Annotated in this window: 53 protein-coding genes and 2 pseudogenes (2 of these 55 only partly in view); 35 read left to right on the top strand and 20 right to left on the bottom strand. The window is 62.9% G+C overall.

Translation table 11 applies throughout. The annotated features are described in order from the left end of the window. The 14 genes from ON753_RS22795 to ON753_RS22730 all read left to right on the top strand — a co-directional run. Window positions 1–347: the 3' portion of an NUDIX hydrolase gene (locus ON753_RS22795; protein WP_265965788.1), read on the top strand. It extends 157 nt beyond the left edge of the window; only the last 347 of its 504 coding nucleotides appear in the window; its start codon lies beyond the left edge, outside the window; the stop codon is at window positions 345–347. A 27-nt stretch (window positions 348–374) separates the two neighbouring features. Next, the gene (locus tag ON753_RS22790; RefSeq protein WP_323054774.1) at window positions 375–851 is read left to right on the top strand and encodes an NUDIX hydrolase; all 477 of its coding nucleotides are present in this window, start codon (window positions 375–377) and stop codon (window positions 849–851) included. Beyond that, entirely contained in the window at window positions 838–1,845 is a 1,008-nt protein-coding gene (locus ON753_RS22785) for an NAD(P)H-dependent glycerol-3-phosphate dehydrogenase (RefSeq protein WP_265965785.1), read from the top strand. The genes ON753_RS22790 and ON753_RS22785 overlap by 14 nt, the downstream gene beginning before the upstream one ends. 77 nt (window positions 1,846–1,922) lie before the next feature. Continuing rightward, a complete protein-coding gene (locus ON753_RS22780) occupies window positions 1,923–2,213 on the top strand; it encodes a YciI family protein (protein ID WP_265965783.1) in 291 nt (96 codons plus the stop codon). Further along, entirely contained in the window at window positions 2,214–2,639 is a 426-nt protein-coding gene (locus ON753_RS22775; protein ID WP_265965780.1) for an EVE domain-containing protein, read from the top strand. Between the two features lie 84 nt (window positions 2,640–2,723). Then, the gene (locus tag ON753_RS22770) at window positions 2,724–3,383 is read left to right on the top strand and encodes a class I SAM-dependent methyltransferase (RefSeq protein ID WP_265965777.1); all 660 of its coding nucleotides are present in this window, start codon (window positions 2,724–2,726) and stop codon (window positions 3,381–3,383) included. 189 nt (window positions 3,384–3,572) lie between these two features. Further along, on the top strand, window positions 3,573–4,745 hold the full coding sequence (locus tag ON753_RS22765) for a M20 aminoacylase family protein (RefSeq protein ID WP_265965775.1): 1,173 nt from the start codon (window positions 3,573–3,575) through the stop codon (window positions 4,743–4,745). 375 nt (window positions 4,746–5,120) lie between these two features. Continuing rightward, window positions 5,121–5,915 (top strand): AlbA family DNA-binding domain-containing protein, encoded by a 795-nt coding sequence (locus ON753_RS22760; RefSeq protein WP_265965772.1) that lies wholly within the window; start codon window positions 5,121–5,123, stop codon window positions 5,913–5,915. 1 nt (window position 5,916) lies between these two features. Continuing rightward, entirely contained in the window at window positions 5,917–6,690 is a 774-nt protein-coding gene (locus ON753_RS22755; RefSeq protein ID WP_265965769.1) for a sulfite exporter TauE/SafE family protein, read from the top strand. Between the two features lie 148 nt (window positions 6,691–6,838). Continuing rightward, complete coding sequence (gene leuB, locus ON753_RS22750; RefSeq protein WP_265965766.1) at window positions 6,839–7,951, top strand: 3-isopropylmalate dehydrogenase; 1,113 nt, start codon at window positions 6,839–6,841, stop codon at window positions 7,949–7,951. Between the two features lie 287 nt (window positions 7,952–8,238). Then, on the top strand, window positions 8,239–8,658 hold the full coding sequence (locus tag ON753_RS22745) for a hypothetical protein (protein ID WP_265965763.1): 420 nt from the start codon (window positions 8,239–8,241) through the stop codon (window positions 8,656–8,658). Window positions 8,659–8,985: 327 nt separating this feature from the next. After that, complete coding sequence (locus tag ON753_RS22740) at window positions 8,986–9,375, top strand: VOC family protein (RefSeq protein WP_265965761.1); 390 nt, start codon at window positions 8,986–8,988, stop codon at window positions 9,373–9,375. Window positions 9,376–9,641: 266 nt separating this feature from the next. Continuing rightward, complete coding sequence (locus ON753_RS22735) at window positions 9,642–10,445, top strand: hypothetical protein (protein WP_265965758.1); 804 nt, start codon at window positions 9,642–9,644, stop codon at window positions 10,443–10,445. Between the two features lie 350 nt (window positions 10,446–10,795). Then, window positions 10,796–11,491: an Ntn hydrolase family protein gene (locus ON753_RS22730; protein ID WP_265965755.1), complete on the top strand. Its 696-nt coding sequence runs from the start codon at window positions 10,796–10,798 to the stop codon at window positions 11,489–11,491. Window positions 11,492–11,675: 184 nt separating this feature from the next. On the opposite strand, the gene ON753_RS22725 is transcribed toward ON753_RS22730, so the two are convergent. The 5 genes from ON753_RS22725 to ON753_RS22705 form a co-directional block, all read right to left on the bottom strand. Continuing rightward, on the bottom strand, window positions 11,676–12,473 hold the full coding sequence (locus ON753_RS22725) for a hypothetical protein (RefSeq protein ID WP_265965752.1): 798 nt from the start codon (window positions 12,471–12,473) through the stop codon (window positions 11,676–11,678). Window positions 12,474–12,652: 179 nt separating this feature from the next. Further along, a complete protein-coding gene (locus tag ON753_RS22720) occupies window positions 12,653–14,383 on the bottom strand; it encodes a hypothetical protein (protein ID WP_265965749.1) in 1,731 nt (576 codons plus the stop codon). 212 nt (window positions 14,384–14,595) lie between these two features. After that, window positions 14,596–15,240 carry a glutathione S-transferase family protein gene (locus ON753_RS22715; protein WP_265965746.1) on the bottom strand — a complete coding sequence of 215 codons (645 nt, stop codon included), beginning with the start codon at window positions 15,238–15,240 and terminating at the stop codon, window positions 14,596–14,598. Beyond that, a complete protein-coding gene (locus ON753_RS22710) occupies window positions 15,237–15,713 on the bottom strand; it encodes an SRPBCC domain-containing protein (protein WP_265965743.1) in 477 nt (158 codons plus the stop codon). The genes ON753_RS22715 and ON753_RS22710 overlap by 4 nt, the downstream gene beginning before the upstream one ends. Continuing rightward, window positions 15,710–16,057 carry an ArsR/SmtB family transcription factor gene (locus tag ON753_RS22705; protein ID WP_265965740.1) on the bottom strand — a complete coding sequence of 116 codons (348 nt, stop codon included), beginning with the start codon at window positions 16,055–16,057 and terminating at the stop codon, window positions 15,710–15,712. Before ON753_RS22705 ends, ON753_RS22710 begins: the two co-directional genes overlap by 4 nt. A 256-nt stretch (window positions 16,058–16,313) precedes the next feature. Between ON753_RS22705 and ON753_RS22700 the strand changes: the two genes are divergently transcribed. Next, window positions 16,314–17,645: a mechanosensitive ion channel family protein gene (locus ON753_RS22700; RefSeq protein WP_265965738.1), complete on the top strand. Its 1,332-nt coding sequence runs from the start codon at window positions 16,314–16,316 to the stop codon at window positions 17,643–17,645. Between the two features lie 45 nt (window positions 17,646–17,690). Here the strand turns inward: ON753_RS22700 and ON753_RS22695 are convergent, their stop codons facing one another. Beyond that, window positions 17,691–18,728, bottom strand: coding sequence for an aldo/keto reductase (locus ON753_RS22695; RefSeq protein ID WP_265965734.1), 1,038 nt, complete (start codon window positions 18,726–18,728; stop codon window positions 17,691–17,693). A gap of 110 nt (window positions 18,729–18,838) precedes the next feature. On the opposite strand from ON753_RS22695, the gene ON753_RS22690 reads away from it, so the two are divergent. Continuing rightward, window positions 18,839–19,744, top strand: a complete 906-nt coding sequence (locus ON753_RS22690) for a LysR family transcriptional regulator (RefSeq protein WP_265965731.1) — start codon at window positions 18,839–18,841, stop codon at window positions 19,742–19,744. Between the two features lie 66 nt (window positions 19,745–19,810). Here the strand turns inward: ON753_RS22690 and ON753_RS22685 are convergent, their stop codons facing one another. Continuing rightward, window positions 19,811–22,024, bottom strand: a complete 2,214-nt coding sequence (locus tag ON753_RS22685; RefSeq protein ID WP_265965728.1) for an esterase-like activity of phytase family protein — start codon at window positions 22,022–22,024, stop codon at window positions 19,811–19,813. A 232-nt stretch (window positions 22,025–22,256) separates the two neighbouring features. On the opposite strand from ON753_RS22685, the gene ON753_RS22680 reads away from it, so the two are divergent. From ON753_RS22680 to ON753_RS22650, 7 genes are all read left to right on the top strand, one after another. Next, window positions 22,257–23,456 (top strand): multidrug effflux MFS transporter, encoded by a 1,200-nt coding sequence (locus ON753_RS22680; RefSeq protein WP_265965726.1) that lies wholly within the window; start codon window positions 22,257–22,259, stop codon window positions 23,454–23,456. Between the two features lie 84 nt (window positions 23,457–23,540). Next, window positions 23,541–24,623 carry a pyridoxal-phosphate dependent enzyme gene (locus ON753_RS22675; protein ID WP_265965723.1) on the top strand — a complete coding sequence of 361 codons (1,083 nt, stop codon included), beginning with the start codon at window positions 23,541–23,543 and terminating at the stop codon, window positions 24,621–24,623. Further along, a complete protein-coding gene (locus ON753_RS22670; RefSeq protein WP_265965720.1) occupies window positions 24,616–25,758 on the top strand; it encodes a M24 family metallopeptidase in 1,143 nt (380 codons plus the stop codon). Before ON753_RS22675 ends, ON753_RS22670 begins: the two co-directional genes overlap by 8 nt. Before the next feature lie 20 nt (window positions 25,759–25,778). Then, window positions 25,779–26,522 carry a maleate cis-trans isomerase family protein gene (locus ON753_RS22665; protein WP_265965717.1) on the top strand — a complete coding sequence of 248 codons (744 nt, stop codon included), beginning with the start codon at window positions 25,779–25,781 and terminating at the stop codon, window positions 26,520–26,522. A gap of 388 nt (window positions 26,523–26,910) precedes the next feature. Beyond that, on the top strand, window positions 26,911–27,945 hold the full coding sequence (locus ON753_RS22660; RefSeq protein WP_265965714.1) for an aspartate-semialdehyde dehydrogenase: 1,035 nt from the start codon (window positions 26,911–26,913) through the stop codon (window positions 27,943–27,945). A 75-nt stretch (window positions 27,946–28,020) separates the two neighbouring features. Further along, on the top strand, window positions 28,021–28,761 hold the full coding sequence (locus ON753_RS22655; RefSeq protein ID WP_265965711.1) for a TenA family protein: 741 nt from the start codon (window positions 28,021–28,023) through the stop codon (window positions 28,759–28,761). A 6-nt stretch (window positions 28,762–28,767) separates the two neighbouring features. Continuing rightward, window positions 28,768–29,661, top strand: a complete 894-nt coding sequence (locus ON753_RS22650; protein ID WP_265965709.1) for a DMT family transporter — start codon at window positions 28,768–28,770, stop codon at window positions 29,659–29,661. Window positions 29,662–29,685: 24 nt separating this feature from the next. On the opposite strand, the gene ON753_RS22645 is transcribed toward ON753_RS22650, so the two are convergent. After that, window positions 29,686–30,840 carry an ROK family transcriptional regulator gene (locus ON753_RS22645; protein ID WP_265965706.1) on the bottom strand — a complete coding sequence of 385 codons (1,155 nt, stop codon included), beginning with the start codon at window positions 30,838–30,840 and terminating at the stop codon, window positions 29,686–29,688. A 384-nt stretch (window positions 30,841–31,224) separates the two neighbouring features. On the opposite strand from ON753_RS22645, the gene ON753_RS22640 reads away from it, so the two are divergent. Further along, on the top strand, window positions 31,225–32,058 hold the full coding sequence (locus tag ON753_RS22640) for a substrate-binding periplasmic protein (protein WP_265965703.1): 834 nt from the start codon (window positions 31,225–31,227) through the stop codon (window positions 32,056–32,058). 41 nt (window positions 32,059–32,099) lie between these two features. Here ON753_RS22640 and ON753_RS22635 read toward each other — a convergent pair whose 3' ends face one another. Both ON753_RS22635 and ON753_RS22630 read right to left on the bottom strand, forming a co-directional pair. Next, on the bottom strand, window positions 32,100–32,972 hold the full coding sequence (locus ON753_RS22635; RefSeq protein WP_265965700.1) for an alpha/beta fold hydrolase: 873 nt from the start codon (window positions 32,970–32,972) through the stop codon (window positions 32,100–32,102). Between the two features lie 131 nt (window positions 32,973–33,103). Beyond that, on the bottom strand, window positions 33,104–33,712 hold the full coding sequence (locus ON753_RS22630; protein ID WP_265965697.1) for a TetR/AcrR family transcriptional regulator: 609 nt from the start codon (window positions 33,710–33,712) through the stop codon (window positions 33,104–33,106). A 423-nt stretch (window positions 33,713–34,135) separates the two neighbouring features. Between ON753_RS22630 and ON753_RS22625 the strand changes: the two genes are divergently transcribed. Further along, window positions 34,136–36,499, top strand: coding sequence for a M10 family metallopeptidase (locus ON753_RS22625; protein ID WP_265965694.1), 2,364 nt, complete (start codon window positions 34,136–34,138; stop codon window positions 36,497–36,499). A gap of 27 nt (window positions 36,500–36,526) precedes the next feature. Here the strand turns inward: ON753_RS22625 and ON753_RS22620 are convergent, their stop codons facing one another. From ON753_RS22620 to ON753_RS22605, 4 genes are all read right to left on the bottom strand, one after another. Continuing rightward, window positions 36,527–37,039, bottom strand: coding sequence for a DinB family protein (locus ON753_RS22620; protein WP_265965691.1), 513 nt, complete (start codon window positions 37,037–37,039; stop codon window positions 36,527–36,529). Between the two features lie 62 nt (window positions 37,040–37,101). Then, window positions 37,102–37,764, bottom strand: a complete 663-nt coding sequence (locus ON753_RS22615; protein WP_265965689.1) for a carbonic anhydrase — start codon at window positions 37,762–37,764, stop codon at window positions 37,102–37,104. 141 nt (window positions 37,765–37,905) lie between these two features. Continuing rightward, window positions 37,906–38,283 carry a hypothetical protein gene (locus ON753_RS22610; protein ID WP_265965686.1) on the bottom strand — a complete coding sequence of 126 codons (378 nt, stop codon included), beginning with the start codon at window positions 38,281–38,283 and terminating at the stop codon, window positions 37,906–37,908. 145 nt (window positions 38,284–38,428) lie between these two features. Further along, entirely contained in the window at window positions 38,429–40,426 is a 1,998-nt protein-coding gene (locus ON753_RS22605) for a protein meaA (protein WP_265965682.1), read from the bottom strand. Window positions 40,427–40,818: 392 nt separating this feature from the next. On the opposite strand from ON753_RS22605, the gene ccrA reads away from it, so the two are divergent. Next, window positions 40,819–42,114, top strand: coding sequence for a crotonyl-CoA carboxylase/reductase (ccrA, locus tag ON753_RS22600; RefSeq protein ID WP_265965679.1), 1,296 nt, complete (start codon window positions 40,819–40,821; stop codon window positions 42,112–42,114). Window positions 42,115–42,408: 294 nt separating this feature from the next. Beyond that, complete coding sequence (locus ON753_RS22595; protein ID WP_265965677.1) at window positions 42,409–42,930, top strand: CAP domain-containing protein; 522 nt, start codon at window positions 42,409–42,411, stop codon at window positions 42,928–42,930. Between the two features lie 236 nt (window positions 42,931–43,166). On the opposite strand, the gene ON753_RS22590 is transcribed toward ON753_RS22595, so the two are convergent. Continuing rightward, window positions 43,167–43,403, bottom strand: a complete 237-nt coding sequence (locus ON753_RS22590) for an SH3 domain-containing protein (protein WP_265965675.1) — start codon at window positions 43,401–43,403, stop codon at window positions 43,167–43,169. A gap of 74 nt (window positions 43,404–43,477) precedes the next feature. Beyond that, a complete protein-coding gene (locus tag ON753_RS22585; RefSeq protein WP_265965673.1) occupies window positions 43,478–44,167 on the bottom strand; it encodes a glycoside hydrolase family 25 protein in 690 nt (229 codons plus the stop codon). Between the two features lie 233 nt (window positions 44,168–44,400). Between ON753_RS22585 and ON753_RS22580 the strand changes: the two genes are divergently transcribed. Both ON753_RS22580 and xth read left to right on the top strand, forming a co-directional pair. Continuing rightward, window positions 44,401–45,594, top strand: a complete 1,194-nt coding sequence (locus tag ON753_RS22580) for a cation:proton antiporter (protein WP_265965670.1) — start codon at window positions 44,401–44,403, stop codon at window positions 45,592–45,594. Between the two features lie 69 nt (window positions 45,595–45,663). After that, a complete protein-coding gene (xth, locus tag ON753_RS22575) occupies window positions 45,664–46,473 on the top strand; it encodes an exodeoxyribonuclease III (protein WP_265965669.1) in 810 nt (269 codons plus the stop codon). A gap of 168 nt (window positions 46,474–46,641) precedes the next feature. Here the strand turns inward: xth and ON753_RS22570 are convergent, their stop codons facing one another. Beyond that, window positions 46,642–47,616, bottom strand: a complete 975-nt coding sequence (locus tag ON753_RS22570; RefSeq protein WP_265965668.1) for an NADPH:quinone oxidoreductase family protein — start codon at window positions 47,614–47,616, stop codon at window positions 46,642–46,644. A 205-nt stretch (window positions 47,617–47,821) separates the two neighbouring features. Here ON753_RS22570 and ON753_RS22565 point away from each other — a divergent pair, with 205 nt between their 5' ends. Then, window positions 47,822–48,367 carry an RNA methyltransferase gene (locus ON753_RS22565; RefSeq protein ID WP_265965667.1) on the top strand — a complete coding sequence of 182 codons (546 nt, stop codon included), beginning with the start codon at window positions 47,822–47,824 and terminating at the stop codon, window positions 48,365–48,367. 138 nt (window positions 48,368–48,505) lie between these two features. After that, the gene (locus tag ON753_RS22560) at window positions 48,506–49,816 is read left to right on the top strand and encodes an NADase-type glycan-binding domain-containing protein (RefSeq protein ID WP_265965664.1); all 1,311 of its coding nucleotides are present in this window, start codon (window positions 48,506–48,508) and stop codon (window positions 49,814–49,816) included. An 11-nt stretch (window positions 49,817–49,827) separates the two neighbouring features. Here the strand turns inward: ON753_RS22560 and ON753_RS22555 are convergent, their stop codons facing one another. Then, entirely contained in the window at window positions 49,828–50,634 is an 807-nt protein-coding gene (locus ON753_RS22555; RefSeq protein ID WP_265965662.1) for a M15 family metallopeptidase, read from the bottom strand. Between the two features lie 301 nt (window positions 50,635–50,935). Here ON753_RS22555 and ON753_RS22550 point away from each other — a divergent pair, with 301 nt between their 5' ends. From ON753_RS22550 to ON753_RS22540, 3 genes and pseudogenes are all read left to right on the top strand, one after another. Next, window positions 50,936–51,445, top strand: a complete 510-nt coding sequence (locus ON753_RS22550; RefSeq protein ID WP_265965661.1) for an invasion associated locus B family protein — start codon at window positions 50,936–50,938, stop codon at window positions 51,443–51,445. A 213-nt stretch (window positions 51,446–51,658) separates the two neighbouring features. Further along, window positions 51,659–52,880 (top strand): annotated as a pseudogene (rlmN, locus tag ON753_RS22545) (dual-specificity RNA methyltransferase RlmN). A 149-nt stretch (window positions 52,881–53,029) separates the two neighbouring features. Further along, window positions 53,030–53,545 (top strand): hypothetical protein, encoded by a 516-nt coding sequence (locus ON753_RS22540; RefSeq protein WP_377047072.1) that lies wholly within the window; start codon window positions 53,030–53,032, stop codon window positions 53,543–53,545. A gap of 293 nt (window positions 53,546–53,838) precedes the next feature. On the opposite strand, the pseudogene ON753_RS22535 reads toward ON753_RS22540, so the two are convergent. Together ON753_RS22535 and ON753_RS22530 are read right to left on the bottom strand one after the other, a co-directional pair. Beyond that, window positions 53,839–56,029 (bottom strand): annotated as a pseudogene (locus tag ON753_RS22535) (xanthine dehydrogenase family protein molybdopterin-binding subunit). Window positions 56,030–56,032: 3 nt separating this feature from the next. Continuing rightward, a complete protein-coding gene (locus tag ON753_RS22530) occupies window positions 56,033–56,494 on the bottom strand; it encodes a (2Fe-2S)-binding protein (protein WP_265965658.1) in 462 nt (153 codons plus the stop codon). A gap of 182 nt (window positions 56,495–56,676) precedes the next feature. Between ON753_RS22530 and ON753_RS22525 the strand changes: the two genes are divergently transcribed. After that, window positions 56,677–56,841, top strand: partial view of a TetR/AcrR family transcriptional regulator gene (locus tag ON753_RS22525; RefSeq protein WP_265965656.1) — the beginning only. 453 nt of this gene lie beyond the right edge of the window; the window shows 165 of its 618 coding nt (coding positions 1–165); its start codon is at window positions 56,677–56,679; its stop codon lies off the right edge, out of view.

Below are 56,841 nucleotides of genomic sequence, written 5' to 3'. Positions count from 1 at the left end.
AGGAGACCGGCTTGAGGCTTGATGCCGCCTTCGATCATTTCAGCGACCAGGACCTGCCGTTCGAGACGATCCCGCCCGTCGGCCAGTTCAGGGCACCGGCGGACCGGCCCCTGCGCGGTCGCCATATCCGGCGCAACTATCATGTCCGCATCGCCGAGCGCCCGAGCGATGCGTGGGAGCATTACGAGATGTTTCCAAGCGGCGGCGGCAAGCCGATTCGCTGCCGGTTCTTCTGGGTCGACCTGTTCGGACCGCAAGCGCGCGATGCCGAAAATTTCTTCGCCGCCTTCGGCGCGCCGCTTGATGCCCTGCGCGGCCGCCTGCCTCGCCTCGGCAAGGCGGCTTGAGGTTTGCATGTTTTCAAGGACTTGCCGGTGAAGATCCATCACAAAGCCTATGTCTACCTGACCTGCGGAACCGAGCTTCTGGTCTTCATCGAGCCCGACCACCCGAACCCGGACCTTCAGGTGCCCGGCGGCACGCTGGACCCGGGCGAGAGCTATCTGCAGGCCGCGCGCCGGGAATTTGCCGAGGAGACCGGACTTTCGTTGGATATCGCTCTCGAATCGTTCGCGGACCAGGATCATATCTTCGAAGATGTTCCCGGAAGTCTCGACGGCTTGCATCGAAGGCGCCATTTTCACGGTCGCATTCGGGAAAAGCCCGCTGCACAATGGGAACACTACGAAACGTCACCCAGCACAGGCGGAGCGCCTATAAGGTTCCGCCTGTTCTGGATTGATCTGTTCGCCAGGGATGCGCCGGCCGAGACCAGGTTCTTTGAAGGTTTTGGAGCGCAGCTTGAAACATTACGGTCGCGCATGGAGAAGCAGAGCAATGGGCGCCATTAACTCGGTCGGCGTCATTGGCGGTGGAGCCTGGGGAACGGCGCTGGCGCTGACGGCCGCGCGCGCCGGACGCGAGGTGCGCCTGTGGGCCCGCGATCCGGGAACCGTCTGCGACATCCGCTCCCGGCAGCAGAATGCGCGCTACCTGCCCGGCATCACCTTTGATGAAGACCTCAACGCCACGACGTCCCTTGCGGATGTGGCCGACGCCGACGCGATTCTGCTGGTCACGCCGGCCCAGACCACCCGCGCCATGCTGGCGGCGCTCAAGAAGACCGGCAAATTGCGCGGGCCGGTGGTGCTCTGCGCCAAGGGACTGGAGCAGTCCTCCGGCAAGCTGCTGTCGAAGGTGATGAACGAGGAACTGCCGGGCGTGGAAGTGGGCGTGCTCTCCGGACCGAGCTTTGCCGACGATGTCGCCCGCGGCCTGCCGACGGCCGTCACCGTCGCGGCGAGTTCCGCCAAGACCGCCCTCAGCCTGTGCGAGGCAATGCAATCGCCCTGTTTCCGCCCCTATGCGTCGATCGACATTCTCGGCACCCAGATCGGCGGCGCCCTGAAAAACGTCCTGGCGATCGCCTGCGGCGCCGTCGTCGGACGCAAGCTCGGCGCCAGCGCGCAGGCGGCCCTGACCGCCCGCGGCTTTGCCGAACTGAGCCGCCTGGGCACCGCCATGGGCGCCCAGAGCGAAACCCTGACCGGCCTCTCCGGCCTCGGCGACCTGGTGCTGACCTGTTCTTCCAGCCAGTCGCGCAACTTCTCCTTCGGCCTCAGGCTCGGCGAGGGCTTCATGGCCTCGGAACTGATCGCCGCCGGCGGCAAGCTGGCCGAAGGCGCCTATTCGGCCCGGGTCGCGGTGAAACTGGCGGAAAAATACAATGTCGAGGTGCCGATCTGCGCAACGGTCGCGAAGATGATCGACGAGGACCTGACCATCGATGACGCTCTCAACACGCTGATGGCCCGCCCGCTGAAGGCGGAATCGGAAAGCGTGTGATCGCGGAATTCCGGCATTGAGTTTGTGAAACCGGCAGCCTAGTTTCTCCCCAGTTTCGACAAGACCGGGATCCATCCATGCTCTATGCCCTGATCTGCACCGACAAGCCCGGTGCCCTGCAAACCCGCCTCGACAACCGCGCCGCCCATCTGGAATTTCTCAATGGCCTTGGCGACAGCCTCAAGGCGGCCGGCCCGTTTCTCGACGACGACGGCAACATGACCGGTTCGCTGGTGGTGATCGAGGCATCCAGCCGCGACGAAATCCTTGCGATTTCGCAGGAAGATCCCTACGCCGGTGCCGGATTGTTCGAAAGCGTGGAAATCCGCCCGTGGAACTGGGCGGTCAAGAATCCGGAGGCGAAATAAGTGCAGTACTGGCTGATCAAATCCGAGCCGGACAAATGGTCCTGGGAACAGCAGAAAGCCAAGGGCGCGGCCGGCGAGCAATGGGACGGCATCCGCAATTACCAGGCGCGCAACAACATGCGGACCATGGAGATCGGCGACAAGGCCTTCTTCTACCATTCCAACATCGGCAAGGAAGTGGTCGGCATCGTCGAGGTCTGCAGCGAAATCCATCCCGATTCGACCACGGACGACCCGCGGTGGGAATGCGTGGACTTCAGGGCCGTCCGTGATATGCCGAAGCCCGTCACGCTGGCTGATGTGAAGGCCGAGCCGCGCCTGGCCAAGATGGCGCTGGTCACCTCCATGCGCCTTTCCGTCCAGCCGGTGACGGAAGAGGAATGGAAGATCGTCTGCGAGATGGGCGGGCTGAAGGAGCCGGCTTGACCGGCGAAAGACGCCTGGCAAAACGGCAGCCTCTTCCATCGGGAGCGGCTGCCGATCGCACTTCCCCTCCGACCGGTAAGGCCGATGCCGCCCATTGAAGATCCGTTCGAGTTCATCCGCCGCGAGACACGGATAAAGCCGGTTCCGCATGCGGAGGAAATCCGGCTGTACGTGGCGGACGAGGCCATGGCGCTGTGGCAGAAGACCGAAGACGACCTGGGTGAACTCGGTCTTGCCCCGCCCTACTGGGCCTTTGCCTGGGCGGGCGGCCAGGGGCTTGCCCGATTCATTCTGGACACGCCCGACCTCGTGGCGGGCAAAAAGGTGCTGGATTTCGCCTGCGGCTCCGGTCTTGTCGGCATCGCCGCCATGATGTCCGGCGCCGCGTCCTGCCACGCGGTCGACATCGATTCGTTCGCGCTGGCGGCGGCGGAGCTCAATGCCGGGCTCAACGGCGTCACCCTTACTCTCCAGAAGGCCGATATCACCGCCGGCGAACCGCCCGAGGCCGACATCGTCTTCTGCGGCGACGTCTTCTACGATCAAAACATGGCGGCGAAGGTCATGGGCCTGATCGACCGGCTTCTGGACAACGGAACGGATGTGCTGGTGGGCGATCCCGGCCGCTCCTACCTGCCGAAATCCCGGCTGACCGAGCTCGCCGCGTATTCCGTCCCGGTCGTGGGAGCGCTGGAAGACAACGAGATCAAGCGCACCAAGGTCTTCCGCGTCGAGAAAGACTAGAGTATGGCCCCAGGCGCCTCCTCCGGCGCTGTCAGGGTCACAAAAGTTTTTCCGCGGCACCCACTTCCTCTTTTCTCAGCTTGCGATAGGTTATGGCAACCATTCCATGCCGTATTTCGATTGCCGGCCGACCGCTCGGTCTCAGCGCCGGGCAACGGGCCGGCCTGTTGCGTCTTTAGGAGTCCCTTCATGCCCATCGTCAACCGTCTTGCTGATCTGGCCGATGACATCACCGCCTGGCGCCGCGATTTTCACGAAAATCCTGAGCTCCTCTACGATACAGTCCGGACCGCCGGCAAGGTGGCCGAGCTTCTGGAAAGCTTCGGCGTGGACGAGGTGACGACCGGCATCGGCAGGACCGGCGTCGTGGGCGTGATCAGGGGAAGGAACGGCGGCGCGGGCAAGACCATCGGCCTGCGCGCCGACATGGACGCCCTGCCGATCGAGGAAATCACCGGCAAGCCCTATGCCTCCAAGGTGCCGGGCAAGATGCATGCCTGCGGCCATGACGGCCACACCGCCATGCTGCTCGGCGCGGCCAGGTATCTCGCCGAGACCCGCAATTTCGACGGCACCGTCGTGGTGATCTTCCAGCCGGCAGAGGAAGGCGGCGCCGGCGCCAAGGCGATGATCGACGACGGCCTGCTGACCCGCTGGCCGATCCAGGAAGTCTACGGCATGCACAATTTCCCGGGCCTGCCGGTCGGCGAATTCGCCATCCGCAAGGGCCCGATCATGGCGGCCACCGACGAATTCCGCATCACCATCACCGGCCGGGGCGGCCATGCGGCCAAGCCCCATGACACCATCGACCCGATCGTCGCCGGGGCCCAGATGGTGAACGCGCTGCAGACCATCGCCAGCCGCAATGCCGACCCGCTGGACTCCGTCGTCGTCTCCGTCACCGTGTTCCAGGGCGGCAATGCCTTCAACGTCATCCCGCAGGAGGTGCTCCTGCGCGGCACCGTGCGCACCCTCAGCCCGAAGATGCGCAACCTTGCCGAGGAGCGCATGGAGACCATCGTCAGGTCGGTCGCGGAAGCCTTCGGCGCCAGGGCCGAGCTTCATTTCCGCCGCGGCTACCCGGTCACCGCCAACCACGACGCCCAGGTGGACTTCGCCGCGGACGTCGCCGAAGGGATCGCCGGCGCCGGCAAGGTCAACCGCGAGATCCCCCCGATGATGGGCGGCGAGGACTTCTCCTACATGCTGGAAGAACGCCCCGGCGCCTTCATCTTCGCTGGCAACGGCGACAGCGCCGGCCTGCACCACCCGGCCTACGACTTCAACGACGACCTGATCCCCGTCGGCTGCTCCTACTGGGTGAAGCTGGTCGAAACGGCGCTGCCGGCGACGGCCTGACGCGAGTGCTGCGGATTGGGAACCCCCACCCCTGACCCCTCCCCACAAGGGGGAGGGGGATAATGCCGCGCCATCTGGCACCTTCCGCAATCCTTCCAGTCTGAAGGCATCGCGCCGGGCGAAGTGAACGCATCAACTGTCGAGGTCATCCCCGACTTGATCGGGGATCCAATCATTTCCAGAGCAGTCGCGTTCAATGTCGGCGGGTGCGGCACCTGCAGCAACCGGTTCATGTCTTCCTGCAATGCGGACAAGCCAATGGATCCCCGATCAAGTCGGGGATGACCTCGAGAGGAAGGGCTGATGACGCAGCCTCGAATGTGCTGCTAAACTGCCGCCGAATCCGTTTCCCGCCTCACGTTCCGGCTCTTCCGCATGTCCCTTTCCCCGTTCCGGCTGTCCTTTCTCGCCGCTTACGTCCTGGTCGGCGCCGCCGTTGGCGTGCTGGTCATCCATCCGCTGAACCTTGTCGTCATCTGGTGGGAGCTGTCGCGCTTTCAGGAGGTCCGGCCGGACCTGTTCGATTTCCTCTCCGCGCGGCTGTGGCTGCTGGTGCTGCCGCGGCACCTGGACGTGACGGTCGGTTATACGCTGCTCGGGGCGGTGATCGGGCTGGCCTTCGGGGTGTTCAGCCGCAACTACATGCGCACCAGCCAGGCCTACCGGTCCCTGCGCGAAGAGCAGACGGCGATGATCCCGGAGCTGATGGAACGCGGCGAGACGGAGCGGGTGGAATTCAAGTCCTCGCTCCGCTGGGACGTACGCGAAGAGCACGTCAACCGGGGCCTGGAAAAGGTCATCGCCAAGACCATCGCCGGGTTCTTCAATGCCGACGGCGGCCATCTGCTGATCGGCGTCGACGACGACGGCAGGCCGCTCGGCCTCGACCACGACCTGGCGACGCTGAAGAGCCCCGACCTCGACGCCTTCGAGCGCACGGTCAACGACATCGTCTCGAAAAACCTCGGCGGTGATCTCTGCCCCTATATCCACACGGTCTTTGCCAGGGTGGAGGAAAAGGACGTGGCGATGATCATCATCCGCCCGGCCCCGCGCGCTGTCTATCTCGAAGACGGCAAGGCCTCGGTCTTTTATGTGCGCAGCGGCAATTCCACCCGCCAGCTCGACGTGCGCGAGGCGCTGAGCTACGCGCGGGCCCGGTGGACATAAGATGATGGAGCTGTTCGCCTCCCTCTTCCCGGACCCGCTCGGCACGCTTGCCGCGATCCTCCTGATCATCACCAGCTTCTTCACCTCCGCGCTGACGGCCGCCGTCGGGCTCGGCGGCGGCGTGGCGCTGATTGCCGTCATGGCGACGCTGATGCCGGCGATTGCGCTGGTGCCCGTCCATGGCGTCGTCCAGCTCGGCTCCAATGCCGGGCGGGCCCTGGTGCAGCTCAGGCATGTCGACTGGATGATCGCGCTGTGGTTCGCCATCGGCGCGGTGTTCGGCGCGGCCATCGGCGGCGCCATCGCCGTGGAACTGCCGGCAAGCATCCTGCGCGCCGGCATCGGCCTCTTCGTGCTGTGGACCGTCTGGGGCCGGATGCCGCGCTTCGGCAGGGCGCCCAGGCGCGCCATGACCGTCGCCGGCTTCGCCTCGACCTTCCTGTCCATGTTCTTCGGAGCCGCCGGGCCGATCGGCGGCGCCGTGCTGGCAACGCTGAACCTGCCGCGCCACGGCTTCGTCGCCAACCAGGCCGTCACCGCCCTGATCATGCACGTTTTCAAGATCATCGCCTTCGGCGCCCTCGGCTTTGCCTTCGCGCCCTGGGCCGGGCTGATCGTGCTGATGATCGCCAGCGGCTTTCTCGGCACCCTCACCGGCAGCCGGCTCCTGGGAAAGATGGACGAGGCGACCTTCAAGACCGGCTTCAGATGGGTGATGACCGCCCTGGCGCTGAACCTTCTCTGGCAGGCGGCCCGCTCCTGGCTGGGCGGCTGAGGTTGAGGCCGGTTCATCTGTCGCAGCGGGTTATTGACCTTTAGCTGTCGCTCGCTTGAGTTCTTCGCAACTCGCTTTGCCTTGAAAGACGCCGCCCGACAGGCTAACCCATCGCCATCGGTTTTCTAACATGCGGGATGGAGCGTCCATGGCTTCTCAAAATCTTCTGCTTCTGCCGGGCGACGGCATTGGCCCGGAAATCATGCAGGAAGTGAAAAATGTCATTGCCTGGTTCAACGACAAGGGCGGCATGTCCTTCGAGACGGACGAGGGCCTTGTCGGCGGCGCGGCCTATGACGCGCACGGCCAGTCGATTTCCGAGGAAGACATGGCCAAGGCCATGGCGGCGGACGCGGTCATCTTCGGTGCCGTCGGCGGCCCGAAATGGGACAGCGTTCCCTACGAAGTGCGCCCGGAAGCCGGCCTCCTGCGCCTGCGCAAGGACATGCAGCTGTTCGCGAACCTGCGCCCGGCCATCTGCTACCCGGCCCTGGCCGACGCCTCCTCGCTCAAGAAGGACGTCATCGAAGGCCTCGACATCCTGATCGTGCGCGAGCTGACCGGCGGCGTCTATTTCGGCGAGCCGAAGGAAATCCGGGATCTCGGCAACGGCCAGAAGCGCGGCATCGATACCCAGGTCTACGACACCTACGAGATCGAGCGCATTTCCGGGGTCGCCTTCGAGCTGGCGCGCACCCGCAACAACAAGGTCACGTCCATGGAAAAGCGGAACGTGATGAAGTCCGGCGTGCTGTGGAACGAGGTCGTCACCCAGACCCACAAGAACGGCTATCAGGACGTCGGGCTGGACCACATGCTGGCCGATGCCGGCGGCATGCAGCTGGTGCGCTGGCCCAAGCAGTTCGACGTCATCGTCACCGACAACCTGTTCGGCGACATGCTGTCCGACGTTGCCGCCATGCTGACCGGCTCGCTCGGCATGCTGCCCTCCGCCTCCCTCGGCGCGCCGGACGCCGTCACCGGCAAACGCAAGGCGCTCTATGAGCCCGTCCACGGCTCCGCGCCGGACATCGCCGGCACGGGCGCCGCCAACCCGATCGCCATGATCGCCAGCTTCGGCATGGCGCTGCGCTATTCCTTCGAGCAGGTGGCAGCCGCCGACAAGCTGGACAAGGCCATCGCCAACGCGCTGGACAAGGGCCTGAGGACCAAGGACATCGCCGCCGCCGGCGAGGCGACCATTACCACCGCCGAAATGGGCGATGCGATCGTCGCGGAACTGGACGCGCTGAGCGCCTGACCCAAATCGCCATTTGCACGAAGAGCCGCCAGCTTGTATCCCGTTGGCGGCTCAGGTGCCGGCAACACCACCCTCCGTCGTCATCCCGGCCAAGCGCAGCGCGAGCCGGGATCGGAGAGCCACAAGCCTTTCGGGTCTTGAACCGATGGACCGCGGCTCCCCGATCCCGGATCTCCGCTTCGCTGCGTCCGGGATGACGACCGATGGTTTGAACGCTGCCCACACACCTGACCCGCCGATGGGCATTCCATTGGCGGTCGTTTTCATGTCGAACCCAGGCTGGTCAGATGATCGAAGACAAACTCGCGCCCTTTCTCGGCACCTGGATCCTCGACCCGGACGCAAGCGAGTTCGAGCAGGGCGACCCGCCCAAGAGCGCCACGCTGAAGATCGAGGACAATTTCGGTGTCGCCGTCTTCACCATGAACCAGGTGAGCGCCGAGGGCGAGGTGACCAACGACAGCTTCGAGGCCGTGCCCGATGGCCCGGAAGTCAAGCTCGGCAAGAGCGGACTGGTCGACGCCATGCGCCTGGTCTTCAAGGACGAGCGCACCCTCGTCTCCGAAGCCCGCCGCGGCGGCCTGACCCTCATGAAGGCCGAGCGCGAACTCTCCGCGGACGGCCGTACGCTGACCGTCACCCAGACGGTCCACCTGGTCGACGTCGCCAGCTTCACCAACATCTCCGTCTACCACCGGGCGCAGTAAATGCGGGGCGCCGTCCGGAGGTCATGCTGCCGCGGTTCCCCGGGCAAGGCCCCGACTGTCCCCCTTCGCCACACCGGCAGCCTCATGCTCTCACCGCACTGGGACCCTCACGCGCTTCCTCCACCGGGACCCCTTCATGCGCTCGCCACACCGGACCCTCATGCTGAGGAAGCGCGCAGCGCTGTCTCGAAGCATGGGCCGCTTGCTCAGGGGGTGGCCGCCTATCCTTCGAGACGGACCTGCCGGTCCTCCTCAGGATGAGGCCGAGCGCAGGCCTCCCGCCCATCCAAACCCGCCCCCCACCCCGCTCCAGGAGTTCGGCTTCCCATGAAACAGTTCATCGGTGCCCTGACGCTGGTCGTCCCGGATTATGACGAGGCCATCGCCTTCTACGTGACAAAACTCGGCTTCGAGCTGATCGAGGACACCAGGCTCTCCGACACCAAACGCTGGGTGCTGGTCGCCCCCAGGGGCAGCACGGAAACCCGCCTGCTCCTCGCCAAGGCGGACGGCGAGGCCCAGCACGCCGCCATCGGCAACCAGACCGGCGGCCGGGTGTTCCTGTTCCTCAACACGGACGATTTCGACCGCGACCACGCCGCAATGCTGGCCGCCGGCGTCCCCTTCCTGGAAGCGCCGCGGCTGGAGCCTTACGGCAAGGTGGCGGTGTTCCGGGATCCGTTCGGCAACAAGTGGGACTTGATCGAGGCGGTGTGAGGGGATTTGGGTGAAAGTGGGCTGTTTGTCGCGCGTTTAGCGAAGGGATGCGTTGAGCTTCCATTTAACCTCGCCGCTGAAGGAAATCCGGTTCCTTGAATTTGCGACTTGCTCAAGGCAAGCGCAAATAGACCTGACAAGCACTGTTTCTTGTCGCTCGCCCTGACTCGTGCGGTCGTGTTCTTTGCTGTATGCTGTATGCTGTATTTGCGCGAAAGACATTTCTGGTGATGATTAGAAATCGAATACTTCCGGATTGCAGGTGCTTGCGCAAGCGATGGATCGCACGGCTCGCAACGGCAGTCGTCGTCGCTGCGGCATCGTTGGCGCTGCCCGCAAAAGCCGGTGCCCAGGACGGGCTCACTCTCGGCGTCGACAACTTCAAATCGCTGATGACTCCACGTGGGTTCGGCATGCCACGCACGCAGGCAGAAGGCGAGAGGCCGCAACTGGGCGCCGAAGGGCTAGGTGACTACTCCGCTTTGCTTGGTCGATTCTCCCTTGTTGACCCTGACGAAGATCTAGGAGGACTTTTTACGGTCCTCCATGTGACGCGCATAATGTGCAATTCTTTGTATCAAGGCGAATATTCCCTCGCCGAGGTCGCGCCGAAAGGCTTCGTCATCGCGCGCGGTGACATCCATTACTTTGGCTTCTCCATCGATCCGTGGAAGAAAAATTGGTACGCGGTTACCATAACCGGCGATAGCGAAATGGACGCGGCCGCAGGCCATCCCGCATGGGCGTTCCAATACGACAGTGACGGCAATCTTGTGTCATGTGCCGTCGATATCGGCCCCAAAACCAGTGAAAAGGAGGACATACCGAGCGACGACCTTGGCGCGGAAGCTGTTCAATTTATCCATATCGCCTTGCCGCAGATGTTCACTGCGATCATCACGGAACCGCCTGTTTCGGTACCCCTTCTCATCGGTCCATCGGGAGCGATCTCGTTGGCGACACCCTGTGGCGAAAAGTGGTGCCGGATCTCGACACTTTACGACTTCAGGCCCGGAGAATGGCACCTGTCCTTGACGGTCCGTTTCGATGAGCCCCCGGAGTGGAATTGAATTCCTGTCGTCCGCTGGTGCACACCATCCTGGCTTGCGTACCGGACGTGACCGCGACGCGCGATTTTATCCGTGCGGGTCCAACGGGATGAAAACGCCTTTCGCAAACGGCGTCTCGATTTCTGAAAGATGTTCTTGTGGAACCATTTGACGTGAGGCGGGTTAACTGCCTTGTGTTCGGCCAAATCGCAGCAAGGCGGGCGCCCGGCGTGTCGGCCCGGCGGGAGATCGGCGCGGGGGAGAATGCGTCATGGCGCATTGTCCTGATCAATGAGGCATCGAACTTCGAGCCACGTCCACTCCGTGTCCGGCCGGAATGTCCAGGACACCTGACCTGAGAGGATCGCCGTATGACTGTCGTGCTTGCCACCGTGTGCCGGGATGGCGTCGTGCTCGGCTCGGACTCCCAGATCACGGACAAGGGGCGCGGCATGACATATCCCGCCGAGAAGCTTCACCCCCTGGGCGAGCTGGCGGCCTGGGGCGGCAGTGGCGGGCGGTCGGTTCTGGCCGACGTAAAACGCTGTTTCAACGAACACAGCGCTGCGATCCTGGAAGCCCCCGACATCGGGCGCGCGCTGCAGGAGCTGGTCCTCCCGATCCTTCGCCATCACTACGATACCTTCATCCCCGACGTGCCGGGCGACGAAGACGGCGGGACGCCGTCGGCCTACGTGATGGCGGCCGGATGGCGAGACGGCGAGCCGTGGATACTGGAGATAACGCCCTCGGGCATGATCGGGCACTACGCCGATATCGGTTTCCATGCAATCGGCAGCGGTGCGCCCTTGGCCCAGCAGGCCAGTTCGCTGCTGTCCCACTTCCACATGACCGAGCGGTCGCTGCGCTTCGGCTGCGCGGCGGTCCTGCGCGTTCTGCAAGCGCTCGACCTCACCTCTGCCAGCGTCGGTGAGCCGTTCAGCCTGTGCCGCATCGACGCGGAAGGTGCCCACCACCTCAGCGACGAAGACATCGAGGAGGTAAGCGACGTGGTGCGCCGATGGAAAGACGCCGAACAGACCGTCATCGCCGACATATTCGATTGAGCGGATCTGTGGAGCGTTTAGGGAATGGCTGGTTTGGGGCAGCGAGCGGACTGGCGGGTTTCCAATCATTGAAAGCGATAGTCTGCCGTTCAGAATCCGATTGCATGTCAATCATCTGACGACCAGCACACTGAGCACGATGTTGATCTTGGCAACTCGATCGCAGGCATCGTGACGGAACTACCTAGGCCTGCGCTTTCAACTGAAGCAGCCACGCCTCCATCTCTGCGACGAACTGCCTGTCATGCGACCGGCCAAGGTATTTCTCGGCCCATTCACCCGTAACCACATAACGGCGCAGCCAGACTTCAAGTGCTGACACATCCTCGGCGGTCTTGTCTAGGAAGCCCGAGAAATAGTTGCCAGCCTGTGCAGCGAGCTGCGCCATCTCCTCGAGCACGGCCTTCATCAGTGGTGCATCAAAAAAAGGCCCCATGACGACTTGGCCGCCACCGGTCGGCCGCATCAGCGCGAAGCCATGCCAAGTCGCATGTGCAGCATACTCGCAGAATAACTTGTACGCCGCGCCGCGCTTGCCTTCCTTGAAGTTATCGAAGTTGTCGAGGAACTTGCGAACCTTTGCCGGTGTAAAAATCTGTCGGCGCTTTTTATCGTCCGATTCCCGCCACTCAGTTATCTTGGCTGGATTGCGGTCGAACCAGCCCCACAAATAGACAATCTCCATAATGTCGCGCAAGGTCGCCGCTGCAAGCTGATAGTAACCTCGGGTGAGCTGGCCATACGCCGATCCGAGGTCATTGAATATCCGAGCGCCGAGCAGCTGGATGGTTTCCTGATCGAGGTCGACTGCATCGCGCTTTGCAAAGAAATCGATATGATCCATCACTGCTTCAATTAATTCGACATGATTTAGAAGCTCTTCATCGGCCTCAATCACGGCAATTGACTGCTTGCGGATGTACTCCTCGCCTTCATTGAGCCGTGCCATGTTCTCAGGAATTTTGCGACTTTGGGCGGTCATTGGCGGCACCTTTCAATTTCAGCCGTTTGTGGACTCGTAGGCTTAAAGGTCAAATGGCGCAAACCGGACAATCACTCGAACAGGGCGCATGGCGCATTTGGCCATTAGCGGAGTTCGTTGATCGCTTGAGGATACAGCTCCGCTTAAAAGATAAACCAATGCCAAAAAAGGATGCGCACCTATGCAGGATCAGTTGCCGCACCTGATTCCTTTGGAGGGTTAAGTTCCACGCCAAAACGAGCGACTTTTCGTGCGCGAAGCGGGGATTTTTTGGCAATTCTGCGCAGAGCTTCATGGGAAGCCGCCTTGATCTCTTTGCTCCCATCAAGATCGATTCTCCCTAAGCGAAGGATGGTTTCGATCGATTTACGCACATCCCGCCCACGTAATTCTTCGAACATGCCTTCAAAATCATCCGCCGATTGCATCGCCATCAGTGCAATATCAGCCTCGCTCCAATTTTCGCTTCGACCAATCTCCACCAAAACCTCATAAGGATCCCTGTCATCCTGGTAGCCACTGCGTCGATCTTCAAATGCTGCTTTGAACCCACCATCGATACGATCATCCTGGGAGAAATGGTGGTTCGCGATGTTGAAAAACTCCAAGCCTTCACCGGTGTGAACCGAGAACCACTTCTCGATCACCTCATCTGCTTGCCGTTCTCTCCCATTTTCGCGAAGAAGATAGATGGCACTGTTGATGTTAAGCGCACTGATAAACTCGGCTTCTGCGATTGCTCCGCGATATAGCTCATCCAGAAAGTCGTCATCTTCAGTGTTCAAAGATCCGTGATATAGTTCGTCCCACGCACGTGTGAAAATTGTGTCACGGGATGTGTGCTGATACTGGCGTTGCAGTGCAGTGGCCTCTTGACGCAGCGGCTCATGCAAGAAGTACCCCCTACTTGCGCCAGACATGATGATAAGGTCGAACGGGTCTGCATGGCTAAATGGATAGTCGGTAAGAAGCTGGCGCCATTTGGCAATTGCCTCGTCTTCCTCCTTGTCCGTATCACGCATTGCATCAGTGATCTGGTTGTATTTTTTGATGAATTCCATGGGAGGAGCATTGTCAGGCTGATACACGCTCCACGCGGCGAGTACCAATGTTGACATTGCTTGCTTTAAAACGCCGTTGTCAAAGCCGTGGAGAATTTCTGCAAGTCGTCTCGCTAAGGTTTCAATTTTCTTGATGACTCGAATGTTTGTTATGCCCAACTCAATGACCCGTGGGCGCAGCAGAGAAATAAGGTCGTCGTCTTCGCGGAAAGCAATTTCGGATGCTTCCTCCACCGTGGGATCAAACAGAACTGTGACATCTGCAACCTTCTCCAGTTGCCTATTAAATTCCTTCTGCTCCTTTTCCTCCGAGAACTCTTGGTCGTTGAGCAACAACACCATTTTGCATTGACGTTCGATTCTTAGGAATGAAACAAGACCAAGGACGTCGCGCACATTTAGTCCGTCACCAGCGCGTTCAAGATCGTCTAGACAAATCAACTGCTTTTGGACCGAAAGGAAAGCCGATCTGGCCAAGATATCGGATACGCCTTTGCGATTGAATGCTGCTGCAAGACCGTCTGCAATTGGTCGGAACTTCCGCGCTATATCACTTCCTTTGTTGACGAGTTTCTGAAAAGTTGTTGCATCGGCCCCTTTGCCTATATCCTGACCAGAGACGGTTCTTTCAAATATTGCGAAACGCAAATCGTCAAGCGAGTTTAATCCAAACAAAGATACATAAGAATATCGATCGAGCGCCAGAGAATTCCCAGTATTCGCCTGATCTAGGAATTTCATCCATCCATAAGTCTTTCCTACTCCCCACTTGCCTTTGATGCATAGGACCTCAGGCTCTTTGGTCGACAGAAAACGGCGGACTTCTTCCTCGATCAATGCAAGTGACAACTGCCCCTCCAATATTATCTCTCAAACTTCCCAGCGATGTTTGTTCAACCTTAGAGTGCTTTGAAGATAATTCAATTTGGTCAGATGCCTTTGGCCGAAGACCTGCCGCAAATGTCCAGTTTCGGGAAATCTGACTACAGGCATGAATGTCCGAAATCGGGGAGCAAAGCGGTCATCAACCCAGATACTCGCCGACATCAGCCCCCACCCCCTCAAGCCACCTCCCGAAACCCCTCCAACTGCCCCTTGAGCGCCCGCTGGAAGGCCGGGCGGGCTCCGCAGCGTTTCTTGTAGGCGTTGAGCGCCGGGAAATCCTCCAGGAGATCCGTGTGCTGCAGGATGCGCAGGACGTCGGACATCATCAGGTCGCCCACGGTGAAGCGGCTTTCGAGATAGTCCTTGTCTCCCAGAACGTCCTGGAGCAGGGACAGACGGTCGCGGACCTGGTCCTCCACCTGGGGGCGGCGTTCCCTGGCCCAGGCTTCCTCGGCATGGAAGAGGTCGATGCCGGCGAGTTCCTGGATCAGGATTTCGACCGAATTGAGCGCCGCGAACAGCCAGGCAATCGCCCGCGCCCGTTCCGCAGGCGCCTTCGGCAGCAGCGTCTCGCTTTTTTCGGCAATGTAGAGGGCGATCGCGCCGCTTTCAAAAAGGGTCAGGCCGTCCTCCTCGATCGCCGGGGCCTGGCCGAAGGGCTGGCGGGCGAGGTGGCCGGGGGATCTTTGTTCCGGGCCGAACTTGACGGTGCGCACCCGGCAGGGAAGGCCGGCTTCCTCCAGCGCCCAGCGGACGCGGAAGGCGCGCATCAAGGGTGCTGCGAAATCCGGCACCCATTCGTATGTGGTCAGGGTAATCATGCAAAGCCTCCTTTCGCCTGTGCTGCGGCAATGTTTTCGACATAGAGCTGCTGCTTGTTGAACAGGGAGTCCCAGCCGCCGACATGGCTGTCGCGGATGGCGACGCTGGAGAACGGTGCCTGGTGGAAGGTCTGCAGGGTCCTGCCGTTCTTCTGCTCAAGGGTGACCGTCACCACGGTCTCCATGTCCCGGCCGCTGTCCTCGTCCCACGCGAAGGTGAAGACGATCTGCCGGGCGGGGTTCACCTCGCGGATCACGCCGCCGAAACGCGTCAGGCCGTAATCCTTCGCAACCATGGCGCCCCGCCAGGGCCTGCCCGGTGTCAGCTCCCAGTCGAGCTCGGTGGTGGTGAACTCCTCCGGGCCCCACCAGCGCAGCACGTGGTCCCGCTCCTGCCAGAGCCGGAAGACCAGCTCGGCCGGGGCATCGAACTCCCGCTCGATCAGCAATTCGTCGTCGCGCATCGCAATCATTGGTCCGTCTCCTTTTCCTGTTCGGCCTTGATTTCCGCCAGATAGTCTTCCATCCGGTCGAAGCTTCCTTCCCAGAAGCGCCGGTATCTATCCAGCCAGTCATCCACCTTTTTCAAGGGCGCCGCTTCCAGCCTGCACGGCCGCCACTGCGCCTCCCGCCCGCGCGAGATCAGCCCGGCATTCGCCAGGACCTTGAGGTGCCGGGAGATCGACGGCAGGGACATGTCGAAGGGCTCGGCAATCTCGTTCACCGTCGCCGCGCCCCGGGCGAGCCGCGCCAGGATGGCCCGCCTCGTCGGGTCGGCCAGGGCGGAGAGGGTGGTGCTGAGAGGATCGGCCTGCATATTTAGCAACCTTGTTAATTAGCATATCAGCTAAATACAAAACACAGGCGACCGAGTCAAGCCATCTGCGCGCGGCCTCCAACCGCGCGGCATTCCGGGACCCCGGCGCAGCCGGGAATCCCGGAATGACACCCCGCCATGGTCCTGAGAGCAAATCTTTGATATCGTTCGGGATCTTTTGATCATCCGCCGGACCGGCGCCCATGACTCCCTTCCATGGCCCCGTCCTCCGGCGCTGAGCGGATGGCTTGAGCGAATGGATTTGGACGATGTCGTAAGCAATGTCTCGGCCTGGGCGCGCGTGTTCTTCGCGGACCTGATGACGCCCTGGTTCCTGTACCAGGTGGGGATCGTCGCCGTCCTGTTCCTGATCGCCGTTCTGCTGGACCGGAAGGTCGAACCGGTCCTGGAGGAAAGGGCCCGCGAGATCAGGGGGCATCCAAGCCTGCTCAGGGTCATCGTTGCGCTGCTCAGGCGGGTCGAGTGGATCCTTTTTTCCCTGTTCCTGTTCATCACGCTGACCGTCATGCGCGCCACTACATGGCCGAGCCGCAGCCATCTCGTTTCCATCGTCCTGTCGCTGTCGCTCGCCTGGTTGTTCGTCTCCGTGCTGTCGCGGGTGATCCGCAACCGCCTCGTGGCGCGCACCCTCGGCTGGCTGGCCTGGATCTATGCCGCCCTCGTCATCCTCAATATCGACGACGAGGCGGCGATGTTCCTGGACAGCTACGCCCTGCCCCTCGGCCAGTTGCGCCTGTCGGCCCTGACGATGCTCAAGGCGGCGGTCCTTTTGATCGCAACCATGTGGCTCGCCGTGGTGATCGGCCGGTTTCTCGACGAACAGGTTCAAAAGTCGGAGGAGCTGACACCCGCCATCCGCGTCCTCATCGGCAAGGTGGTGAAGATCACCCTGGTGCTGATCGGCGGCGTGGTCGCCCTGTCCTCCGTCGGCATCGACCTTTCCGCGCTGACGGTCTTTTCCGGCGCGGTCGGCCTCGGCCTCGGCTTCGGCCTGCAGAAGGTGATCTCGAATTTCATCTCCGGCATCATCATCCTGCTCGACAAGTCGATAAAGCCGGGAGACACGATCTCGCTGGAGGACACGTTCGGCTGGATCCGCGAATTGCGGGCGCGGTTCGTCTCCGTCGTCACCCGCGACGGCCGGGAATACCTGATCCCGAACGAGGACTTCATCACACACCGTGTCATCAACTGGTCGTTCAGCGACGAGATGGTCCGGGTCGACGTCGATTTCGGCGTCTCCTACGATTCCGATCCGCACAAGGTCAGCAAGCTGGCCATTGCCGCCGCCAAGACGGTGGGCCGGGTCGAGGCCGACCGCAGCCCGGTCTGCTGGCTCACCGGTTTCGGCGACTCCTCGCTCAATTTCGTGCTGCGCTTCTGGATCCACGATCCCCAGCAGGGCCTCACCAATGTGCGCGGCCGGGTGCTGCTCGCCCTGTGGGACACGTTCCAGGAACACGGCATCCGCATCCCCTACCCGCATCGCGAGGTCATCATGAAGCCGTCCGGAGACACCCGCTTCGGCGCAGAGCCGGAGCCTGCGAAAGAGCAGCCGGCGGACTGACCGCGGCCCGCCCAAACCAGGCGCGGCCGCGCAATCGTCGACGGCCTATCCGGCCAGCGGCGGGTTCAGCCGGGCAAAGCCCTCCTGCCGCCGGTACGGAAAATGCGGATAGGGCGCAGTCACCGCGCTGGCGGCATCGAGACGGCCGATCTGCTCGTCCGTCAGCGACCAGCCGACGGCGCCGAGGTTCTGGCGGAGTTGATCCTCGTTGCGCGCGCCGATGATGACGGAGGACACTGTCGGCCGCTGCAGGAGCCAGTTGAGCGTCACCTGCGGCACGGTTTTCCCGGTTTCCCCGGCGATCCCCTCCAGAACATCGACGACCCCGTAAAGGTATTCGTCTTCGACGGGAGGCCCGAAACCTGCCGTTTCGTGCAGCCGGCTCGTCTCGGGCAGCGGCGCCCCGCGTCTGACCTTGCCCGTAAGGCGGCCCCAGCCGAGCGGGCTCCAGACCAGCGCGCCCAGCCCCTGATCGGCGCCGAGCGGCATCAGGTCCCATTCATAGTCGCGGCCGACGAGCGAATAATAGACCTGGTTGGCGACATAGCGCGGCCAGCCGTGCTTCTCCGCGGCGGCCAGCGATTTCATGATCTGCCAGCCGGCAAAGTTGGAGACGCCGACATAGCGGACCTTGCCGCCGCGCACCAGCGTGTCCAGCGTGGCAAGCACCTCTTCCACCGGCGTGAAAGCGTCGAAGGCGTGAAGCTGGAGAATGTCGATGTAATCGGTGCCGAGCCGCCTCAGCGCGTCCTCGACGGACCGGATCAGCCGGAAACGCGAAGTGCCCGCGTCGTTCGGCCCCTCGCCCATCGGCAGGCCGGCCTTGGTCGAAATCAGCACCGCGTCACGTCTTCCCTTGAGCGCTGCCCCGAGCACTTCCTCCGACGCCCCGTCCGAGTAGACGTCAGCGGTATCGAACAGGTTGACCCCGGCTTCCAGGCAGATGTCGACCAGCCGGCTCGCCTCGCCCACGTCGGTGTTGCCCCATGCGCCGAACAGCGGCCCGGAGCCGCCGAACGTCCCGGCGCCGAAGCTCAAGGCCGGCACTTTGAGGCCCGATCGGCCGAGATTGCGGTATTCCATGTCTGTCCCCTTTCAGGTGTCGTGCAGATGTCACTGGGGGAGAGATAGATCGGGACGGCATGATGATATAGACTGCCGGCAAGCATATCATTTGTGAATTGAAGGACACGATGGCACGCTCCGAAATCAACCGCTCCGGGGAAATGGAGGTTTTCGTCGAGGTCGTCCAGCAGGGCGGTTTTTCCGCCGCCGCACGAGCCTGTAGGATGACGCCATCGGCGGTCAGCAAGCTCGTCGCCCGGCTGGAATCGCGGCTCGGCGTGCGGCTGGTCAACCGCTCGACACGCGCCCTGCAACTCACCGCGGAGGGCTGCGCCTTCTATGAACGCGCGGCGCGCATCCTCGCCGATATCGAGGATGCCGAACGCAGCGCCGGGGCCGGAGAAGACCCTGTCGGCCGCATCCGCCTCAACACGAGCGCGTCCTATGCCACCCATGTCCTGGCGCCGATCCTGCCGATGTTTCTGGAGCTCCATCCCGGCATCACGCTCGACCTCGTCCAGACCGATATGGTCGTGGATCTGCTGGCGGAGCGCACGGACGTGGCGGTGCGGGCAGGCCCGCTCAAGAGTTCAAGCCTCGTTGCCCGCAGGCTCGGCGACACGGCCATGGTCATCGTCGCGGCGCCGGCCTATCTCGACCGTTTCGGCGAGCCGAAGACGATCGACGACCTTGAGAGACACAACAGGCTGGGATTCGGTTATGTGCGGACGGTCGACGGCTGGCCGCTGAAAACCGGCGACACCACCACCACGCTCCCGGCGGTCGGCCGCGTGCAGGCGAGCGACGGCGAGGCGCTGCGCAGGCTCGCGCTCGGCGGCAGCGGGCTCGCCCGCCTTGCGCGCTTCACGGTGCAGGGCGACATTGCCGCCGGGCGTCTCGTGCCGGTGCTGGAGCATCTCAATCCCGGCGACCGGGAAGCCTTTCACGCCATCCATATCGGCCAGGGCGGCCCGCTGCCCTCGCGGGTCAGGGCGCTGCTCGACTTTCTGGCGGAGCACGGCAGGGTATCTTGAGCCGGACGGCAAAAGACCCGGCAGCCACAGCTGCCGGGTCCACGGTCAGGTCCCGGGAGACCTGCTTCAGTTCAGCCGCGATGCCGGGCCGAGGTCGATCAACCGGGTTTCGCCCGGAGCATCGTCGACACCGTCATTGTCGGTCACCAGGATGAGGCGCCCGTCCGCGGTGATCGCCAGGCCTTCCGGCTTGTCCAGCACCCAGCCCCTGCCCTCTGCCAGCGCCGGTAGGATGTCCATGGCAAGGTGCTTTTCCAGAACCGGAAGCGCTTCGCCATGGGCGGCCGGGGTCACGCCGTCCAGGGAGATCGTGGTGATCTGCTTGAGGGCCGCATTCTCGCCGCCCTGGTTGTCGCGCTCCAGCACGGCGAACCGGCCGCCGCCCATGGAGACGATCTCCGACAGGCCCACCCAGCCGCCGGCAGCGCTTTTCGGCGCATCGAGCGGATAGTGGACGAAGCCCCAGGAGGCCCCGGCCGGATTGTAGATGGCGAGCTTCACCATGCCCTTCGGATCATCCTTCCATTCGCGCTGAACGGCGACCGCGACCAGGGTCTCGCCGTTCATCTCGAACTCGGCCACGCCCTCGAAGGAAAAGCGCTGAGACTGTGCGACCAGCGCTTCTGGCAGCGTGATCTCCTCCTGCACGGAGCCGTCCGCGGCGACCTTCAGCAGCAGGTGCTGCATGTCCTTGTCCGGATTGCCTTCCGACGCCAGCCAGAAGCCGCCGTCCGCGGCAACGGAGATGCCTTCCAGGTCGAGTTTCGCCTGGCTGGCGCCCTGGACGGCCGCATAGGATGTAATCTTCGCGGGTGTGGAGGCAATGTCCAGCGTGTAGATGCGGGCCTCGTCATAGAAGCTGTCGCTGACCGCATAGAGCATGCCTGAATCCTGCGGATCGGCGGCGAGGGCCGAAAGCGCGCCCCAGCCGAACGGAGCGTGGCGTTCCGGGTCCATGCCGGACGTGATGGACGGATAGGACGGAGCGTCTGCACCGAACTGGTAGAGCGAGACATGAGACCGCACGCCGTCTTCATCCACTTCGTTGGCGACGGCGAAAAGATCCCGGTTCGGGATCGCCAGCAGGCCTTCCGGCCCCACATGGGTCGGCAGGAACTGGACGAATTCCGGCTCCCTGCCGGTGTCGCGGAAAACGGCGACGAAATTGCCGCGCTCGGAATTGACGAAGATCAGCTTGTCGCCGCCGAACGTGCCGACCGCGACGCCCTCCGGCTCGGTGCCCTTCTTGGCCGCGCGTTTTGCCGGATAGTGGCCGTGGGCCATGCCCAGGTGTTCCATCCGATTGCCGCTGTCGAACAGCACCTCGCCCTTTGCGTTCCAGATGGTGAAGCCGCGCGACCCGCCTTGATAGTCGCCCTCGTTGGCGGTGACGAAACGCTCGTTATCGAGCCAGGCAACCGCATCCGGCTCGCGCGCGACATCGCCGATCGAGCCGGAAGCATCGCTCATGCGCGCCTTGGAAACCGGAATGTTCTCCGCCGATGCCGATCCTGCGGAAAAGTGCGTGACGATTTCACCGCTGGCCAGGTCGACGACGGCGATGTGGTTGTTTTCCTGCAGGGTGACGACGGCCTGGTTCTGCGCGTTGATGGCGACGAATTCCGGCTCCGGATCCGCCGGCGCCACATCGGCAAGGCCGGTCAAGTCGACGACGCGCACGGCGTCGCAATTGACCGGAGCGCCGCTGTCGTCGAGCTCGAAGATCGCCAGGTGACCGGCCGGCATTTGCGGGATCACGCCGTCATTCAGATCCTCGTCGCGCTCGTTCTCGATGGCGACGGCAACGAACCTGCCGTCCGGGGAGATCGCAACGCTGTCCGGCTGGCCCTTGGCATCGCAGGTCGCACTGATGCCCGTGCCGTCCAGGGCGATGACCGCCAAGTGGCCGGACGGGGCAACGTAATTCTCGCTCGTGTTGACGCCCGCATAGGCGGCGTGCGCACCGACGGAAACGGAAGTCGGCTCGCCGCCGAGATCCACGCGGCCGATCGGCCGCAGGTGCAGCGGGTTGGCGGCGTTGACGAACACGACCGCCTCTCCCGGGCTGTCGGTGAAGACCAGCGTGCGGCCGTCCTTGGATGCGGAAATGATCTCGGCAACGGTCTGCGTTGAAGGATCCGCCCCTTCAGGCAGCGTCTTGTAGACGGGATAGGTATTGACGCGCTCGAAATACTCGGCCTGCGCCGCCGGAACGGCCACAAAGCCGAATAAAACAGCAAGGCTGACGCCCTTCAGCAGGCGGCCACGAAGTTTTGCCATTGCACTAGCTCCCATGGGGTTGAGGTGGCGGCAAGCTAGTCGCGCCGGTTACAAATCCGGTGACACTTGCATGAAGGTTTGATGACAAGCTTGCATAGAGCACTTGAAGTTGCCGCAGGACCGCTTACGTGATAGGAAATGGGCACGGCCCGCCCGTCCCTCCACGCCATTCCTCCACGTCCGCCTTCTCCCCATTTGCGCGTTCCGCGCAGTTTTTAATCGGAAAATTCCAATGCAGATCGGTTTCGTGCGCTCCGCAGTCGTGCTGGGGCTTCTCGCTGTCGTGGGCCCGTTTGCCATCGACCTCTATCTTCCCGCAATGCCCGAGATCGTGCGGGACCTTGAGACGGACGACGCAGCCGTCCATATGACCTTCACGGTCTATTTCATCGCCTTCGGCGTCGCCCAGCTGGTCTACGGGCCGCTGGCCGACCGGTTCGGCCGCAAGGCGCCGGTCTATCTCGGTCTTCTTGTCTTCATTGCCGGTTCGGCTCTTTGCGCAACCGCCGCGGATGTCTCCGCGCTGACACTCGGCCGGTTCATCCAGGCGCTCGGCGCCGCCGCACCGATGGTGATCGTGCGCGCAGTGGTGCGCGACCTTCACACCGGCACGCAGGCCACCCGGCTGATGGCGCTGGTCATGCTGGTGATCAGCATTTCGCCGATGCTCGCGCCGCTGACCGGCAGCATCATCATCCAGTTCGGCAGTTGGCGGATGATCTTCGCCGCACTCGGCGTCATCGCCCTGGCAGCCATGGTGCTCATGGCGCTGCAGCTGCCCGAAACCCTGCCGGCGGACCGCCGCAGCCGCATCGACCCGGCCGCGATGATCCGCAGCGCCCTTTATCTGCTGCGCGACGGCAAGTTCATGGGCCTGACGCTGATCGCCGGCTTTTCGCTGGCCAGCTTCTTCGTGTTCCTCGCGGCCGCTCCCCTGGTCTATATGACCGAGTACCAGCTGACCCCGACGACCTTCAGCCTCGTCTTCGCGCTCAATGCGGTCGGCTTCTTCGCCTCCTCGCAATTTGCCGCCTCGCTCGGACAGCGCTACGGCATGGCCCGGGTCGCGCTGCTGGCGGTCTGCGGCTTCGCGGCGGCAACATCGCTCCTGTTCGTTCTGGTCTGGAACGGCATCGACGACCTGCCGGTGCTGATGGCCCTGCTCTTCATCGGCAATACCTGCCTTGGCCAGGTCATCGCGCCGACCATGGTCATGGCCATGGAAGAACACGGCGAGCATGCCGGCATGGCCGCCTCTCTCGGCGGCACGTTCCAGATGGTTGCCGGCGGTGTCATGATCCTTGTTTGCAGCCCGTTCTTCGACCGCACGCCGCTGCCGCTGACCGGGGCTGTCGCCACCTGCGCACTGACGGCCCTCGTCATCGCCCTCCTGACCCTGCGCCCGGCCCGGGAAGGCAACGCCCCCGCCTGATGGCTTTGGCGTTGGGCGCGCGCCGCAAAGGTTGTCTTCCGCCCCCGGAGCTGATCAACTGGTCCTTTCCGGGGCGGGGGGATCATGAAGACAGTCAAGAATCCGTGGCGGGACAACGGCCTGCCCGAACAGGCCGGCCTGGCGCAGGGACGCGTGTCGGAGGACGCCGACGGCGCGCACGCTCTCTATGGCCAATGCCCGAAGGCCGCGCCAACCCCGCTGCTGAACGCCTCCGCACTTGCCTCAGGGTTTGGCATCGCGGCCCTTCACATCAAGGACGAACGCGGCCGCATGGGCCTTGGCAGCTTCAAGGCCCTGGGGGCGGCCTATGCCATTGCCAGAGAGGCGAGCCGCAAGGTCGCGGAAGGCGCTGCCGGCTCGCTGGAAACGGCGCTGCAGGGCATGACCTTTGCCTGTGCGAGCGCCGGCAACCACGGCCTGTCGCTCGCCGCCGGCGCACCTCTCTTCGGCGCTCAGGCCGCAGTCTTCGTATCGGAAACGGTGCCGGAGGCCTTTGCCCTGCGCCTGCGGCAGAAAGGCGCCAGGGTCATCCGCGCCGGGCAAACCTATGAAGACAGCATGGCCGAGGCGCAGCGCCAGGCGCGCGACTTCGGCTGGCACCTCCTTCCCGACAGCACATGGCCCGGCCTGACGGAGCCCGGCCGCGACGTGATGGAGGGCTACCTGATCATGGGAAGCGAGATCGCCGGGCAGCTCGACGAACCGCCCACCCACGTGTTCCTGCAGGCCGGCGTCGGCGGGCTGGCGGCCGCCTGTGCGGTCAGCGCCCGCCGAACATGGGGCGACCGGGTGACGATTGTCGTCGTGGAACCGGACCGCGCCCCCGCGCTTCAGGCCAGCATCGAAGCCGGCCGGCCGGTCACCGCGCCCGGCCCCGTTTCCATCATGGGCCGCCTCGACTGCAAGGAGCCCTCGCATCTGGCGCTCGGCTACCTGGCTGAGGAAGCCGACTGGTTCGCCGCCATTTCGGACGAAGACGCTTCGGACACCGTTGCGATGCTGGCGGAACACGGCCTGTCCACGACCCCCTCGGGCGCGGCGGGCATTTCCGCCCTGCATCACGCGGGTGATGCGTTCGAAGCCCTTGGCCTGACGCCGCGCTCCCGTGTCCTGTGCTATCTGTCGGAAGGCCCGGAAGATGGTTGAGGTCGATTTTCCCGTCGACGAGTTCGAGGCCCGCACCGCGCGCGCCCAGGAGAAAATGCACGCCCGGGGGATCGATGCGCTTTTCTTCACCACGGAAGCCGAAGTCCGGTATTTCACCGGCTTCCGGACGCTCTTCTGGCAAAGCCCGACACGCCCCTGGTTCCTGATCGTCCCAACCCGGGGCATGCCCGTTGCGGTCATCCCGCAGATCGGGGCCGATCTGATGCGCGCCTGCTGGATCGACGACATCCGCACCTTTGCCGCGCCGCATCCGACCGACGACGGCATCGCGCTGCTGGCCGATGCGTTGAAGGATTACGGACGGATCGGCATGCCGATGGGCCGGGAAAGCACGCTGCGCATGCCGCTCAGGGACTTAGAGGCGCTGCGCGGCCGGCTTCGGGCAACCGAATTCGTCGATGCCTCCGACCTTGTCCAACAGCTCCGCATGGTAAAATCTGAACGGGAAATCGGCCTGTTGAGGGAGATCTGCGGCATCGGCTCGCAAAGCTTTGCAAACGCCGGCAACTTGTTCGCCAGGGGCCAGACCCTGAAAGAGGTCTTCCGCGCCTTCAGGATCGACCTTCTGGCGCGCGGGGCAGACGATGTACCCTATCTCGTCGGCGGCGCCGGCCGCGGCGGCTATGGCAACGTGATTTCGCCGCCCTCCGACCGGGTGCTCGCGGAAGGCGACGTCCTGATGCTCGATACCGGCGCAACGAAAAACGGCTATTTCTGCGACTTCGACCGCAACTTCGCGATCGGCCCCGCCGGCGAAAGCGTCACCAGGGCCCACGAGAAACTCGTCCATGCCGTCACAGCCGCGGCGCAGGTCGCCAGGCCCGGAAGAACCTGCGCCGACCTCTTCAAGGCGATGACCGCAACCCTCGGCCAGGGCGAGGGCGATATCGGCAGGCTTGGCCATGGCCTTGGCATGCAGCTCACCGAACCGCCCTCCATCACGAGCTTCGACCGGACGGTGCTGCGGGACGGCATGGTTCTGACGCTCGAGCCCAGCATCAGCCTGGGAGACGGAAAGATGATGGTGCACGAGGAAAACATCGTCGTCCGGGACGGCGCTCCGCAGTTCCTGACTGTCCCGGCCTCTCCGGAGATCCCGGTGATCGGCGGTTGATGCATGCCCAGGACGCCCCCTTGAAACTGAGCTTTGACGTCGACCGGGGGCCGGGCGAGAAGGCGGCCTTCGGGCTGATCGTCCTTCTGGTCGACGAGACCATCGAGGCCGAATTCCGCACGATCTTCACCCTCGACGGCGTCTCGCTTTTCCACTCAAGGATCGAAAGCGCGCCGGAGGTGACGCATTCGACGCTCATGCGGATGAAGGAACGGCTTACGGACGCGGCGGCATTCCTGCCCGCCAACCGGCCGCTGGACGCGATCGGCTATGCCTGTACGTCCGGCGCCACGGTGATCGGTTCGGATGCGGTCGAGGCGGCCGTGCGCAAGGCCCACCCGCAAGCAAGCGTGACCGATCCCGCCCGCGCGGTCATGGCGGCACTGAAGCACATGAACGTCACCAGGCTCGGCATTGTCTCGCCCTATGTGGAAGAGGTTTCGGGCGCCATCTGCGATCTTCTGCGGCAAAACGGCCTGGAAACCTTGGCCGCCGGCTCCTTCGGCCAGGCGGAGGAGGCGGTTGTCGCGCGCATTTCGCTGAAATCCGTTGAAGAAGCCATTTGCACGGTCGGCAGCGACCCGCAGGTCGAGGCGGTATTCGCCTCCTGCACGAACCTGCGCACGTTCCCGGTCATCGAGCGCTCCGAACGGCGTCTCGGCAAACCTGTGATCAGCTCCAACCAGGCGCTTGCCTGGCACATGATGGTGCTTGCCGGGCTGCCATCCGGCGGCGCCGGACCGGGCCGGCTGTTCAACGATTGACGGCGGGCAATCCGGTGAATCGGGCCCTCCGCGGGCAACCAGTCGCACGAGAAACAACGCCGGTGTCGCATTCCTTGTTGACTTGAGTTGATTTCCGGGCAAAAACACCGCCGTCTCAGGTTTGACGATTGCGAGTTCCGATGCCCCGGCTGAAAGCCGACATTCTGGATATGATGTCCCTAGCCCTTGCCAGCGCCATGTTCATGCGCGGCGAGACGCGGACTGCTGCCGCAACCGCTGTTAAACCCACAACCAAGACAACCAAGACCACCGCCTGACGGTGCCGCTCATCCCGCCTCCCCGGGGATGGGAGGCGCCGAGAGCCGGCGACGCTCATCTTGCAGCGAGCGGCCGGCGAAGCGGGGAGACGGACAAGGACTAGTCGAAAATGGGTTTCAAGATCGCAATTGCAGGCGCTACCGGCAATGTCGGCCGCGAAATGCTGGACATTCTGGCCGAGCGCGGCTTTCCGGCAGACGAAGTCGTCGCTCTCGCCTCCCGCCGCTCACAGGGCACCGAGGTCTCCTTCGGCGACAGGACGCTGAAGGTCCAGACCATGGAGAACTATGATTTCTCCGACACCGATATCTGCCTGATGTCCGCAGGCGGCACCATTGCCAAGGAATGGGCTCCGAAGATCGGCGCCAAGGGCTGCGTCGTCATCGACAACTCGTCCGCGTGGCGCTACGACTCGGACGTGCCGCTGATCGTGCCCGAAGTGAATGCCGATGCCATCACCGGCTTCTCCAAGCGCAACATCATCGCCAACCCGAACTGCTCCACCGCGCAGCTGGTCGTGGCGCTGAAGCCGCTGCATGATTTTGCCAAGATCAAGCGCGTGGTCGTCTCCACCTACCAGTCGGTTTCCGGCGGCGGCAAGGACGCCATGGAAGAACTGTTCAACCAGACTCGGGCCGTCTTCGTCAACGACCCGATCGAGCCGAACAAGTTCACCAAGCGCATTGCCTTCAACGTGATCCCGCATATTGATGTCTTCATGGAAGACGGCTACACCAAGGAAGAGTGGAAGGTGCTGGCCGAAACCAAGAAGATCCTCGATCCGGCGATCAAGGTGACCTGCACCGCGGTCCGCGTTCCGGTGTTCATCGGCCATGCCGAGAGCGTCAATATCGAGTTCGAAAACGAGATTTCAGCCGACGAAGCGCGCAACATCCTGCGCGAGGCGCCGGGCTGCCTCGTCATCGACAAGCAGGAAGACGGCGGCTACATGACGCCGTACGAGAGCGCCGGTGAAGACGCGACCTATATCTCCCGCATCCGCGAGGACGCGACGGTCGAAAACGGTCTCAACCTTTGGGTCGTCGCCGACAATCTGCGCAAGGGTGCTGCCCTCAATACCGTTCAGATCGCCGAGGTTCTGATCAACCGCGGCCTGATCACCCCGAAAAAGGCAGCCGCCTGAACAATCCGCAGCGGGCGCCCGCCCGCTGCATCCCCTTTACCCTCTCAGAACACTCTCCTTCCGGGTTTCCGTGCCATGCCCACGTCGTTTGCCGGGTCATTCCAGGAATACAAGACAACATCGCCCGGCGCCCGTTTCACCGACTGGCTGGCCGCACGCGCCGAACCCTACTGGTCCCAGGCAACCGATCACGCCTTCACGCAGGCGATCGGTAACGGCTCTATGCCCGAAGACGCTTACGCGCGTTACCTGATCGAGGACTACACCTTCATCACCGACCTGGTGTCGACACTCGCGTATCTGGTGGCCAAGGCGCCCGCCATGTCCTCCAAGACCCGCCTTGCCGGCTTCCTGGCCCTGCTGACGTCCGAGGAAAACGACTATTTCCTGCGCTCGTTCGAAGCCCTCGGCGTCGCCCCCCAGACCTATCAAGCCGCGGCCCAGGGCCCGGTAACCCGTGCTTTTGCCGATCTCCTGCTGTCGGCATCCGCAAACGGATCCTACGAGGAAGGGCTTACCTGCCTGCTCTGCGCGGAATGGTGCTATCTCACCTGGGGCCGGCGCGAGGCGCAAAAGCCGCGGCCGGACGCGTTCTACCTCGCCGAATGGATCGATCTTCACGCCGTTCCCGGATTTCAGGACTTTGTCGGCTGGATCCGCACGGAAATGGACCGGCTCGGACCCGCCCTCCCGGAGGGTGATCAGGAAAGGCTGGCCGGGCATTTCCGCCATATGAGCGCTTTGGAAGTCGCGTTTTTCGACTTTGCCTGGACCGGAGCCACTCCGGATCTTGCAGAGGAATTTCCGCGGATCTGACAGTCCATGTTCCTCTATGAGGCCGCCGCCCTTGGCGCAGCCGCTCTCTGGGCGCTGACGGGCCTCCTCTCCGCCGCTCCCGCCCAGCATCTGGGCGCCATTGCCTTCAACTGCACGCGCATGGTGGTCGTCGCCCTCATGCTGTCGGCCTGGGTGGCTGCGACCACCGGCTGGGCCACCATCGAAGCCGTGCATTTTCTGCCGCTGGTCGTGTCTGGTTTCATCGGTATCTTCATGGGCGACACGGCTCTTTTCCTGACGCTGAACCGGATGGGCCCGCGCCGCACGGCCATGCTGTTTTCGCTGAACACTCCCATGTCCGCCATTCTGGGCTGGCTGCTGCTGGACGAGCACTTGACGCGAATACAGGTCTTCGGCATCACCCTCACCTTCCTCGGGGTGCTGCTCGCCATCCGGTTCGGCAAGCGCAAATCCCAGCTGCATAAATGGGAGAGCGTCCGCGGCCCGCTGTGGATCGGTATTGTCCTGGGGCTTGCCGCGGCCCTCTCCCAGTCCGTCGGCTCGCTCATAGCCCGGCCGATCATGGAAAGCGGCGTCAATCCCGTCGCGGCGTCGAGCCTGCGCGTAGGGATCGCGGCCCTTGGCCTCCTCGCACTGACGCGCCTGCCGTACTCATGGGTAAAACCGGCAGGCAAGCTGACCCTGCCGGTTTTCGGCATCGTCGCCGTGTCCGGCCTGCTCGGCATGGGCCTCGGCATGACGCTGATCCTCTTCGCCCTGTCCGGAGGCGAAGTCGGCATCGTGGCAACCCTTTCGGCAACGACTCCGGCGCTGATGCTGCCGATGATGTGGTGGCGCACCCGGGAGTTTCCCGCCCTCGGCGCATGGGCCGGCGCGGGCCTGGCGATCGCCGGAAGCGCGCTCCTGTTCACGGCCTGACGGCGATACGGGCTTCTACTGCCCCTAAAAGACCATGGCCTTGAACGGCACCGCCGCTGCGCCGATGGCTGGCGCGTGATCATTCACTTCGCCGGCGATGAACTTGGGCAGCGGGTGCGGCACGCCGTAGCGCGGCCGGTCGTAGATCTCGGTTCGGGCGATCAGCATCGTCGTCAGCTCGCGCGGCACCTCGCCGCCAAAGACGATTGCCTGGGGATCGTAGACGCCGATGATCGCATTGATGATGCGGTTATAGACGGGGACGGTGTCGTCGAGCCATTCCGCGACCCCGGGCCAATCGCCCTTGAAGGCCCGGCGCAGATGCGCGATCGAGGACATGGCCAGGCCATTGGCCTCCAACTTGCTGACGAGATACTTCAGCGCCGGACGGCGGGCGATTTCGTCAGGTTGGAGAATGCAGGCAAATTCGCCCGCATTGTAATGCCCGCCGGTCAGCAGTTCGCCGTCATGGATCAACGCGCCGCCGAAGCCGTAGCTGATGAACAGATAGGCGAAATTCCGCACGTGGCGGCCGACGCCGAACATGGATTCAGCCACGGCCGCGGTCTGGCTGGCATTGTAGATCCAGATCGGCTTGCTGAACTCGGCATTCAGCAGCGGCCCGAGTTCGATCAGCGACCATTCATGCAGGGGCAGCGGCGCGTTGTAGCGCGTGCCGCCGACATTGTAGCCGGCGATTGCAAAACCGATCCCCAGCAGCGCATCCTCCGAAAGACCGCAGCGTACGCTCAACGCGGAGATCAGCGAGCGCATCTGTTCCAGGGCCTGCGCCATCGTTTGCCCCGTCACGGCAATTCCTTCGCGCGCCAGAACCTTGCCCGACATGTCCATGAGGCATACGCCGATCTCATCGGCGTTGAGCGAAATACCGCAGGAATAGGCATAACCGCCGTTGAGGCGCAGGGTCGGGCTGGGCTGTCCGCGGCCATGCCCGGGTACCGGCGCCCCCTGCACGACCATGCCGCGCTCGGTCAGCGCGTCGACGATTCGATAAACCGACTGCTGCGTCAACTCGACCTGACCGGTGACCGCAGAGCGTTGCACGCCGGGATGACGCCAGATCAACCGCAGGATTCTGCGTTCGTTTTCTGAAACGATTTCACGCTCGCCTCGCGGGGCAAACCGGCTGGGAAGCGGAAAATGGGGAACAAATGTCATTCTGGCGGCACAGGCATTTTTACAGATTGAGAGTGATTAACTCCGCAGATCTCTTATATCACGACCTGTTCAGAATCTCCAAGGAAATACAGATGTTTGGAAGAAATTTGCGGCATTGAACAGAAATGGCTTTCCTTTACGGGAGTGACATGTTACACTCTGTGTGTAAATAAGACTGATGGACATAAATTGCTTCACAAGAGAGCCGGTCCATCGGCAAAAGAACAAGTGACAAGCAACAGCAGTGGCGAAGGCAGCCTTCACCAACTGCCTGTCCCGCAGGAGCTGAACAGAAATCCGGCACGTCCTCCCATGCCGGATTTCATGAAGAAACCCCACAGCTCCTGCGGGATTTTTCCGAACTCTTGAGAAGGAAAGAGACAGATGCTGTCCCGCCGCTCCTTCCTGACCACGTTCGGCGCCGGTATCCCTGCCCTGGCGCTATTGCCGGCCCGTGCCGAGGCCCCATCGAGACTTTCACTGGCGTGCGTCTATTACGATGATGTGGCGCCCTATTCCTATCTCGACACGACAACCAACACCGTGAAGGGCATCCTGCCCGACCTGCTGGACGCGCTTGCTGAAACCGGCGACTATTCGCTCACGCATCGCGCCTATCCCTGGGCACGTGCTCAAGGCATGGTGGCCACGGGAACCGCCGATGCATTCTGCTGCCCGGTTACGGCCGATCGCTCTGCCTACGTCCATTTCGCCCCAACCCCGGTCCTCACCCTTGCCCACGCCCAAATATTCTTCGCCGCGGACAATCCCAACGCAGATGCCATCCGCGCCGCGACGCGCATAGAACATCTCTACAAGTTCAGGACGGTCGATTTCGTCGGCAATGGCACGGCCGACCGCATCTGGAAGCGCCATCCGCGTCGCATTCAGGTGTCCGAGATCAGTTCCATTCTGGCGATGCTGGCATCAGGACATGCCGATTTCTATTTCGCCGACCCCATGGTAACCCGTTTCAAGCTGCGGGAACTGGGGCTGCTGCACAGGATCACGAGCATTCCCGGCGCATACGTGGAAAACGCCCGCAGGAACGACATGAAATTCGGCCTGAGAAAAACCTTTCCCGATGCACGCGCAATCGTCGAAAAGGTCGACGAAGACATCCGCAGCCGTATCAGCCCCAGCCTCCATGCGGACATCGTTGCCAGATACACCACATTGGCAACGGATTGCGCGGACGCAGTTTCCGGCAAGGGCTGAACCCAGGTTCCGCACCTTTCCGAGTTAGACGGCGTCCTCGCCTATTGCTCGAAGAAGCCCTTTGGCGTTTCATCCTTCAGGAACGGTTCGATGAATCCCATCAGCATGTCCGGCTGACTGATGACCGCCGTGTGACTGGTGGCCGGCATGATTGCGAGACGGGATTCTGGAAGCGGCTCTCCCATGTCGCCCATGATGCCGCCGCCCAGAAGGCGGAACATGGCGACGGAATGCTCGAGCGTCACGACGTCCGCATCGCCGGCGATGATCAGCACGGGCATCTCGATCTCCTTAACATCCGCCTCCCAGGCCATAGGCTCATGCTCCAGCGAGATCAGCTTGCTGACAAGCTCGGGAAACCCGTCCGGATTCGGAGCCAGCTTCTTGTAGTCTTCCGCAAATGGCATGGAGACGAACATGTCCACCGACATTTTCGGAATGAACTCGCGAAAGGCAGGCTGCCAGCCCTCCACATCATAGGCGACCGAGGCCAGGACGAGCCGATCGATCTTCACCGGATGGCGGATCGCCAATTGCAGCGCCGCCGCCGCGCCCATCGAATAGCCGAAGACGTCCGCTTTCGGCAGGTCTACGGCCTCCATGAAGGCAGCCACGTCATCAGCCAGATTGGGATAGGTGATCGGGCGGTCGATATCCGTCGTGCGGCCGTGGCCCTGGAACTCCAGCGCATACACCTTGTGGGTCTCGGCCAGCATCGGGATGATCTCGCCCATCGAGTTGATGTTCATGTAGGCGCCGTGCAGCACGACCAGCGGCTCTCCCTCCCCGGAGACCTCGTAATACATTTGCATGCCGTTGACCTCTATCCGGTTTCCCTCGCCGGACGGGGTTTCCGCGGCAAGGGCCGGACCGCTTGCGAGAAGCAGAACGGCACTGATCATCGAGCGAAACATGAAGTCTCTCCTTTCAATGCAATGGACCGGCGCGCGGCCCTTTCGAGTTCCGATGGGTTCCGGTCTCCCGCCCGTCCTGCAGGCAGGGGCAAAGCGGGACCGGAGCGTTAAGCGGCCTCATCCGCCGCTTGTCAGCGGTCGGCGAACAGCAGTTCCACGTAACGGTAAAGATGGTCGACGGACTCCGCGGCGCGCTGGGGATCTTCGCTTGCCTTTGCCAGGATGAACGCGCCCTGGAGGACAGCCTGGGTATGGAGCGCCAGCGACTGCGCAGTCCAGTCTCCCCTGATGCCGTGCGCATCCATGGCGGCCTGGATGTAGGGCACCAGCGTGTCCGCATGGCTCGAAATCCCCTCCCAGCACGCGGCCCGGATCGCCGGGCTGGTCCCGTAGGTTTCCTGGACCATGGTTCCGAGGAGACAGGTGAACTCCGCCAGCTCGCCGCTCAGCAGATCCTTGCGGAACGCGATATAGGCAAGCACACGCTGGAGCGGGTCTTCCGGCTCGTGATAGGGCGCTTTCTCGAACAGGTCCCCGGTCATCTGCGACCAGTAGGCCGCCGCCGCCACCGCCCAGTCCTCCTTGCTCTTGAAATGATGAAAGAAGCCGCCCTTGGTCACGCCGGCTTCCGCGCAGATCTCATCGATATTCGTTGCTGCATAGCCCTTGGCGCGGACGATCTTGAGCGCGGCAGCCAAAAGTTTGTCTTTTGCGGTGACCCGCTTTGCAGTTTCTGTCATATCGGTTCTCCATTCATGGTCATGCATACCAACTAGTCGGTACGAATGTCAAGAATGGAAACCCCCGCGCTGTCGGGCAGTGCTCAGGATACCGGCCTATGAGCCACGGCATTAAAAAGGAAAGGCAGAGCGGCAGTCAATTTATTAGGGCGATTTTCAAAGCAAATTCGAATTACTTTGCAAACTACTAGCAACAACTTTGTTGTATTTCTTCTGGTAAATACATTTTACTTATTTCACTTGACCATGATCCTTTCATTTAATACAATATCTTTATTGTAACTTGCTTTTGAGCTTTCTGACACTCCCCATGTCAGCTCCAATCCACTCGGCAACACCTTGGGCAGCGTGCCTCAGCGCGCTGCCTTTCTTTTGGCGACTGTCGGGAATGCGCCGTAGCGGCAAACATCAGGGAGGATAGTTATGTGCAATATCTGTTTCATGGTCGGCCGGCCGGCGATATTCGCGCCCGTGCCGGGATTTGCCTGCGATAACGGCGACTTCCAGGACTTCCAGCCCCATCCAGACCCCACCATCTCCGCATCGGAACTCGAGCCGTCCTTCGCGTCGTCCGCGACGAATGACGACACGGCGGCAGCTTCCTTGCCGGCCTACACTTATGACCAGATCGCCGATCAGCTGACGGACGGCTATTGGGAAGACCTCGGCGAGAGCCGCAGGTCCTTCGATGCGGCAGCAGAGGGCACCATCACGGCCGACATCACCGGGCTGACCGCCGAAGGTCAGGAGCTGGCGCAGAGTGCGCTGGGGGCCTGGAGGCTTGTTTCAGGACTCAGCTTCGAGTTCGTCTCGGGCGATGCGCAGATCACGTTCGATGACGAAGAGACCGGCGCCCATACGACCTGGAACGTGAGCGGGAACACCATTCTCTCCGCCTCCGTCAACGTGCCCGCCTCGTTTCTGAGCAGCTACGGCGCGGACATCCCGAGTCAGACCCATCTGAGCTATCTGCGCGAAATCGGCCACGCACTCGGGCTGGGCGATGCCGGAAACTATGACGGCGACCCGATCTACGGCGTTGACAATCATTATACCAACGATTCCTGGCAGGCGTCGGTCATGTCTCCCTTCAGCCAGACCGACAACACGACAATTGACGCTAGCTTCGCCTATCCGGTCACGCCGATGAGTGCGGATATCCTCGCTATTCAGGACCTTTATGGCGCCCCGGACAGCAGCAACCCGGGCTTCACCATGTACGGGACCAACCCGGGTGGCTACCCGGCCTCTTATCTTGTCGAGATCCCTTCCGATGCGGCCTACACCATCTACGACAGCAACGGCGACGATCTTCTCAACTTTATCGGTGACGATCACGACATCACCGCCGACCAGCGGATCGATCTCCGCCCCGAAGGCATCTCCGATGTTGCCGGAGGCACCGGCAACCTGATCATCGCCCGCGGCACCATCATTGAAAGAGCCTATGGCAGCCTGGGCAACGACACTCTTATCGGCAACGACGCCGACAATACGCTGGTCAGTTACGAGGGGGACGACACGCTGCTTGGCGGTGTGGGTGACGATCGCCTGAACGGATGGGATGGTCGCGACCTGATGTCGGGCGGCCCGGGCGACGACACGATCATGGCCGAAAGCGATGACGTTTTCTGGACCGAAGACGGAACAGCGATGGATATCGGCGGAGAGGGCCGGGACTGGCTCGTCATGAGTGACGGCTCCCGCTTCGATACCGACGCCCTGTCCCGGTTCGGCATCGAGCGCTTCAGGGGCGCCGAGCTGGACGATCATGTTGTCGGCGACGACCCATCGGTCGACTACGAACTGACGGGACGCGACGGCAATGACACGCTCGTCGGCAACGCCGGAAACGACATGCTGATTGGCGACAATGGAGACGATATTCTCCGAGGCGGTGCCGGCGACGATGTCCTGCAGGGCGGGGTATGGGGCCGCGACAAGCTTTACGGCGAAGAGGGCAACGACACGCTGCATGGTGGAAAAGGCGACGACATTCTCCACGGCGGCGCGGGCAACGACGTACTGCGGGGCGGGATATGGGGCCGCGACGAGCTTTACGGCGAAGAGGGCAACGACACGCTCCATTACACCAGCGGCGATCGTTTCTGGGACGATCACGTGCCGATAGACGTCGGCGGGGACGGCATCGACAAGCTGATCATCGAGGACGGATCGAAGTTCAACACCGTCGGCTTGTCCTGGTACGGCTTCGAAGAGTTCCAGGGGGCGGAAAAGGCTGATCGCGTCTATGGCAACGACGGCTCCGTCGACTACTGGATGGACGGCGGCGGCGGCAATGACGACCTTCGCGGCGGTGCGGGCAACGACACGCTGTTCGGCGGAGACGGTGACGACCTCCTGATGACCGGCGCCGGCAACGACACCCTGACCGGCGGTAACGGCAATGACACCATGCACGGAGGCGCCTCTGAAGGAACGCAGATCCTCCGCGGAGGAGAAGGTGACGACACCTATTTTGTCTCTTCACAAAGCCGCGAGACCTGGATCGACGAAAAAAACTCCGAAGGAACCGACACGCTGGTCTTCGAGGATCTGAATCCCGGCTTTGACTTCTGGATTAGCGGCATTGAAAGGAGCGATACTTTGGTTCTGATCTGGGGGGATGGCGCTACGGCAAATGCGGTCCACATCAGCACCGATTACTACGGCGACATAGGTGTCGAATACCTGGAATTCGCGAACGGAACGATCATGACTCCGTTCGACTTCACCTACCCCCCACCCAATCCCGGAGGCTGGAACGGCGACGACTGGCAGAGCTGACTGCAGCGACAGCGGTCGGCCAGGTGTTTAGTCCCCCGCCAGCAGATCCGGCATGAAGGGCAGATCCGTCACCCCGATATCGATCCCGGCCTGGGTCAGGAGGGTGGAGAGCTGGCCGCGGTGGTGGGTCTGGTGATTGAACATGTGCAGGACCAGCAGCCAACGCGGACGCTCGCGGGAGACGCCGTCGGTGCTGCGGGCCCAGGTCATCGGTTCGGCCAGCCAGTCCGGCGTCAGCTGACCGGCAAAGGCCGCAATGTCGTCGCACATGGAAAGGTGGGCGGCCTGCAGCTCATCGAATTCGTCGAAGATGTCTACGCCCATGCCCCGGGTCTCATACGTCCTGCCCGTAAAACGGCCCATCCAGACCCGATCCGCGAACAGAATATGGTTGAGCGTGGAATGCACGGATTTGAAGAAGGCGCCGCGGTCTTCCTTCCGCTCCGAATCGCTCAATTCTCCAGCGGCCGTATAGGCCTTGTCGGTCATCCAGGTGTTATAGGCGGCCATGCGCTGAAATAGGGCCGGATCGGGCTGCATGAGGTTGTCTCCGGTTCGAGATGCCGTAAGGCAAGAGCCTCAGGACATATGGGAACGATCCGCTACTCGGCAATGCCGGGAGCATCCGGCCCCGCCTTTTCGAAACGCTGGCTCTCCGGGTTCATCACCCTCAGCTCAGCCGAACCGACATCGAACCAGGCCCCGTGCAGCTGCAGGGCGGCGCCCTGGACGGCTTCCTCGATGAACGGAAAGGTCAGGAGATTCTTGAGCGACTGGCGGATACCCGCATATTCCATGGCCAGTTGCGGATCGTCGGCCTTGTCGATGGGCATGCAGGCCATGGAGATCGCGGCCGGCTCCAGCAGCTTGATCCAGCGGCCGATGAACTGGCCGGTCACCATCGGTGCATTGGCGTTTTCGCGGAAGGCTTTCACGCCGCCGCACTGGCCGTGACCCATGATGACGATATGCTTGACCTTGAGGCCCTTGACCGCGAACTCGATCGCGGCGCTGGTTCCGTGCTGGCCCTCGGTATCCTCGTAGGGCGGCACAAGGTTCGCGACGTTGCGGACGACGAACAATTCGCCCGGCCCGACGCTGAAGATTCCTTCCGGGGCCACACGGCTGTCGCAACAGGAAATCACCATCACTTCAGGCGTCTGGCCGTAAACCGCCAGGCGTTCGTGCGTCTCCTTGTAGCGGACGAAGCCCTTGCCCAGATAACGGCCGTAACCTTCCAGGAGATGTTTCGGAAAATTCAACACCCGTGCCTCCAAATCAGTCTGCCCGTCTCCGGACCGCGGCGCGGCGGGAGGGCTGTCTGGAGGCATAGATAAGGGTTAACGTCCGGCAGGCCAAGGGGCTTTGACCGTTTGGATTATGGTGCCGCGCCGGCGCCGTGCCGCTCAGGTTGCCACGTTGACCTCGTGGCGCTCCTCGTCGGTCTTGTGGTCTTCATAGGCGTGGCGGATATTGTCCGCAGGGCGCCAGTCGACGGGTCCGCTCAGCGGATGGACCGGCCCGTGGTCTATGCCCGGCTCCAGAACCCTCAGCGCAGCCGCCCGGTAGGCGGCAACGCCGTCCAGCGTGTGATTTACGGTGTGATGGGCATCGACGAGCACCGCCGGACGGTCGTCCGGCAATCCGGTGTCATAGCCCCGGCGCTCAGCTTCTTCAGGCTTCCTCTTGCGGTCGTGGCCGGTGCCGTCGCCGTCCCGGTCCGCCGGGTATTCCGTAGCATGCGCCACAACCTGGGCCGAGAGCGGCCTTTCAATCGTTGCCATTCCGGCCTCCTGGCCTTCACGCAATCACCGCCTTCTGGCGGAACACACCGATTTTCTCAACAAAGAGTTAACAAAACTTTACGCAGCGGAAAGCCACGTGCGGACCAGCCGCCCGCAGGCATCGTCCGGGAAACCCCGCAAGCCGTTACGCCGCCCGCTGCGAATCGTTGCCGACGATCTTCACCACATCCGCCATGATGTCCGTGAGCTGAAAGTCCTTCGGCGTATAGACCGCGGCGACCCCCATGGCCTTCAGCCGGCCGGCATCTTCTTCCGGAATGATTCCGCCAACGACGACGGGAATGTCGTCCGCTCCGGCGGCCCGTAGCCTGTCCATGACATCGCGCACCAGCGCCAGGTGGGACCCGGACAGGATGGAAAGCCCGATCACATGGACATCCTCTTCCACCGCTGCATTGACGATCTGCGCCGGGGTCAGGCGGATGCCCTCATAGACGACCTCCATGCCGCAGTCGCGCGCGCGCACCGCAATCTGCTCCGCGCCGTTGGAGTGACCGTCCAGCCCGGGCTTGCCGACCAGAAACTTCAGCCGGCGCCCGAGCTTGCCGCTCACCGCCTCGACCTCCCGGCGCACGGCCGAAAGATCACCCGCATCGTCGCGCACCGTCTGGCCGACGCCGGTCGGCGCCCGGTATTCGCCGAACACCTCGCGCAGGGTGCGTCCCCACTCGCCGGTGGTCACGCCGGTCCTGGCCGCGGCAATGGAAGGCTCCATGATGTTCCGCCCTTCCTGGGCAGCGGATTTCAGCTCGGCCAGTGCGGCCTGCACCGCTTTGCCGTCGCGTGCGTCCCGCCAGGCGCGAAGCTTTTCGACCGCCTCTTCCTCGACATGTTCCGCCACGGTCAGGATGCCGCCGTCCTCGCCGGTCGCGAGTGGAGACGGTTCGCTGTCGGTCCACTTGTTGACCCCGACCACCACCTGCTCTCCCGCTTCGATCGCCGCCAGTCGGGCCGAATTGGCTTCCACCAGCTGCCCCTTCATGTAGCTGGAATCGATTGCGGCGACCGCCCCGCCCATGGCATCGATCCGGGCAAGTTCCTCGCGCGCCTCCGCCTTGAGCGCCTCCACCTTCCTGGTAATTTCGGCCGAGCCGTCGAAAATATCGGCATATTCCAGAAGGTCGGTTTCATAGGCGACGATCTGCTGCATCCGGAGCGACCATTGCTGGTCGAACGGGCGCGGCAGGCCAAGCGCCTCGTTCCACGCCGGCAACTGCACCGCCCTTGCCCGGGCGTTTCTGGACAGGACCACAGCCAGCATCTCGATGAGAATGCGGTAGACGTTGTTTTCCGGCTGCTGCTCCGTCAGCCCCAGCGAGTTCACCTGAACCCCGTAGCGGAACCGGCGGTAGCGCTCGTCCTCCACGCCGTAGCGCTCACGGCAGATCTCGTCCCAAAGCTCCGTGAAGGCGCGCATCTTGCAGATTTCGGTGACAAAACGCATGCCGGCATTGACGAAAAACGAGATCCGCCCGACCGCCTTCGGAAAATCCTCTTCCGGAATGGCGCGGCTCGTCTTCATGGAATCCAGAATGGCGACTGCCGTCGCAAGGGCAAAGGACAGTTCCTGAACCGGTGTCGCGCCCGCCTCCTGCAGGTGGTAGGAGCAGACATTCATCGGGTTCCACTTCGGCATGTTGGAATAGGTCCAGGCAATGACGTCCGTGGTCAGCTTCAGCGAAGGCGCCGGCGGGAAGACGTAGGTGCCGCGCGACAGATATTCCTTGATGATGTCGTTCTGCGTCGTGCCGGAAAGCAGCTTCCGGTCCGCGCCCTGCTCGTCGGCAGCGGCGATATAGAGGGAAAGCAGCCAGGGCGCGGTCGCATTGATCGTCATCGACGTGTTCATGCGCTCCAGCGGGATCTCGTCGAACAACGTGCGCATGTCGCCCAGATGTGCCACCGGCACGCCGACCTTGCCCACTTCGCCCTTTGCCAGAAGGTCGTCCGGATCGTATCCGGTCTGGGTCGGCAGGTCGAAGGCCACCGACAGGCCGGTCTGCCCCCTGGCGAGATTGCCGCGGTAGAGCCTGTTGGATTCAGCCGCCGTCGAATGGCCTGCATAGGTCCGGAAAATCCAGGGGCGGTCGCGCTCCTGCCCCTTGTCACCTGCTGCACTCATTCTGCTTCTCCCTCGAGATCAACCGGCCCTTTTCAGTGAAACCACATGCGGGCCGGCAAGTTGATCGGACTTTAGGGTATGGCCCCTTTGCCGCGTTCAATCGAACGCCGGATGTTCAGGAGCACCTTGCGGCCCGTTTTTTCGTTTCCGCTGCGACACTTCCGCCGTTTTCTCCCGCTATCGGCAGATAGTGTGCCGGACTTTACGCGTTTGCGAAAGCCTAATGTGCAATGCAAAATACGGCTGGCAACGGAACGCAAGTTAAGCAATAGTCGTATAGATCGACGCGGTTAATTGAACAATAGTTGCGCAAAATCGGGTTTTGCCCTGATCGGGTTTTGTGCAATTGCGAGATTGTAAGGCGATTTGGTAGCCTTGGGAGGGAAGGAAGAATGACGGCACGAGCCGAAGCCAACGACAATCGAACACGTGAGGACGGTCCGGTGAAAGATCTTTATGAAATCGGCGAGATCCCGCCCCTCGGCCACGTCCCGAAGAACATGTATGCCTGGGTTATCCGGCGCGAGCGCCACGGCCCGCCGGAAGACGCCATGAAGCTCGAGGTCGTGCCGACATGGGAGCTGGACAGCAACGAGGTTCTGGTCCTCGTCATGGCCGCCGGTGTCAACTACAACGGAATCTGGGCCGGCCTCGGCGAGCCGATCAGCCCGTTCGACGGCCACGGCGCGGACTACCACATTGCCGGGTCGGACGCGTCCGGCATCGTCTGGGCGGTGGGCGACAAGGTCAAGCGCTGGAAGGTCGGCGACGAGGTCGTCGTCCACTGCAACCAGGACGACGGCGACGACGAGGAATGCAACGGCGGCGACCCGATGTTCTCCACCTCTCAGCGGATCTGGGGCTACGAGACGCCGGACGGCTCCTTCTCGCAGTTCACCCGCGTGCAGGCCCAGCAGCTCATGCCCCGGCCAAAACACCTGACCTGGGAGGAAAGCGCCTGCTATACGCTGACGCTGGCAACCGCCTACCGCATGCTGTTCGGCCATCACCCGCATGAGCTCAAGCCGGGCCAGAACGTCCTCGTCTGGGGCGCCTCGGGCGGCCTCGGCTCCTACGCGATCCAGCTGATCACCGCCGCCGGCGGCAACGCCATCGGGGTGATCTCCGACGAGGACAAGCGCCAGTTCGTCATGGACCTGGGCGCCAAGGGCGTCATCAACCGCAAGGATTTCAACTGCTGGGGCCAACTGCCGAAGGTGAACTCGCCGGAATATGCCGAGTGGTTCAAGGAAGTGCGCAAGTTCGGCAAGGCGATCTGGGACGTTACCGGCAAGGGCAACAATGTCGACATCGTCTTCGAGCACCCGGGCGAGGCAACCTTCCCGGTCTCGACCTTCGTCTGCAAGAAGGGCGGCATGGTGGTGATCTGCGCGGGAACGTCAGGCTTCAACTGCACCTTCGACGTCCGCTACATGTGGATGCATCAAAAGCGCCTGCAGGGGTCCCACTTCGCCCATCTCAAACAGGCCTCCGCAGCCAACAAGCTGATGATCGAACGGCGGATCGACCCGTACATGTCCGAAGTGTTCCCCTGGGACCAGATCCCCAAGGCGCATACCAAGATGTGGAAGAACCAGCACGCGCCGGGCAACATGTCCGTCCTCGTCTGCGCGCCGTCGACCGGCCTCAGAACCCTCGAGGATGTGCTGGACGCCACAAAACGCTGACCTGTCAAAGAGCTCCCCGGAAGGCAACAAGTGTCTCGGCCTCGCAGGCCGGGACACGGAAGCCTCATGCAGCCTTGCCAGCCCGTGCACCCCACGGGCTGGTCTTTTTTTCTCACCGCCTGGCTCAAGCTGGCCCGAAACCGGGCTTCCTCAGTCTGGCTGGTGGAAAAACCGGGGTTCGGCCCCGGCCGCCGCAATTCTGCTCCCTTGTCCACGCATGCAGCTTTCCAAAGGTGGCGAATCATGTCCCAAATCCGGGGCTGATGTTCCCCGAGCAGGATTGAGTCTGGAGTGATGGGCAACCGATTTCTGAAAACAGCCGCCGCCGGTGCGATCGCCCTTGCGGTGACGGCCTGCACGAGCGAACGCATGCAGACCCCGCCCTTTTATCGGGATCTGGCGCAAACCGATGGCGTGGTGGATGCGGCGACGGCCGCACAGATGATCTCCGAGTACCGCACGAACAACGGCCTTTCGCCGGTCTTCCCCGATCCGCGGCTGTCGGCGATCGCCCAGACCCAGGCGGATGTCATGGCCGCCGCCGGCTCGGTCGAAGCCTCCCGTGCTCCCGATCAGCAACTGGCGGCGCGCCTGGCTTCCATCGGCGAGACCAATACGGGCGCTGCGGAGAATGTGAGCGCCGGCTACCGGACCTTCGCGGAAGCCTTCTCCGGCTGGCGGGAATCCCCGAAACACAATGAGGTGCTTCTGCGGCCGGACGCGACAAGGCTCGGCATCGCGACCGCCTATTCGGCCGATTCCAAGCACAAGGTGTTCTGGTCACTGGTCATGGCGGCACCGGCGACCGCCCGGTAATCCGGCAGGCGCATTCCTTCGATGCTCAACTGCAAAACCAGCGGTTAATAGCGTCCCGGGTAACGCGGGTAGCGCGGCGCGTAGTATGGCGGGGCGGGACGCGCGGGGGCCGGCGGGCGGCCATAGACCGGATAGTCCCCGTAATAGCGCCGCACGCCGAGCTGAATTCCCGCATTCGGGATCGGACGGCCGGAATAGATACCGTCACCGCCATAGCTGAGATACCGGCCGGAGACCTAGCCTCGAGCGTTGGTGAAGGCGGCGTCGCACCAGGTAAAGTCGGGCGTGCAGCCGAAAATGGTTACGCCGCCGCCGCGCGGCACCGTGGCAACGACGGGATAATTGGTACCGGGCCCGGTCCGCATGTTCAGGTTGGCGGTCGTGTAGGCGATGGCCGGGCGCGGCTGAGCCGCTGCCGGCAAGGCAAGCGCGAGCAGGCCCAGGATTGCAAGCGGCGCTCGGAAGAGTGTCATCATTCGCTCCAACTGACTGGACTACGAACCCATAAATCGGGCTGGGACACCGCGATGGCAAGGCCGCCTTGGCGTCAGCGTTTCAGTTTGCCGTTCAGCCAGTCGGCAAACTGCGATCTGGTTCCGAAGAACGCGTTGCGGTCGACGTCCCCCCGGATGCCAGGCACCCGGCCTTCCGCCGTATATTGCCAGAACACCCAGTCGTCGCGCTGGTCGTAGATGTTGTTCGGATAGGTCGCGACCGAACGGAGCCAGAATTGCTCGCCCCTCAGGGCGCCGACCAGCCGGTCCCGATGGAAGTCGACAGAAGAATAGATCACCGGCCGTTTGCCGTAATGCCTTTCCATCTCGTCCAGGAATATCTGCATGTCGCGCAGGACCTGGTCCCGGCCCGGACGTTTCTGGCAGGTCTTGGAATGCGCGTTCCACTCCATGTCCAGAACCAGCGGAATGGCTTGCGGATCGACCGGAATGACCTCCTTCACCCAGGCGATCTGCTCTTCGACCGGTCGGCAGAAATAATAGAAGTGATAGGCCCCGCGCGGAACACCGGCCTCGCGCGCCGCGATCCAGTTTTCCGCAAACCGCGGGTCGACATGGTCTCCGCCTTCCGTTGCCTTGATCCACGCAAAGGCGACACCGGACCGTTTGACCGTGTACCAGTCTATGTCGCCCTGCCAGCGCGAGATATCGATCCCATGAACGGCAAAGTCTTCCGGTGTCGGGTCCGGAAAATCATAAACCGCGCAAGAGCTCAGGAACATGAAACTTATGATTGAGCAAAACGGCTTGATCAGGGCCAGCACAACGTCCTCGAAGGTTAAGAAAGGCTTTCTTTCGTCGTTCAAAATGCGCGGAAAGTCCTAACGGACCGTAGACGATTTCACGATTTTCCGAAAATCTGTCCGTCACATTCGAGCCCCGCCGCAGGGCTCCCTATGGGATGGGATTGCGGCGGATCAAAGACAGTCGATGGTGTAGTGCACATGAATGCAGCATGGACATCGCTCTGACGCTCATGGCCATCGGCGCCCTGCTGCTGGCCGGCATGCTGGCCGATGAAATCGGCCGCAGGACGCGGCTGCCACGCGTTACGCTGTTGATGCTGTGCGGCCTTGCCGCCGGCCCGGCGGTCCTCGACCTGCTCCCCGCCTCCCTGACCGCGCTTTATGAGGCGCTGTCGGTCCTGGCACTGTCGATGGTGGCGTTTCTCCTGGGCGGAAAACTGTCGAGAAAATACCTGAAGCGAAGCGGCCAGACGTCCGCGATCATTTCAGCGAGCGCCGTTCTCGCCACCGCCGCAATCGTCTTTGCCGGACTGGCTCTCATCGGCGTCCCGATCGCCCTGGCCCTGATTCTCGCCGCCCTCGCCACGGCGACGGATCCCGCTGCCACCACCGACGTCATCCGGCAAAGCCGCGCGAAGGGTCCGTTTACCAGCGTTCTCGCCGGCATCGTCGCCCTGGACGACATTTGGGGCGTCCTGGTGTTCGCCTTCAGCCTGACGGCCGCACAGGCGGTTCTGGGGGCCAATGGATCGGGTATCGCCCTTGAGGCGATATGGGAGCTGGTGGGCTCGATCCTTCTCGGCATCGTCATCGGCACACCTGCCGGCTATCTTACCGGCCGTCTGCGCCCGGGAGACCCGACGCTGTCGGAGGCTCTGGGAATTGTCTTCCTGACGGCCGGCCTGGCGCTCTGGCTTGATCTCTCCTTTCTGCTCGCGGGCATTGCCTGCGGCGCGACGGTGGTCAATACCGGCCGCCACCATGCCCGCGCGTTTCATGAGATCGAGCACATCGAATGGCCGTTCATGATCTTCTTCTTCATTCTGGCCGGTGCCTCGCTGCAGGTGGACATGATCGCCCGGCTCGGAATGCTAGGTGCCGGCTATATCCTGCTGCGGTTCGCCGGGCGGCTGGCGGGCGGCTGGCTCGGCGGCAAGCTCACCAGCGGGCCACACAAGGAAAACAGCTATCTCTTCGGCCTCTCTCTCCTGCCCCAGGCGGGCGTTGCCCTGGGCATGGCGCTGGTCGCGGCGGAAACGCTTCCCGAATTCCGGAACGAAATCCTCACCGTGGCCATCGGCTCGACCATCGTTTTCGAACTCCTGGGCCCGGCATTGACCCAGCAGGCGCTGCGCCTCGCGGGCGAAACCGGCCAGAAAGCGCCCGGCTCGCGGCAGGCGTGAAACCCGTTGCACTCCTCTCCCGAATCCTTATGACTCGGCAGAACTGCAAACTGCCCTGGCAAGGATCCCATGACCGACCGGCTCAAACTCGTTACCTGGAACATCAATTCCGTGCGCCTGCGCATGCCGATCGTCGAACAGCTGATCGACGAAATCGCGCCGGATGTGATCTGCCTGCAGGAAACCAAGTGCCCGGACGCCAACTTTCCGGAAAACGCGTTCCGCAAGGCCGGTTACCACCACATGGCCATCCACGGCCAGAAGGGCTACCACGGCGTCGCGACGCTCTCCAAGCTGCCGCTCACCAATGTCGAGAAGCGGGACTTCTGCATGATCGGCGACAGCCGCCACGTGGCGGCCGATGTTCCCTTCAACGGCTCCAGCCTGCGCCTGCACAATTTCTATGTGCCGGCCGGAGGCGACGAGCCGGACCGGACCATCAACCCGAAATTCGGCCATAAGCTGGACTTCATGGCCGAAATGGAGGCCTGGCTCTGCGGCATCGAGACGGAAAAGCCGGCCATCCTGGTCGGCGACCTGAACGTCGCCCCGTTCGAACATGATGTCTGGTCCCACAAGCAGCTCCTGAAAGTGGTTTCCCACACGCCGGTGGAAACGGAACTGCTCGAAAGGGTGCGCGCGGCCGGGGACTGGCTGGATGCCATGCGCCATTTCACGCCCCATGAGGAAAAGCTCTACACATGGTGGAGCTACCGGGCGAAGGATTGGGAGAAAGCCGACAAGGGCCGCCGGCTGGACCATGTCTGGGTCTCCAGGCCGCTCGTCCCGCACGTGAAGGGCACCAGTGTCCTGCGCGCCGCCCGCGGCTGGGAAAAGCCCTCGGATCATGCCCCGGTCATTGCGGAGTTTTCGGTTTAGATCGACCTGCACTTGTCTGTATGGACGACGCTCAGCAAAGTCGCAGTTGAGATCCCGGCCAGCCCGCACGGCACCCCTTTCCCCCTTGCGGGGGAGAGGGAGTTTGCGGCGATACTCATCAGATCCAAAAGACCTCCGAATTCGCGACTGGGCTCCCCGCAAGCCCGGTCAGGGCCGGACAATCACCTTGCCGCGCACCTTGCGCGCGGCGATCTCGTCCAGCGCGGCCGCGGTTCCTTCCAACGGATAAACCGCGTGGATATGCGGCTTCAGCCGGCCGGCCTGTACCCAGTCGAGAAGTTGCGCCATGTTTTTCCGGTGGCCTTCCGGGTCGCGGTTGAGCGCTTCGCCCCAGAAGACGCCGCGCATGTCGCAGCCCTTGAGGAGCAGAAGGTTGAGCGGAATTTTCGGAATGTCTCCGGACGCGAACCCGACCACCAGGAACCGGCCCTCCCAGGCAGTCGCCCTGAGGGCCAGTTCGGCAAGCTCGCCGCCCACCGGGTCATAGACCACGTCGACGCCCTTGCCGTCCGTCAGTTCTTTCAGCGCCTCCTTCAGGTTCCGGCGCGAATAGTCGACCGTCAGGCCGGCGCCGAGGGAGCGGGCGAAATCCAGCTTTTCTTCCGAGGACGCGCAGGCGATGACCGTTGCGCCCATGATGGCGGCGATCTCCACCGCCGCCTGGCCGACACCTCCGGACGCGCCGAGAACCGCGACGGTCTCGCCGGGTTTCAGATCGGCCCGATCCCGATAGGCATGCAGCGTCGTGCCGTAGGTCACCGTCAGGCCTGCGGCCGTCTCAAAGGAAACGCCGTCCGGCAGCCTGACGAGCTCGCTTGCGCTGACCACGACCTTCTCCCGAGCCGCGCCCCAGCGCATATAACCCATCACCCGGTCGCCCGGAGCAAACTCCGACACCCCCTCACCGACCGTCTCGACATGTCCGGCAAATTCGGCACTCGGGGAAAACGGCATCTCGGGCTTGAACTGGTATCTGCCCTGGATGATCAGCGTGTCGAAGAAGTTGAGCGCACAGGCTCCGACCTTGACGACGATCTCTCCCGGCCCCGCCACGGGCTCCGGAACCTCATCGATGACCAGGGCGGACGGCGGGCCGAAGGACTTGCAAAGACAGGCTTTCACGGCAACCTCGAACGGACTGAAGATCGGCCCACGATAGCAATACCTGCCGGCGGCACCTATACGCTTTCCGGATAAGGCAGGCGATTCCGCATTGCGAACATTCTGGCCCCCCGGGAATTTGACCCCGGGGATTTTGATCCGGGGGAAGTTTCGGCTAAGAGAACCGGGCCGCAGGCACGTCAACAAGAACAACGGACAATCAAAAATGCGCGGATATTTTGCGGTGGGGGCGGAAGGCCTCTCGAAACGAATGAATCTCGGCACCCTGATGCGCTCCGCCCATGCCTTCGGGGCGAATTTCTTCTTCACCGTCGACGCGGACCAGAAGATCCGCAAGACGCCGCCTTCCGACACGTCCAAGAGTCCGGGCCATCTGCCGGTGTTCAACTGGGACAGCGTGGACACCATGGACCTGCCCCGCGGCTGCCAGCTCGTCGGCATCGAGCTGACGGACGAGGCCATCGATCTGCCGAGCTTCGGCCATCCGCTTCAGGCGGCCTACGTGCTCGGCCCCGAACGCGGTTCCCTGTCGCCGCAGATGCTGGAACGCTGCCAGCATGTCGTGAAGATACCGACCAAATTCTGCATCAACGTCGCCATGGCCGGCGCAATCGTCATGTATGACCGCCACCGGGCGCTCGGCCGCTATGCCGACAGACCGGTCACGGCCGGAGCGCCGAAAATCGAGCGCCCCAGGCATGTCAGCGGCGGCCCGGTGATGCGCAAGGGCAGAAAAGTCCCCGGAACATGACGGCACTGCCGGCCCGAAACATGACCGGCAACACGAATTGACGGGCCCGGCCGGCCGCGAGCCCGAAAACCGCTTGCTTTCGTTCCAGCGCAACGGTTTTCTGGCCTGACTGCTTCTTGAACGCGGATGACCGGATTGATGAGAGCGATTGCAGGCCTTCTGACCCTGTTGCTTCCCCTGTTGCTGCTGGTGCAGCCTGGCACCGCCCGGGCGGACGGCAAGGTCGCCCTGGTCATCGGCAACGGCGCGTACAAGGCGATGCCGGCACTGGTAAATCCGGCCAGCGATGCCAATCTGATGACGGCAAAACTGACCGGCCTCGGCTTTGACGTCGTGCGGATCATCGATGGCGACCGCAAGGCCTTCTACGACGGGCTCACCCAGTTCGGACGCAAGGCCCAGGGCGCGGATGTGGCGGTCGTCTTCTATGCCGGCCACGGCGTTCAGGTGAACGGGCGCAACTGGCTCCTGCCGGTCGATGCCGTGGTGGAGGCATCGACGGAGCTGCCCGGACAGGCGGTCAGGGCGGATGATCTCCTGGAGATCATGGATGCTTCCGGCGCCCGGTTGAAACTGGTGTTTCTGGACGCCTGCCGAAACAATCCGCTGCCACGCTCGCTGTCGCGGGGAACGGCCAACGGGCTTGCCCGGCTCGAAGCCAACGCGGCCGGCATGATGATCGCCTTCGCCACCGCGCCCGGAGACGTCGCCCTCGACGGTCAAGGCAGCAACAGCCCCTTCACCGAGGCCCTGGCCCGGCTGATCGACACGCCGGACCTGGAAGTCCGCCACCTGATGGGCCGTGTGCGCGAAAGCGTCTACGCAACGACCGGCGAGCGGCAGCTTCCCTGGCTGAACGAGGCCCTGATCGGCGAATTCTATTTCGGCGGACGGTCCGGCGACGCCGCCGCGGCAACCGTGCAACATGCCGCAAGCACGCCCGCAGCGCTCACGCAAACGCGACACCTGCCTCTCCCCTCCCTGGAGGGCGGCACCTGCAGCACGACAGACAGGTTTGGCGGAAGCTGGCGGGTCTGCGCGAGTTCCGTGCTCGATCCGCAATTCGGCAACCGCTACGGCCCGGCCAATCTCTTTGACGGCAACACGGCCACTGCATGGGTGGAAGGCGTTTCCGGCGACGGCACGGGCGAGCGGATCCTGTTTTCCTTTGACCGCCCAAGGCAACTCTCAGGCTTCGAAATCGTCAATGGCTATGCCAAGAGCCGGGATATTTTCACAAAGAACGCCCGCGTCAGGACCGCCACCATCCTGCTGTCGGACGGCACAAGTCAGACGATCAGCCTGCCGGACACGATGGCCGCCAAGCGCTACAGCATCGATCCGCCGGTTGAAACGACCTGGCTTGAGCTCGAAATCGGCAGCGTGTTTGCCGGCTCCAGATATGCTGACACGGCGTTTTCCGAACTCATCCCGACATTCGCGGACTGACAGGGCCGGCCTCAGCGGCGCTCGATCGGGAAATCGAACGCGGTATCGGGAAACGACTCGTCCGCAAGGGTGAAATGCCACCACTCGCCGGGGTAGTTCCTGAAGCCACCGGCGCCCATCAGGCCGACGAGTTCCCGGCGCAGCGCCTGCACCGATACCGGCACGGCCTTCGATCCGGTTCGGCTTGCCGGATCGAAGCAGTCGAACGGCGTTCCGAAATCAGCGGTCCCCGGATCCGTGCGGGCGCATGCCCCGGTTTCTCCACCCTGCTGCGCTCCCGACAGCGGCTCCAGCCCCACATCGACGGTCGACCCCCGCGCATGGCTGCTCTTGGCGCCGATATAGCCCCTGGTGATCAGCTGCGAACGGGGAACGGCGGGGAAATAGGCCGGATCGGTGCCCGTACCGTCCCTGACCCAGTCGACCATGGCGTTCACGGCGCGCTGCGGCCGGTAGCAGTCGAAGACCACCAGGGAATACCCGGCTTTCACGGCGGCATTCTGCACCTTGCGCAACGCCTTCGCCGCCGCCCCGGTTAACACGCATTCGCCCGCCCGGTACCCCGGCAGACGCTTGCGCATGAAGTTCTCGCGCCCCGCATAGCGCATGTCCTGCCGGATTTCGGGGACGGCATCGCGCAAATGGACAAATCCTTCCGGCAGCGCGCCGGCATGGCTGGAGACCGGAAACCAGCATCCGACGAGGCTCGCGGCCAGAAACAGCCGCCCGGAAAGACACCGGGCCGCCATGCGCCGGAATGTCGCCCTCGCGGCGATGGCGGCTTCAGTGGCGCCGGCTTCTTCCGCAGACTGTCTCAATGGGCCTCCTCGGGCGCGACGTGAACGCGTCGGGCACTCCCAAACGCCGTCAAGCGCGCCACGCCGCAATCTATTTGGCTTCGATATCGTTCAAAAGCCAGGTTTCCGGCTTGCCGCCACACTGTTGCCGCGATTAGCCGCAAGAGGCTTAACAACAACGGGAGCGTCGAAAATCGCACCATCAAATGCCGGGGCTTCAACCCTTTCGTAACCCGCTTTAATTTATCATTAAAGCAAGGTTTATATGTGTGGTGGCAATTGAAGTGAATTCGACGAAAACTGATAGCCAAACGGTGTGGAGATGATGAAAGCAAAATCGCTGGTTCTAGCCCTTGCAGGTCTAGCCGTTTCGAGTGCAGCGGCTTTCGCACAGACCCCGACTCTCTTGAAGCAGCACAATGATTGGGCGGCATACGCGCTGACCAGCGGCAGCGGCAAGGTCTGCTATGCACTGACCAAGCCGACCACGCTGCTCCCCGGAGACCGAAATCATGGGGATGTATTCTTTTTCGTGACGACCCGTCCCGCGGAAGGCGTCAGTTCGGAGCCGAGCCTGCTTGTCGGCTATCCGTTCAAGGACAAGTCCTCGGTCAGCGTCGATGTCGACGGCAAGGCCTTTACCCTGTTCACCAACAATGACGGTGCCTGGGTGGAAAACGCGGCGACGGAAGCACAACTGGTCGCCGCCATGAAAGCCGGCCGGGAAATGACCGCGAGCGGCGAATCCAGCCGGGGCACGAAGACGACCTATAAGTTCTCGCTATCCGGCGTGACGGCGGCGATCGATACCGCAAGCGCGGCCTGCAAGTAACCGGCAGGCTTCTTTCTCCGTTTTCGAGATCGACCCGGGGGGCGCGGGCGCCCGCCGGGCATTTCTGTTTGCCCGCGCGGGAAAACTTGATTTTTGGCACCGTTTGTGGTTTTGGGTGTGCTGAATTTCCAGCCTGCAGATCAGGCTGCCCGGCAGCCGCGTCCGACAAGCCAGACGCGTTGAACAGCGCCGGATGAGAAAACGGATCACGACATGGCGATTACGCTCGACATCGCGCGGGACAATCCGAACGCGCAGACGGTTTCAGCGGCGGCACGAATTCTGCCCGCCGACGAAAAGCCCACGCTGATCGGCCTCAGCCGCGAAGAGCTGGGAGAAGCGCTCGGCACGATCGGCGTGCCGCCGAAACAATGGCGCATGCGCGCATCGCAGCTTTGGCACTGGCTCTATGTGCGCGGTGTTTCCGACTTCGCGCAGATGACCAATATCGCCAAGGACCTGCGTGCCAAACTCGACGAGAGTTTCGCCATTGAGCGCCCGGAAATCGTCTCCGAGCAGATTTCCGTCGACGGCACGCGCAAATGGCTGTTCCGCTTCCCCGCGCGGCGCCGGCCGCCCGGTCGAGGTTGAAACGGTCTATATTCCCGAAGAGGGCCGGGGCACGCTCTGCGTCTCCTCGCAGGTCGGTTGCACGCTGACCTGCACTTTCTGCCACACGGGCACGCAGAAGCTGGTGCGCAACCTGACGGCGGAGGAAATCCTCTCGCAGATCCTGATGGCGCGCGAACGGCTGGGCGATTTTCCGCAGGCCGATACGCCGCAGGGCGCCATCGTTCCCTCCGAAGGCCGGCTGGTGTCCAACATCGTCATGATGGGTATGGGCGAGCCGCTCTACAATTTCGACAACGTGAAAAAGGCGCTGCTGATCGCCTCCGATGGTGAAGGCCTGTCGCTGTCCAAGCGCCGCATCACGCTTTCGACCTCCGGTGTCGTGCCGGAGATCTTCCGCACAGGCGACGAGATCGGCTGCATGCTGGCCATCTCCCTGCACGCCGTCCGCGACGAGCTGCGCGACGTTCTGGTTCCCATCAACAAGAAATGGAACCTCGAGGCACTTCTGGACGCCTGCCGCCAGTATCCGGGCCTGTCCAACGCCAAGCGCATCACCTTCGAATATGTGATGCTGAAGGGCGTCAACGACAGCAACAAGGACGCATTGGACCTTGTCCGGCTGCTGAAGGGCATTCCGGCCAAGATCAACCTGATCCCCTTCAATCCCTGGCCGGGCTCCGAATACGAGTGTTCCGACTGGGAGCGGATCGAGGAATTCGCCGATATCGTCAACCGCGCCGGCTACGCCTCGCCCATCCGCACGCCCCGCGGCCGCGACATCTTCGCCGCCTGCGGCCAGCTGAAATCGGCTTCCGAGCGCATGCGCAAGAAGGATCGGGACGCGCTGACGGCGCAGGACTGACGCGGAACCTCGCGCCGCACCCGCAAGTCCGGTCAATCCGGTCTGACCATTCCGTGATTTGAACGGATCACCAATTGGCGTCATTTCCGATGGGCCGGGACTGTTGGTCCCGTCCATTTGAATGAACATCGACCACGGGGGTGATCCAGATGTCCATGACCGGGAATTCCATTCAGCAGAAACCGCCCGCGCGATCCCTGTTTCCCGCGCTGACCGCCGCGACCTTCGTCACCGCAATCCTCGCCGGCCTTGCCGCCGACATTGCCTGGGAAGTCTGGGCCAGGGCGATCACGCCGTTCTGGGTCGGCGGCCCGCTGGAGCCGGCCGCGCTCGTGCAATCCGTCTTCGGCTTCCGCAATCTCTTCCTTGCCGAAGCGATCCACGCCGTTGTCGGCATCGTGTTCTATCCGCTCGGCTATCTGTTCATCGCCCGGCCGATCGCCCGCATTGCAACGCCTTTCCTGCCCTGGTGGATCGTCGGCCTCGGTTTCGGCATCGGCCTGTGGGTCTTCGCGCTCTACGTGATGGCGCATATCTTCGCCGGCCTGCCGCCTTTCCTGGGCTTCATCCAGCTCACCTGGGCATCGCTGGTCGGCCACCTGATCTTCGGCCTCGTCACGGCGGCCGTCGTGCGCTGGCGCGAAACGCGGACAGCCCGGGCCTAGAAGGTCCAAGCCCGGCGGCTTGAAACGGCAAGAGGCCGCCTCACGGCGGCCTCTCAGTTTGCTGGCAAACCGCTTCCTCTCCGTCGTCATCCCGGCCAAGCGTAGCGCGAGCCGGGATCGGAGAGTCACAAGCCCTGGTGTTCCAACCGGCAGGCCTCGGCTCCCCGATCCCGGATCTCCGCTTCGCTCCGTCCGGGATGATGAGCCGGAGGTCTGTCATCAGCCTGGAGGCCGCCTCGCGGCGGCCTCTCTTCGTTTGCGGCACCGACACAATTGTCCGGCAAGAACCTTTCTCAGACGAGACCGGCCTTGGCCAGCGGCAGGCTGGTGATCCACTCGTTCCTGGCTGCGGCGACCGCATTGGCGACCGCAGGGCCGATGGGCGGCGTGCCCGGTTCGCCGATGCCGGTCGGGGCTTCGGTCGAGGGAACGATATGCACCTCGATCTCCGGCATGTCGGACATGCGCAGCGGCTCGTAGGTGTCGAAGTTGGTTTCCTCGACGATGCCGTCCGTCAGCGTGACCTGATTGCGCAGGATCGCGCCGAGACCGTAGCCGATGCCGCCTTCCACCTGCGCCCGGATATTGTCCGGGTTGACCGGCGTGCCGCAATCGACCGCGGCGGTGACCTTTTCGACCTTCACGGTGCCGTCGTCCCGGAAGGAGATCTCCGCAACTTCCGCAACGTAGGAGCCGAAGGACTTGTGAACCGCCACGCCGCGGAACCTGCCTTCCGGAGCCAGCGTATCCCAGCCTGCCTTTTCGGCCGCCAGCTTCAGCACGTTCACCTTGCGCGGGTCCTCCTTGATCATCTCCAGACGATAGGCGACCGGGTCCTTGCCCGTTTCCCTGGCGATGCGGTCCACCATGGTTTCCATGACATAGGCCGTGTGAGTGTGCCCCACGGAGCGCCACCACAGAACCGGGACCTGCGTTTCCTGGAAAGCCTGGTCCATGTTGACGAGCGGGAATGCATAGGTCGTGTCGTGCACACCCTCGGTCATGCTGTGGTCGACGCCGTCCTTCATCATGACGGATTCGAACGGCGTTCCCTTCATGATGGATTTCGCTGCGATGTTGTACTTGAACGCGGTGACATTGTTGTCCGCGTCGAGCCCGACCCTGATCCTGTGTGCCGACATGGGGCGATAGTAGCCGCCGGTCATGTCGTCCTCGCGAGTCCAGACAACCTTGACCGGCGCCGGATCCATGCCTGCTTCGAGCATGGCCTTTGCCAGGGCCGCGACTTCCGCAACCGGATGAGCGTCCCCCTGCGCACGGCGGCCGAACGAGCCCCCGGCCCACAACGTGTTGATCCTGACCTTTTCGAAACCGATGCCGAGCACGTTTGCCGCGACGTTGTGGTCGATCGTCTGGATCTGGGAACCGAACCAGAACTCGGCGGTTTCGCCGTCGAAGTGAAGGACGATATCGAGCGGTTCCATTGTGCCATGGGCAAGGAACGGGAAATCGTAGTCGGCTTCGATGACCTTGGCGGCGCTTTCCAGGGCCGCATCGACGTCGCCGTCTTCGCGTACCTTGATGCCCGGTGCCGCGGTCATCTCCCTGAGCTCGGCCAGCAGGGCGTCGCTGGAGCGCATTTCCGCTCCGCTGTCGTCCCATTCAACCTTGAGGAGATCGCGGGCCTTGATCGCCGGCCACGTGGACCTGGCAACCACCGCAACCCCGTTCGGGATCTCAAGGATCTTCACCACGCCCGGCACCTTCTCGGCCTCGCCGGCGTCGAACGACTTCACCTTGCCGCCGAAGCGCGGCGAGCGGGCGACCACGGCCACCAGCAGGCCGTCGCGCTGGAAGTCGATCGTATAGGTGTTCGGCGCGCCGAAGGTCTTGTTCTTCACGTCAAGCCGCGGGAAGGACTTGCCGATATAGACCCATTGATCCGGCGTCTTCAGGACCGGTTCCGCCGGAACCTCTTCCCCCGCCGCAAGGCCAGCCAGGTCTCCGAGCGAGGCGGACTTGCCGGACGGGTGCGAGACGACGCCATTCGACACAGTGATTTCAGCGGCCGGCACGCCCCATTCCCGGGCAGCTGCCACGATGATCATCGCCTTGGCCGCGGCGCCTGCCTGGCGGTACTGCATGAAGGAGTTGGCCATGGCGGTCGAACCGCCGGTCCCCTGCACGCCGAACATCGAGTTGGCGTAAACCTGCGGATTGGACGGAGCGAACTCGAGAGACCATCTGGTCGTGGGCGGCATCGAGTTCATCGGCGACGAGCAGACCCAGGCCGTTCGCCGTGCCCTGGCCCATGTCGAGATGCTTGGACAGGACAGCCACGGTGTTGTCCGGGCGGATATGGACGAAGGGCTGGATGAATTCGCCGTCACCAGCCGCGGCTTGCGCCGCGCCCGGCAGCTTCATGGCGAGCACCAGGCCGCCGGCGGCCCCGGCGGAGAGTTTCAGGAATGTGCGGCGGGTCGGTTTGGGAGCTTCAAGCGGTCTTTCCAGAAGATGCAGCATGGCTTAGCCCTCCATCTTGTCGGCGGCAAGGTGGATTGCCTTGCGGATACGGGCGTAGGTGGCACAGCGGCAGACATTGCCGTCCATGGCGGCGTCGATGTCTTCGTCGGTCGGCTTCGGCGTTTCGCTCAGGAGCGCCGTGGCCGCCATGATCTGGCCGGACTGGCAGTAGCCGCATTGCGGCACGTCCAGGTCCTGCCAGGCGGCCTGGATCGCGTCGGCCGCCTTGCCGTTGATGCCTTCGATCGTGGTGATTTCAGCACCCTCCAGATCTCCCACCATCGTCTGGCAGGAGCGGATCGGGGTGCCGTCGAGATGAACGGTGCAGGCTCCGCAGGAAGCGATGCCGCAGCCGAATTTGGTACCGGTCATTCCAAGTTCGTCGCGCAGCGCCCATAGCAGCGGGCTGTCGGGGTCGGCGTCGAGTGTGCGCGTTTCCCCGTTGATTTTCAGTGTAACGGACATGAGGAGAAATCTCCTTTGGCTGGCCAGAACTGGCTAAAGGAAGTAAACTACACCGTATAGTCTAATCAGGAATTTTGTATCTGTAAACGCCCTAGTTTACATAAGGGCGGAATTCTGGGATGAAAGGGGTGGGGGCACTGTCATCGGACAGAAATGCGCACAGGGGTGAATATGAGATAGGAATGTCAGTTTCAGATAAGAAGAAAAAACAAATCATCGAAGCCGCCATCGCAGAGTTTCAGGAAAAGGGTTATGCCGGGGCCAGCATGGACCGGATTTCCGAACGCGCTCAGGTGTCCAAGCGAACCGTCTACAATCACTTCGACAGCAAGGACACCTTGTTCCGG

Origin of the sequence: Roseibium salinum, assembly GCF_026240905.1 — a bacterium.
Taxonomy (GTDB): Bacteria; Pseudomonadota; Alphaproteobacteria; order Rhizobiales; family Stappiaceae; genus Roseibium; species Roseibium salinum.
This window is presented reverse-complemented; position numbering and strand designations above follow the sequence as displayed.

Coding starts and splice junctions, on each gene's coding strand:
- ON753_RS22680 (WP_265965726.1), top strand. CDS start 22,257: ATGCAGATCGGTTTCGTGCGCTCCGCAGTCGTGCTGGGGCTTCTCGCT.
- ON753_RS22640 (WP_265965703.1), top strand. CDS start 31,225: ATGCTGTCCCGCCGCTCCTTCCTGACCACGTTCGGCGCCGGTATCCCT.
- ccrA (WP_265965679.1), top strand. CDS start 40,819: ATGACGGCACGAGCCGAAGCCAACGACAATCGAACACGTGAGGACGGT.
- ON753_RS22690 (WP_265965731.1), top strand. CDS start 18,839: ATGGCACGCTCCGAAATCAACCGCTCCGGGGAAATGGAGGTTTTCGTC.
- ON753_RS22655 (WP_265965711.1), top strand. CDS start 28,021: ATGCCCACGTCGTTTGCCGGGTCATTCCAGGAATACAAGACAACATCG.
- ON753_RS22760 (WP_265965772.1), top strand. CDS start 5,121: ATGTCCCTTTCCCCGTTCCGGCTGTCCTTTCTCGCCGCTTACGTCCTG.
- ON753_RS22590 (WP_265965675.1), bottom strand. CDS start 43,403: ATGACACTCTTCCGAGCGCCGCTTGCAATCCTGGGCCTGCTCGCGCTT.
- ON753_RS22695 (WP_265965734.1), bottom strand. CDS start 18,728: ATGGAATACCGCAATCTCGGCCGATCGGGCCTCAAAGTGCCGGCCTTG.
- ON753_RS22725 (WP_265965752.1), bottom strand. CDS start 12,473: ATGACCGCCCAAAGTCGCAAAATTCCTGAGAACATGGCACGGCTCAAT.
- ON753_RS22610 (WP_265965686.1), bottom strand. CDS start 38,283: ATGGCAACGATTGAAAGGCCGCTCTCGGCCCAGGTTGTGGCGCATGCT.
- ON753_RS22540 (WP_377047072.1), top strand. CDS start 53,030: ATGTCCATGACCGGGAATTCCATTCAGCAGAAACCGCCCGCGCGATCC.
- ON753_RS22780 (WP_265965783.1), top strand. CDS start 1,923: ATGCTCTATGCCCTGATCTGCACCGACAAGCCCGGTGCCCTGCAAACC.
- ON753_RS22715 (WP_265965746.1), bottom strand. CDS start 15,240: ATGATTACCCTGACCACATACGAATGGGTGCCGGATTTCGCAGCACCC.
- ON753_RS22630 (WP_265965697.1), bottom strand. CDS start 33,712: ATGACAGAAACTGCAAAGCGGGTCACCGCAAAAGACAAACTTTTGGCT.
- ON753_RS22560 (WP_265965664.1), top strand. CDS start 48,506: ATGAGAGCGATTGCAGGCCTTCTGACCCTGTTGCTTCCCCTGTTGCTG.
- ON753_RS22740 (WP_265965761.1), top strand. CDS start 8,986: ATGAAACAGTTCATCGGTGCCCTGACGCTGGTCGTCCCGGATTATGAC.
- ON753_RS22530 (WP_265965658.1), bottom strand. CDS start 56,494: ATGTCCGTTACACTGAAAATCAACGGGGAAACGCGCACACTCGACGCC.
- ON753_RS22785 (WP_265965785.1), top strand. CDS start 838: ATGGGCGCCATTAACTCGGTCGGCGTCATTGGCGGTGGAGCCTGGGGA.
- ON753_RS22705 (WP_265965740.1), bottom strand. CDS start 16,057: ATGCAGGCCGATCCTCTCAGCACCACCCTCTCCGCCCTGGCCGACCCG.
- ON753_RS22755 (WP_265965769.1), top strand. CDS start 5,917: ATGATGGAGCTGTTCGCCTCCCTCTTCCCGGACCCGCTCGGCACGCTT.
- ON753_RS22625 (WP_265965694.1), top strand. CDS start 34,136: ATGTGCAATATCTGTTTCATGGTCGGCCGGCCGGCGATATTCGCGCCC.
- ON753_RS22650 (WP_265965709.1), top strand. CDS start 28,768: ATGTTCCTCTATGAGGCCGCCGCCCTTGGCGCAGCCGCTCTCTGGGCG.
- leuB (WP_265965766.1), top strand. CDS start 6,839: ATGGCTTCTCAAAATCTTCTGCTTCTGCCGGGCGACGGCATTGGCCCG.
- ON753_RS22685 (WP_265965728.1), bottom strand. CDS start 22,024: ATGGCAAAACTTCGTGGCCGCCTGCTGAAGGGCGTCAGCCTTGCTGTT.
- ON753_RS22645 (WP_265965706.1), bottom strand. CDS start 30,840: ATGACATTTGTTCCCCATTTTCCGCTTCCCAGCCGGTTTGCCCCGCGA.
- ON753_RS22605 (WP_265965682.1), bottom strand. CDS start 40,426: ATGAGTGCAGCAGGTGACAAGGGGCAGGAGCGCGACCGCCCCTGGATT.
- ON753_RS22595 (WP_265965677.1), top strand. CDS start 42,409: ATGGGCAACCGATTTCTGAAAACAGCCGCCGCCGGTGCGATCGCCCTT.
- ON753_RS22550 (WP_265965661.1), top strand. CDS start 50,936: ATGATGAAAGCAAAATCGCTGGTTCTAGCCCTTGCAGGTCTAGCCGTT.
- ON753_RS22730 (WP_265965755.1), top strand. CDS start 10,796: ATGACTGTCGTGCTTGCCACCGTGTGCCGGGATGGCGTCGTGCTCGGC.
- ON753_RS22670 (WP_265965720.1), top strand. CDS start 24,616: ATGGTTGAGGTCGATTTTCCCGTCGACGAGTTCGAGGCCCGCACCGCG.
- ON753_RS22710 (WP_265965743.1), bottom strand. CDS start 15,713: ATGATTGCGATGCGCGACGACGAATTGCTGATCGAGCGGGAGTTCGAT.
- ON753_RS22565 (WP_265965667.1), top strand. CDS start 47,822: ATGCGCGGATATTTTGCGGTGGGGGCGGAAGGCCTCTCGAAACGAATG.
- ON753_RS22660 (WP_265965714.1), top strand. CDS start 26,911: ATGGGTTTCAAGATCGCAATTGCAGGCGCTACCGGCAATGTCGGCCGC.
- ON753_RS22585 (WP_265965673.1), bottom strand. CDS start 44,167: ATGTTCCTGAGCTCTTGCGCGGTTTATGATTTTCCGGACCCGACACCG.
- ON753_RS22635 (WP_265965700.1), bottom strand. CDS start 32,972: ATGTTTCGCTCGATGATCAGTGCCGTTCTGCTTCTCGCAAGCGGTCCG.
- xth (WP_265965669.1), top strand. CDS start 45,664: ATGACCGACCGGCTCAAACTCGTTACCTGGAACATCAATTCCGTGCGC.
- ON753_RS22745 (WP_265965763.1), top strand. CDS start 8,239: ATGATCGAAGACAAACTCGCGCCCTTTCTCGGCACCTGGATCCTCGAC.
- ON753_RS22580 (WP_265965670.1), top strand. CDS start 44,401: ATGGACATCGCTCTGACGCTCATGGCCATCGGCGCCCTGCTGCTGGCC.
- ON753_RS22675 (WP_265965723.1), top strand. CDS start 23,541: ATGAAGACAGTCAAGAATCCGTGGCGGGACAACGGCCTGCCCGAACAG.
- ON753_RS22765 (WP_265965775.1), top strand. CDS start 3,573: ATGCCCATCGTCAACCGTCTTGCTGATCTGGCCGATGACATCACCGCC.
- ON753_RS22620 (WP_265965691.1), bottom strand. CDS start 37,039: ATGCAGCCCGATCCGGCCCTATTTCAGCGCATGGCCGCCTATAACACC.
- ON753_RS22770 (WP_265965777.1), top strand. CDS start 2,724: ATGCCGCCCATTGAAGATCCGTTCGAGTTCATCCGCCGCGAGACACGG.
- ON753_RS22700 (WP_265965738.1), top strand. CDS start 16,314: ATGGATTTGGACGATGTCGTAAGCAATGTCTCGGCCTGGGCGCGCGTG.